The organism is Streptomyces sp. AA4, assembly GCF_000158875.1.
GTDB lineage: Bacteria > Actinomycetota > Actinomycetes > Mycobacteriales > Pseudonocardiaceae > Amycolatopsis.
Genome location: NZ_GG657746.1, coordinates 5040858 through 5098015, shown reverse-complemented (window position 1 = coordinate 5098015; position 57158 = coordinate 5040858). Strand labels below are relative to the sequence as shown.

50 protein-coding genes and 2 pseudogenes are annotated in these 57158 nt (G+C 70.6%); 38 read left to right on the top strand and 14 right to left on the bottom strand.

The genetic code is table 11. The features are described 5' to 3' along the window. Positions 1–68: 68 nt before the first annotated feature. From SSMG_RS23325 to SSMG_RS23300, 6 genes are all read left to right on the top strand, one after another. Positions 69–626, top strand: a complete 558-nt coding sequence (locus tag SSMG_RS23325; protein ID WP_009080022.1) for a hemerythrin domain-containing protein — start codon at positions 69–71, stop codon at positions 624–626. 15 nt (positions 627–641) lie between these two features. Beyond that, positions 642–1454 carry a family 1 encapsulin nanocompartment shell protein gene (locus SSMG_RS23320; protein ID WP_009080020.1) on the top strand — a complete coding sequence of 271 codons (813 nt, stop codon included), beginning with the start codon at positions 642–644 and terminating at the stop codon, positions 1452–1454. Positions 1455–1634: 180 nt separating this feature from the next. Continuing rightward, positions 1635–2759 carry an NADP-dependent malic enzyme gene (locus SSMG_RS23315; RefSeq protein WP_009080018.1) on the top strand — a complete coding sequence of 375 codons (1125 nt, stop codon included), beginning with the start codon at positions 1635–1637 and terminating at the stop codon, positions 2757–2759. A 12-nt stretch (positions 2760–2771) separates the two neighbouring features. Beyond that, positions 2772–4214 (top strand): CYTH and CHAD domain-containing protein, encoded by a 1443-nt coding sequence (locus SSMG_RS23310; protein WP_009080016.1) that lies wholly within the window; start codon positions 2772–2774, stop codon positions 4212–4214. A gap of 195 nt (positions 4215–4409) precedes the next feature. Then, on the top strand, positions 4410–4904 hold the full coding sequence (locus tag SSMG_RS23305) for a hypothetical protein (protein ID WP_009080014.1): 495 nt from the start codon (positions 4410–4412) through the stop codon (positions 4902–4904). Positions 4905–5281: 377 nt separating this feature from the next. Then, positions 5282–6082 carry a SigB/SigF/SigG family RNA polymerase sigma factor gene (locus SSMG_RS23300; protein ID WP_037714598.1) on the top strand — a complete coding sequence of 267 codons (801 nt, stop codon included), beginning with the start codon at positions 5282–5284 and terminating at the stop codon, positions 6080–6082. Positions 6083–6172: 90 nt separating this feature from the next. On the opposite strand, the gene SSMG_RS23295 is transcribed toward SSMG_RS23300, so the two are convergent. Beyond that, on the bottom strand, positions 6173–7507 hold the full coding sequence (locus SSMG_RS23295) for an MFS transporter (RefSeq protein ID WP_009080008.1): 1335 nt from the start codon (positions 7505–7507) through the stop codon (positions 6173–6175). Between the two features lie 16 nt (positions 7508–7523). Beyond that, positions 7524–8798, bottom strand: coding sequence for a hydroxyacid-oxoacid transhydrogenase (locus tag SSMG_RS23290; RefSeq protein WP_037714595.1), 1275 nt, complete (start codon positions 8796–8798; stop codon positions 7524–7526). A gap of 120 nt (positions 8799–8918) precedes the next feature. Here SSMG_RS23290 and SSMG_RS23285 point away from each other — a divergent pair, with 120 nt between their 5' ends. Beyond that, a complete protein-coding gene (locus SSMG_RS23285) occupies positions 8919–11783 on the top strand; it encodes an FAD-binding and (Fe-S)-binding domain-containing protein (protein WP_009080004.1) in 2865 nt (954 codons plus the stop codon). Positions 11784–11799: 16 nt separating this feature from the next. Here the strand turns inward: SSMG_RS23285 and SSMG_RS23280 are convergent, their stop codons facing one another. Both SSMG_RS23280 and SSMG_RS23275 read right to left on the bottom strand, forming a co-directional pair. Then, positions 11800–12591: an IclR family transcriptional regulator gene (locus tag SSMG_RS23280; RefSeq protein WP_009080002.1), complete on the bottom strand. Its 792-nt coding sequence runs from the start codon at positions 12589–12591 to the stop codon at positions 11800–11802. A gap of 96 nt (positions 12592–12687) precedes the next feature. Beyond that, positions 12688–13620 (bottom strand): zinc-binding dehydrogenase, encoded by a 933-nt coding sequence (locus SSMG_RS23275; RefSeq protein WP_009080000.1) that lies wholly within the window; start codon positions 13618–13620, stop codon positions 12688–12690. 90 nt (positions 13621–13710) lie between these two features. On the opposite strand from SSMG_RS23275, the gene SSMG_RS23270 reads away from it, so the two are divergent. Further along, complete coding sequence (locus tag SSMG_RS23270) at positions 13711–14301, top strand: TetR family transcriptional regulator (RefSeq protein ID WP_037714593.1); 591 nt, start codon at positions 13711–13713, stop codon at positions 14299–14301. Positions 14302–14357: 56 nt separating this feature from the next. Further along, positions 14358–14876: a MarR family winged helix-turn-helix transcriptional regulator gene (locus SSMG_RS23265; protein WP_009079997.1), complete on the top strand. Its 519-nt coding sequence runs from the start codon at positions 14358–14360 to the stop codon at positions 14874–14876. Here the strand turns inward: SSMG_RS23265 and SSMG_RS23260 are convergent. Both SSMG_RS23260 and SSMG_RS23255 read right to left on the bottom strand, forming a co-directional pair. Further along, positions 14825–15640, bottom strand: a complete 816-nt coding sequence (locus tag SSMG_RS23260) for an NAD(P)-dependent oxidoreductase (RefSeq protein ID WP_037714590.1) — start codon at positions 15638–15640, stop codon at positions 14825–14827. The genes SSMG_RS23265 and SSMG_RS23260 overlap by 52 nt on opposite strands. Positions 15641–15834: 194 nt before the next feature. Then, on the bottom strand, positions 15835–16854 hold the full coding sequence (locus tag SSMG_RS23255; RefSeq protein ID WP_009079992.1) for a DNA topoisomerase IB: 1020 nt from the start codon (positions 16852–16854) through the stop codon (positions 15835–15837). Positions 16855–16996: 142 nt separating this feature from the next. Between SSMG_RS23255 and SSMG_RS23250 the strand changes: the two genes are divergently transcribed. From SSMG_RS23250 to SSMG_RS23240, 3 genes are all read left to right on the top strand, one after another. Then, positions 16997–17431, top strand: coding sequence for a DUF4383 domain-containing protein (locus SSMG_RS23250; protein ID WP_009079990.1), 435 nt, complete (start codon positions 16997–16999; stop codon positions 17429–17431). Next, positions 17431–18918: an FAD-dependent oxidoreductase gene (locus tag SSMG_RS23245; protein WP_037714588.1), complete on the top strand. Its 1488-nt coding sequence runs from the start codon at positions 17431–17433 to the stop codon at positions 18916–18918. The genes SSMG_RS23250 and SSMG_RS23245 overlap by 1 nt, the downstream gene beginning before the upstream one ends. A gap of 100 nt (positions 18919–19018) precedes the next feature. Further along, positions 19019–19885: a manganese catalase family protein gene (locus SSMG_RS23240; RefSeq protein ID WP_009079986.1), complete on the top strand. Its 867-nt coding sequence runs from the start codon at positions 19019–19021 to the stop codon at positions 19883–19885. Between the two features lie 106 nt (positions 19886–19991). On the opposite strand, the gene SSMG_RS23235 is transcribed toward SSMG_RS23240, so the two are convergent. After that, a complete protein-coding gene (locus SSMG_RS23235; RefSeq protein WP_037714586.1) occupies positions 19992–20747 on the bottom strand; it encodes an SDR family NAD(P)-dependent oxidoreductase in 756 nt (251 codons plus the stop codon). Between the two features lie 122 nt (positions 20748–20869). Here SSMG_RS23235 and SSMG_RS47725 point away from each other — a divergent pair. Beyond that, positions 20870–21518 (top strand): annotated as a pseudogene (locus tag SSMG_RS47725) (SDR family NAD(P)-dependent oxidoreductase); the annotation flags it as partial. A 66-nt stretch (positions 21519–21584) separates the two neighbouring features. Continuing rightward, complete coding sequence (locus SSMG_RS23230; RefSeq protein WP_353611802.1) at positions 21585–22352, top strand: SDR family NAD(P)-dependent oxidoreductase; 768 nt, start codon at positions 21585–21587, stop codon at positions 22350–22352. Between the two features lie 34 nt (positions 22353–22386). Here the strand turns inward: SSMG_RS23230 and SSMG_RS23225 are convergent, their stop codons facing one another. From SSMG_RS23225 to SSMG_RS23210, 4 genes are all read right to left on the bottom strand, one after another. Continuing rightward, complete coding sequence (locus SSMG_RS23225) at positions 22387–23217, bottom strand: IclR family transcriptional regulator (RefSeq protein ID WP_009079980.1); 831 nt, start codon at positions 23215–23217, stop codon at positions 22387–22389. A gap of 156 nt (positions 23218–23373) precedes the next feature. Then, the gene (locus SSMG_RS23220; RefSeq protein ID WP_009079978.1) at positions 23374–23637 is read right to left on the bottom strand and encodes a hypothetical protein; all 264 of its coding nucleotides are present in this window, start codon (positions 23635–23637) and stop codon (positions 23374–23376) included. Further along, complete coding sequence (locus SSMG_RS23215) at positions 23634–24779, bottom strand: Rieske 2Fe-2S domain-containing protein (RefSeq protein ID WP_037714584.1); 1146 nt, start codon at positions 24777–24779, stop codon at positions 23634–23636. Before SSMG_RS23215 ends, SSMG_RS23220 begins: the two co-directional genes overlap by 4 nt. Positions 24780–24868: 89 nt before the next feature. Beyond that, on the bottom strand, positions 24869–25255 hold the full coding sequence (locus SSMG_RS23210) for a nuclear transport factor 2 family protein (RefSeq protein ID WP_009079974.1): 387 nt from the start codon (positions 25253–25255) through the stop codon (positions 24869–24871). Between the two features lie 224 nt (positions 25256–25479). Here SSMG_RS23210 and SSMG_RS23205 point away from each other — a divergent pair, with 224 nt between their 5' ends. The 8 genes from SSMG_RS23205 to SSMG_RS23170 all read left to right on the top strand — a co-directional run bounded on the left by SSMG_RS23205 (position 25480) and on the right by SSMG_RS23170 (position 35905). Continuing rightward, entirely contained in the window at positions 25480–26514 is a 1035-nt protein-coding gene (locus SSMG_RS23205; protein WP_009079972.1) for a ferredoxin--NADP reductase, read from the top strand. Between the two features lie 81 nt (positions 26515–26595). Continuing rightward, positions 26596–27780 (top strand): acyl-CoA dehydrogenase family protein, encoded by a 1185-nt coding sequence (locus SSMG_RS23200; protein WP_009079968.1) that lies wholly within the window; start codon positions 26596–26598, stop codon positions 27778–27780. A gap of 14 nt (positions 27781–27794) precedes the next feature. Beyond that, on the top strand, positions 27795–28718 hold the full coding sequence (locus SSMG_RS23195) for a VOC family protein (protein ID WP_037717793.1): 924 nt from the start codon (positions 27795–27797) through the stop codon (positions 28716–28718). Between the two features lie 29 nt (positions 28719–28747). Beyond that, complete coding sequence (locus SSMG_RS47110; protein WP_286156971.1) at positions 28748–31252, top strand: alpha/beta hydrolase fold domain-containing protein; 2505 nt, start codon at positions 28748–28750, stop codon at positions 31250–31252. Positions 31253–31265: 13 nt separating this feature from the next. Beyond that, positions 31266–32738: an FAD-dependent oxidoreductase gene (locus SSMG_RS23185; RefSeq protein WP_009079962.1), complete on the top strand. Its 1473-nt coding sequence runs from the start codon at positions 31266–31268 to the stop codon at positions 32736–32738. Beyond that, positions 32735–33220, top strand: coding sequence for a flavin reductase family protein (locus tag SSMG_RS23180; protein WP_009079960.1), 486 nt, complete (start codon positions 32735–32737; stop codon positions 33218–33220). Before SSMG_RS23185 ends, SSMG_RS23180 begins: the two co-directional genes overlap by 4 nt. Before the next feature lie 59 nt (positions 33221–33279). After that, entirely contained in the window at positions 33280–34119 is an 840-nt protein-coding gene (locus SSMG_RS23175) for an alpha/beta fold hydrolase (RefSeq protein WP_009079958.1), read from the top strand. A gap of 91 nt (positions 34120–34210) precedes the next feature. Continuing rightward, entirely contained in the window at positions 34211–35905 is a 1695-nt protein-coding gene (locus tag SSMG_RS23170) for a 3-ketosteroid-delta-1-dehydrogenase (protein ID WP_199785963.1), read from the top strand. Between the two features lie 46 nt (positions 35906–35951). Here the strand turns inward: SSMG_RS23170 and SSMG_RS23165 are convergent, their stop codons facing one another. Beyond that, the gene (locus SSMG_RS23165) at positions 35952–36566 is read right to left on the bottom strand and encodes a TetR/AcrR family transcriptional regulator (RefSeq protein WP_009079954.1); all 615 of its coding nucleotides are present in this window, start codon (positions 36564–36566) and stop codon (positions 35952–35954) included. 203 nt (positions 36567–36769) lie between these two features. Here SSMG_RS23165 and SSMG_RS23160 point away from each other — a divergent pair, with 203 nt between their 5' ends. The 7 genes from SSMG_RS23160 to SSMG_RS23130 all read left to right on the top strand — a co-directional run bounded on the left by SSMG_RS23160 (position 36770) and on the right by SSMG_RS23130 (position 47530). Continuing rightward, positions 36770–38041, top strand: coding sequence for a hypothetical protein (locus tag SSMG_RS23160; protein WP_037717786.1), 1272 nt, complete (start codon positions 36770–36772; stop codon positions 38039–38041). A gap of 54 nt (positions 38042–38095) precedes the next feature. After that, on the top strand, positions 38096–39283 hold the full coding sequence (locus SSMG_RS23155; protein WP_037714582.1) for a MoxR family ATPase: 1188 nt from the start codon (positions 38096–38098) through the stop codon (positions 39281–39283). Next, positions 39283–40482: a VWA-like domain-containing protein gene (locus SSMG_RS23150; protein WP_009079949.1), complete on the top strand. Its 1200-nt coding sequence runs from the start codon at positions 39283–39285 to the stop codon at positions 40480–40482. Before SSMG_RS23155 ends, SSMG_RS23150 begins: the two co-directional genes overlap by 1 nt. A gap of 600 nt (positions 40483–41082) precedes the next feature. Further along, positions 41083–44805 carry an IucA/IucC family siderophore biosynthesis protein gene (locus SSMG_RS43720; RefSeq protein WP_050788259.1) on the top strand — a complete coding sequence of 1241 codons (3723 nt, stop codon included), beginning with the start codon at positions 41083–41085 and terminating at the stop codon, positions 44803–44805. Next, positions 44802–46022 carry an MFS transporter gene (locus tag SSMG_RS23140; protein ID WP_009079946.1) on the top strand — a complete coding sequence of 407 codons (1221 nt, stop codon included), beginning with the start codon at positions 44802–44804 and terminating at the stop codon, positions 46020–46022. Before SSMG_RS43720 ends, SSMG_RS23140 begins: the two co-directional genes overlap by 4 nt. A gap of 197 nt (positions 46023–46219) precedes the next feature. Further along, on the top strand, positions 46220–46639 hold the full coding sequence (locus SSMG_RS23135) for an STAS domain-containing protein (protein ID WP_009079943.1): 420 nt from the start codon (positions 46220–46222) through the stop codon (positions 46637–46639). Positions 46640–46714: 75 nt separating this feature from the next. Then, a complete protein-coding gene (locus SSMG_RS23130; RefSeq protein ID WP_037714579.1) occupies positions 46715–47530 on the top strand; it encodes a DUF1206 domain-containing protein in 816 nt (271 codons plus the stop codon). Between the two features lie 13 nt (positions 47531–47543). Here the strand turns inward: SSMG_RS23130 and SSMG_RS23125 are convergent, their stop codons facing one another. Further along, positions 47544–48638, bottom strand: a complete 1095-nt coding sequence (locus SSMG_RS23125; protein ID WP_037714577.1) for a glutamate--cysteine ligase — start codon at positions 48636–48638, stop codon at positions 47544–47546. A 156-nt stretch (positions 48639–48794) separates the two neighbouring features. Here SSMG_RS23125 and SSMG_RS23120 point away from each other — a divergent pair, with 156 nt between their 5' ends. From SSMG_RS23120 to SSMG_RS23090, 7 genes are all read left to right on the top strand, one after another. Continuing rightward, the gene (locus tag SSMG_RS23120; protein WP_009079939.1) at positions 48795–49274 is read left to right on the top strand and encodes a hemerythrin domain-containing protein; all 480 of its coding nucleotides are present in this window, start codon (positions 48795–48797) and stop codon (positions 49272–49274) included. A gap of 160 nt (positions 49275–49434) precedes the next feature. Continuing rightward, entirely contained in the window at positions 49435–50610 is a 1176-nt protein-coding gene (locus SSMG_RS23115; protein WP_009079936.1) for a radical SAM protein, read from the top strand. Between the two features lie 5 nt (positions 50611–50615). Next, positions 50616–50867: an acyl carrier protein gene (locus SSMG_RS23110; protein WP_009079934.1), complete on the top strand. Its 252-nt coding sequence runs from the start codon at positions 50616–50618 to the stop codon at positions 50865–50867. After that, positions 50864–52078 carry a hypothetical protein gene (locus tag SSMG_RS23105; protein ID WP_009079932.1) on the top strand — a complete coding sequence of 405 codons (1215 nt, stop codon included), beginning with the start codon at positions 50864–50866 and terminating at the stop codon, positions 52076–52078. The genes SSMG_RS23110 and SSMG_RS23105 overlap by 4 nt, the downstream gene beginning before the upstream one ends. Then, the gene (locus SSMG_RS23100) at positions 52075–52983 is read left to right on the top strand and encodes a phosphotransferase family protein (RefSeq protein WP_009079930.1); all 909 of its coding nucleotides are present in this window, start codon (positions 52075–52077) and stop codon (positions 52981–52983) included. The genes SSMG_RS23105 and SSMG_RS23100 overlap by 4 nt, the downstream gene beginning before the upstream one ends. After that, entirely contained in the window at positions 52980–54020 is a 1041-nt protein-coding gene (locus SSMG_RS23095; protein WP_009079929.1) for a hypothetical protein, read from the top strand. Before SSMG_RS23100 ends, SSMG_RS23095 begins: the two co-directional genes overlap by 4 nt. After that, complete coding sequence (locus tag SSMG_RS23090) at positions 54017–55210, top strand: condensation domain-containing protein (RefSeq protein WP_009079927.1); 1194 nt, start codon at positions 54017–54019, stop codon at positions 55208–55210. The genes SSMG_RS23095 and SSMG_RS23090 overlap by 4 nt, the downstream gene beginning before the upstream one ends. A gap of 638 nt (positions 55211–55848) precedes the next feature. Here SSMG_RS23090 and SSMG_RS45535 read toward each other — a convergent pair. Then, a complete protein-coding gene (locus SSMG_RS45535; RefSeq protein WP_159396482.1) occupies positions 55849–56022 on the bottom strand; it encodes a hypothetical protein in 174 nt (57 codons plus the stop codon). 170 nt (positions 56023–56192) lie between these two features. On the opposite strand from SSMG_RS45535, the pseudogene SSMG_RS23085 reads away from it, so the two are divergent. Both SSMG_RS23085 and SSMG_RS23080 read left to right on the top strand, forming a co-directional pair. Continuing rightward, positions 56193–56488, top strand: a pseudogene (locus SSMG_RS23085) (ornithine decarboxylase); the annotation flags it as partial. A 184-nt stretch (positions 56489–56672) separates the two neighbouring features. Further along, on the top strand, positions 56673–57158 hold a 486-nt coding region (locus tag SSMG_RS23080; protein WP_009079923.1), incomplete at its 3' end, for a DUF6098 family protein.

Below are 57158 nucleotides of genomic sequence, written 5' to 3'. Positions count from 1 at the left end.
TTACCCGCAACGGGCCTCGGGCAAACACGACGAGCGCGCCGCCGCCGGGGGAGCTAACGTCGGGGGCCATGACGGACATCACCAGCCTGATCCTCGACGATCACGAGCGGTTCCGGCGGGCGTTCGCGGCGCTGGACGACCTCGACCGCCCGGACGAGCTGGCGCGGGCCTGGGAACCGCTCGCCGACCTGCTGGACCTGCACGCGGCGGCCGAGGAGGCGGTCTTCTACCCCGAGCTGATCCAGCGCGGCGCGGACGCCGAGGACGAGACGCTCGACGCGGTCGGCGACCACAACGACATCCGCGACGCGGTCGCCGAAACCCGCCGCCACCCGGCGGGCAGCGCGGCCTGGCACGCGGCGGTCCGGCAGGCCCGCACCGCCAACAGCGAGCACATGGCCGAGGAAGAGGACGACGCGCTCGCCGACTTCCGCAAGCACGCCGACCCGGGGCTGCGCGAGGAACTCGGCCGGAAGTTCCTCGCGTTCAAGGCCGAGCACGAGGGCGCCAAGGGCATCGACACCGGGGACGTCGACCCCGAGCGTTACGTCGCCGAGCAGGAGCGGAAAGCCGGGAAGACGCCGCCGGCGGACGGTTCGCTCGGCATCGGCGGCCTGAAGGACTGACGAGAGGGGAACACCGTGAACCACCTGCTGCGCGAGCTCGCGCCGATCCCGGCCGAGGGCTGGAAGCAGATCGACAACGAGGCGCGGGAACGGCTGGCGGCGCACTTGGCGGCGCGCAAGATGGTCGACGTCGAGGGCCCGCACGGCTGGGCGCACTCGGCCACGCCGCTCGGCCGGACCCGGCGGATCGATCCGCCGGACGCCGCCCGCGAGCGCGAGACGCTCGCCCAGCAGCGCCGGGTGCTGCCGCTGGTGGAGGTGCGCGTGCCGTTCACCGTCGAGCGCCGGGAACTCGAGGACGCCGAGCGCGGCGCCGCCGACCTGGAGTTCGATGACCTCGACCAGGCCGCCGCCCAGGTGGGCCTGCTGGAGAACCGGGCGGTGTTCCACGGCTGGCCGGACGCCGGGATCACCGGCATCGTCGAGGCGAGCCCGTACGACCACGGGACGCTGGGCGCCGATCCGGAACGCTATCCGCACGTCGTCGCCAACGCGGTGAACACGTTGCGGTGCAACGGAATCGAGGGGCCGTACGCGCTCGCGATCAACCCGGACGGCTACACCTCCATCGTGGAGAGCACCGAAAACGGCGGCCTTCTCGTGCTCGACCACCTCCGCCGGGCGCTCGGCGGCGGCCGGGTCAAGCGGACGCCCGGTCTGGCCGGGGCGGTCGTGCTGAGCCTGTCCGGCGGGGATTTCGTGCTCGAACTCGGCCAGGACCTCTCGGTCGGCTACCGCCACCACGACGCCGAGACGCTCACGCTGTACCTGGAGGAGAGCTTCAGTTTCCGGGTGACCGAACCGGACGCCGCGCTCGTGCTGGACTGAGCACGATTCCGCCGCCGCCCCGCCGGGCCAGGCGAAGGTACGTGAGGGGAACCCTCACGTACTCAGATTCCCTCACGGTTCCCCTCACGGACATCTGGCCGCCAAGGCCGGGGAGGGGGCAGGAGACGGAGCTCGGGCTGAGCACGATTCCGCCGCCGCCCCGCCGGGTATCCGGCTGCCATGAGCAGTCGCGGAAAGATCCAGGTCACCACCCGAGTGCGGCTCGACGACGCCGGCGACCTCGCCGAGCACTACACCCCCGGCGTCGCCGAGCTGGCCAAACGCGTCGCCGAGGACCCGTCGGTGCTCGCGCGGGAAACGGTGCGCAGCAACTCCGTGGCGATCGTGTCCGACGGTTCCGCGCTGCTCGGGCTCGGCGACCAGGGCCCGGCCGCCGCGCTGCCGGTGATGGAGGGCAAAGCGGCGCTGCTGAAACGGTTCGCCGATGTCGACGCCTGGCCGATCTGCCCGGTCAGCCGCGAACCCGAAGACCTCGTGCGCACGGCAAAAGACCTCGCGACGTCCTTCGGCGCGATCAACCTCGAAGACATCGCCGCGCCCCGGTGCTTCACCGTCGAGCGGCAGCTGCACGACGAGCTGGACATCCCCGTCTTCCACGACGACCAGCACGGGACCGCGATCGCCGTGCTCGCCGCCCTGCACAACGCCCTGAAGCTGACCGACCGCACGCCGGGGGACACCTCGGTGGTGATCTCCGGCGCCGGCGCGGCCGGGTCCGCGATCGCCCGGCTGCTGCTGAAGGCGGATTTCGACGCGGAGCGGATCGTGGTCTGCGACAGCAAGGGCGCCCTGCACAGCGAGCGCGACCTGACCGGCGAGAAGCAGTGGCTCGCGGAGAACACCAACCGCGGCGACGCGGTCCGGGGCAGCCTGCAAGACGCTTTGCAGGACGCGGACGTTTTCGTCGGCGTGAGCGTCGGCGGCCTGCTCAAGGGCGACGACCTCGCGCGGATGGCCGACCGGGCGATCGTGTTCGCGCTGGCCAACCCGGATCCGGAGGTCGATCCGGACGCCGCGCGCGAGCACGCGGAGATCGTCGCGACCGGCCGCAGCGACCTGCCCAACCAGATCAACAACGTCCTCGTGTTCCCGGGGATGTTCCGCGGGCTGCTCGACTCCGGCGCCGCGCGGGTGACCGGCCGGATGCTGCTCGCGGCCTCGCACGCGCTGGCCGCGACGGTCGGCGACGACCTCGACCGGGAGCACATCGTGCCCAGCGTCTTCGACGAGGGCTTGGTGCCCGCGATCGCCGAGGGCATTGCGGGTGCGGCCGAAAACGACTGAAGGAGCTGGGGAATGCGAAGCGCGGAATCCGGACGGAAATACGAGCTGAGCCTGACGGCGCGGGTGCCGCAGCTGGCGGGCAAGGGGATCACCCAGGAACCTCCCGCCGAGCGGACGCTGGAGACCGTTTACTACGACACCAAGGACTTCCGGCTGACCAGAGCCGGGATCACGCTGCGAAGAAGCAGCGACGCGGGGTGGTGCCTGCGGGCGCCTGGGCAAGAGTTGCGGTTTCCGCTCGACGACGCCCCGAAGGTCCCCGCGGAGATCGCGGCACTGGTCCGCGCCTACACCCTGGACCGCAAGCTCCGGCCGGTCGCGCAGCTGCGGACCGACCGGTTCACGCACCGCCTGGCCGATCCGGCCGGCCGGACCGTGGCGACTCTGGCCGACGATCACGTCACGGGGGAATTCCTGGGGGGACAGGCGCTTCGGCTGGACCGGTGGCGGGAACTGGACGTCGAGCTGGCGGCGGATTCCGCGCCGGAGCTGCTCGACCGCCTCGACCGGAGCTTGCGCAAGCGCGGGGCCGAAAACGCGTCGTGGCCGTCGAAACTGCAGCGGTTGCTCGGAGCCGAGACCGAGCCCGCGCGCGGATCGGACCACGTCGTGCGGGAGTATCTGAGCGAGCAATTCGAGCGGTTGCGTCGCGCGGACTTGGGCTTTCGCGTCGGGGCGGACGATTCGGTGCACCAGCTCCGGGTGGCGGCGCGGAAACTGCGGAGCGCGCTTCGGACGTTCAAATCCTTGGCGGGCAAGAAGAAGGCCGACGCGGTCGCGGCGGAGCTGAAGTGGCTGGGCGGGGAACTCGCGGGTGCGCGCGACACCGAAGTGAGCCAAGCTCGCCTTGAAGGTTGTCTCGACGAGGTCCCGTCGGAGCTGGTTTTCGGGCCGCTGCGCCAATACCTGACCCGTGACTTCGCCCGCACTTCCCAAACCGAACTGGCTCGCGCGACGGAAGCGTTGTCCAGCAATCGATACGCGACCTTGCTGCAGTCGATCGCGGCGCTGCTCGACACGGTCCGCCCCGCGGGCAAGAAGGAATTGCGGAAACCCCTGCGCAAGACCGCGCGCAAGCTCTATCGAGCCACTGCGGCGACGGAGGGGCTCAGCGGCGCCGAACTGGAGAAGGCGCTGCACGAGGTTCGGAAGAAGGCCAAGCGGGCTCGCTATGCCGCCGACGCCGTCCGGCCGGTGTTCGGCAAGAAGCTGCGGACTTGGCGCAAGCACGTCAAGGCAGCGCAGCAGACGCTGGGCAAGCATCAGGACACCGTGGTCGACCGCGCGGCGTTGCGGCACTTCGCGATCGATGGCTTCAGTGAGAACCAGAACACGTTTACGTTCGGTCTCCTCTACGGTCGCGACGAAGCCGCGGCGAAGCTGTTGCGGGACAGGTTCGCTCGCGAATGGCGCACGCTGCGGAAGGGTGCTTGCCCGGCCTGGTTGAAGGACTGAACGCCGCGGCCCCTGCCGGTCCATTGTGGACAGCAGAAACGCCGGCGGTGTCGTGGCACCACCGGCGTCCCCGCGGCAACGAAAGTCCTGGCGCGGCACTGGTTCCGCGCTGCGGTCTTTCTACCCCGGCCGGGGAAGGTCCAAACCTCTGCCGGCCTCGTTTCGCCTCGGCCGAATCGGGGCACTCCGGGTGAAATGGGAGGACAACTTACCGCGACGTGGGTGTCGGCGATCGGGAGCGCGGGCTCGTTGCTGGGCTTCGCCTCGTATGTGTGGATCATGCTGCTGAACCGGAAGGACCAGCCGGAAATCCGGCAGGAGCAGCAGGCGCAGTCGGTCTCCGCGTGGCTCGACGAGGGCGCCCGGCACGAGCGTGACGAGGATTACGTCGTCTGCGCGCACAACAGCGGCGACGCACCGGTGTTCGACTGTTCGCTGGAGGTCGAGCGCCCCGGCGAGGGCGAACCGCACTGCGTCCGCCTCGCGATCATCCCGCCCGGCTCGACCGCCGTCCGCGCGCTGCCGTTCGGCGAGGACGAGATGCCGGTGGACGACCTGTACTCGGCGGCCGCCGTCCCCGGCCTGTCCTTCACCGATTCGCGCGGCGGACATTGGAAACGCGACACGTCCGGGGTGCTCAGCCGCACCGACCGCCGTTCGCCGCGCGGGCGCTGGCGGTCGGGAAGCTGAGTTCGGCCGCCGTCGGAACGCATCCGGGCGAAGCTCTCCGCGCGCTCGGCGTCACCGCATTGGGCACCGCGATCACCGCATCGGGCAGCGCGCATCGTCAGCCTGCGGTCCGTCGGCACCGACTCGCCACCTTGCTGCGCCTGCGCGCCCCTGCTGGAGCCCCCATCCGGGTGGCGGGCTGATTGATCTTGCCCGCGAGCGGGTATCACCCGGCCATCACACTCCGGCTTCCCGGCGACCGGGCGGACGCGCGGATCCGCCGCGCGCTCGCCTTGCGGCGCCGAGCACTGTCCACTAAGGATGATTAGCGTCGGCTACGCGATGCGCACCAGGGCACTACCCGAGTCACGTTCCCTTCGGCTGTCAGGAGGACCTGCATGACCGCGGCGACCATGACCCGCACCCGGCGCGACGACTACCGGCACTACGCGGCGCTGTTCGAGGAAATCAGCCACCTGGCCGAGGACACCGACGAGCACTCCCGGCTGCGCCGCCGCCTCATCGAGGAACATTTGCCGCTGGCCGAGCACATCGCCCGCCGGTTCGCCCGGCGCGGCCAGCCGACCGAGGACCTCCTGCAGGTCGCGCGGATCGGCCTGATCAACGCCGTCGACCGGTACGACCCGGCGCGGCAGACCGATTTCGTCGCGTTCGCCGTCCCGACCGTGATGGGCGAGGTCCGCCGGTACTTCCGCGACCACACCTGGTCGGTCCGCGTCCCGCGGCGGCTCAAAGAACTCCATTTGACGGTCGGCCAAGCAGCCACGGAACTGGGCCAGCGCCTGGGCCGCGCGCCCACCGCGCGCGAACTCGCCGACCACCTCGACCTCGATCTCGACGAGGTCGCCGAGGCCCTGCACGCCGGGAACGCCTACCAGGCCTCCTCCATCGACTACCCGGCCCACGACGACAGCGGCTCGGTCGCGCTGGCGGACACGCTCGGCGACGAGGACCCGGAAATCGAGAAGCTCGAGGACCGGGAAACGCTCAAGCCGCTGCTGCGGAGCCTGCCGGAACGCGAGCGCGCGATCCTCGTCATGCGGTTCTTCTCGAACATGACGCAGAGCCAGATCGCCGAACGGGTCGGGCTGTCGCAGATGCAGGTTTCGCGGTTGCTGGCCCGGACGCTGAGCACCCTGCGGGACCAGCTCACCGAGGCGTCCGGCGCCTCTCGCTGACCGTCCGTGAGGGGAACCCTGAGTGATTCAGAGTCCCTCAGGGTTCCCTTCACGAACATCGGCGGGCCAGCCCGCGCGGTACGGGGCCGCTCAGGTGAACCGCGGAACCTCCTTGGCGGGCAAGGAAATCCGCTCGTCGTCCACGTACAGGTCGCTCTGCCGGATCGCCAGCGTGCACGCCACGCTGATCACGGTCGTCGCCGCGAGGTAGACCAGGATGCCGGTCGTCCCGGTCTTCCCGGCGAGATACGCCAGGATCAGCGGGGTGAGCCCCGAGGCGACGACGCCGGAAAGCTGGTACACGACCGAAATCCCGGTGCACCGCCGGGAAATCGGGAACAGTTCGGCGTAGAACGCCGCCTGCGGGCCGTACATCACCGGGTAGCTGACGCCCAGCACCGCGATCAGGGAGACAGTGATCAGCACCGGGTTGCCGCTGTGCAGCGCCGCCAGTGCGGGGATCGCCAGCACCAGCGTGGTCACGGCTCCGGTCGCGAACGTCCGCCTCCGGCCGAGCCGGTCGGACACCTTGCCGAACACCGGGATGAACACCACCATCACCGCGGCCGCGATCATCACGCCGACCAGCAGCGGCTGCCGGTCCAGTTTCAGCGTTCCGCTGCCGTAGGAGATGACGAAGACCGCCCACGCGTTGAACGCCACGCCCTCGGTGAACCGGCTGCCCATGCCGAGCAGCAGGTGCCGCCGGGAGAGCCGGTCGCGGACCAGTTCGACGGCGGGGACGGTCGCGGTGCCCTCCTCGGCCGCCATGGTGCGGAAGGCCGGGGTTTCCATCACCTTGACCCGGATCAGCAGGCCAGCCACGACCAGCACCGCGGACAGCAGGAAGCCGATCCGCCAGCCCCACAACAGGAACGCCTCGTCGCTGGTGACCGCGTTCAGCAGCGCCAGCACGCCGGTGCCCAGCGTGAGCCCGATGGCCAGCCCGATCTGCGGGAAACTGCCGTAGAGGCCGCGTTTCCCGGCCGGGGCGTACTCGGTGGCCATGAGCACCGCCCCGCCCCATTCGCCGCCGACGGCGACGCCCTGGGCCAAGCGGAGGACGACGAGGACGACCGGGGCGGCCGGGCCGATCATCCGGTAATCGGGCAGCAGCCCGATGAGACAGGTCGCCGCGCCCATGATGAGCATGGTCGCGACGAGGATCTTCTTGCGGCCCACCCGGTCGCCGAGGTGGCCGAAGACGAACCCGCCGATCGGGCGGGCGAGGAAGCCGAGCGCGAAGGTCGCGAAGGCCAGCACGGTGCCGACCAGGGGATCGGAGCCGGGGAAATACAGTTTGTTGAAGACGAGTCCCGCGGCCGTGCCGTACAGGAAGAAGTCGTACCACTCGACGGTGGTGCCGAACACGCTGGACGCGACGACCAGGCGGACGTCGGTGCTTTTCTCCGGAGTTGTCGCCATTGATAACTCCCGGTGGTCAGAGCGAACGGCGGAAGATGTCTTCGAGCGCGGCCCGGGTGACCGGACGGGGCACGACGGCCAGCTGGCGGGTCTGCTTGAGCGTGCCGTCGACGAGGGTGTCGATGTCCTCGTCGCCGTACCCGAACGCGTGCAAGCCCTTCGGCATCTGGATGTCGGCCATCAGCTCGGCGAGCACGTGCGGGAGCGCGTCGGCGCCGTCGGTCGCGGTGAACGTCTGCCCGCCGGACAGCAGGTGCGCGGCGTGCAGGTGCCGTTCCGGGGCCGCGGGATAGGTCCAGCGGAACACCTCGGCGGCGGTCGCGGACACGGCCTGGCCGTGCGGGACCATCGGCATCTCCGGGTAGCCCTCGGCGCGGTACTGCTTCACCGCTCCGGCGATCGGGTACGCGTTCGCGTGCGGCAGGTGGGTGCCGGCGTTGCCGAAACCGGTTCCGGCGTAGGTGGACGCGAGGGCCATCTGGGTGCGCGCGGTCAGGTCGCGTCCATTGAGGACGGCGGCGCGCAAATGCTTGCCCACCAACGTCAGCGCCATCTCGCACCACACGTCGCTGATCGGGTTGGAACCGCAGAACGCCGGGCGTTTCATCGGGTCTTCCGGCGCGGGCTTCGCGTCGAACGCGACGCTGGTGTAGCTCTCCAGCGCGTGCGACAGCACGTCCATGCCGCTGGCCGCGGTCACCGCCGGGGGCAGGGTGATCGTGGTGCGCGGGTCGACGACCGCCAGCGACGGGCGCAGCGACGGATGGCTCACCCCGGCCTTGAGGTGCAGGCCGAGCAGGTCGACGACGCAGATCGTGGTCGATTCGGACCCGGTGCCCGCGGTGGTCGGCACGGCGATCAGCGGTTTCAGCGGCAGCCACGGGGCCTTGCCCGCGCCGATCGGCGGGGTCACGAAGTCGAGCAGTTCGCCGGGGTGCGTGGTCAGCAGGTTGACGGCCTTGGCGGTGTCGATCGCCGAACCGCCGCCGATCGCGACGAAGCAGTCCCAGTCCTGCTGGCGGGCGTAGGCGACCGCCTCGTCGATGCTCGCGTCGGTCGGTTCGACGCCGACGCCGTCGAAGATCTCGCTCTTCACGCCTGCCGCGCGGATCGAGTCGAGCGCCCGGTCCGGGATGCCGGTGCCGCGGACTCCGGGGTCGGTGAGGATCAGGCACGACTTGGCCTGCCGGGCGGCCACCTCCGCGCCCAGCTCGTCGAGCGCGCCGGCGCCGAATTTCAACGGGGGCGCGGCCCAGGTGAAGACGCTTTCGTTGCGGGGCAGGTCGGTCAAGGAGACCACTCCTCACGTCGAGGTTGACAACATGTGGAAGCAATATCCACTATGTGGCGAGCCTTCACGGTAGCCCGGCGACCGCGGCGCTGTGAACCCCCGATTTCCCAGGAGACGCCCATGCCGGCCCGAGCCCGTTCGCATTCGGCACTGCAGGAAGCACTCGCGCGGGCGGTGTCCGGCGAGGTCGCCGGCGACCCGGCCACGCTCGCCACCCACTCCACCGACGCGTCGAACTACCGGCACGTCCCGCTGCTCGTGGTCCGGCCGCGCAGCGCGGACGACGTGGTGGCCGCGTTGAAGGTATGCGCGGACCACGGCGCGCCGGTCCTCCCGCGCGGCGCGGCGACGAGCATCGGCGGGCAGGCCGCGAACCGCGCGGTGATCCTGGACTTCACCCGGCATCTCAACCGCGTGCTGGACCTCGACCCCGCGGCCCGGACCGCGCGCGTCGAACCCGGCCTGGTGCTGGACCGGCTGCGCGTACGGGCCGCCGAACACGGGCTCACCTTCGGCCCGGACCCGTCGACGCACAGCCGGTGCACGATCGGCGGCATGATCGGCAACAACGCCTGCGGGTCGCATTCGGTGGCGTGGGGGAAGACCGTCGACAACGTCCGCGCGCTGGAAATCGCGCTCCTCGACGGAACCCGGCTCGAGGTCGGTCCGACTTCTCCGGCGGAGCTGGCGGAATTGTGCGCCCGCGAGGATTCGGTCGGCGAGCTGTACCGCCGCCTGCGGGACCTGCGCGACGAATACCTGGCCGACATCCGGCTCGGCTACCCGGAACTGCCGCGGCGCGTTTCCGGGTACAACCTCGAATACCTGTTGCCGGAGAACGGTTTCGACGTCGCCAAGGCCTTGGTCGGTTCCGAGGGGACCTGCGCGACGATGCTCAGCGCGGTCGTCGACCTGGCTCCGATCCCGGCGACGCGCGCTCTCGCCGTGCTGGGCTTCGAGAACAGCATCGCCGCCGCCGACGCGGTCCCGGCGCTGCTCGACCTTCCGGTGCTGACCATGGAAGGCATCGAAGCCGGTCTGGTCGCCGCGCTCGACGCCCGGAAGCCGGGGGACCGCAGCACGTTGCCGAACGGAACGGCGTGGCTGTACCTGGAAACCGGCGGCGACGACGCGGACGAGGCTTTCGCGGTCGCCCAGCAGGTCGCCGCCCGCGCCCCGCAGGTCGGCGCTTCTTCGCTGGTCGTGCGAGATCCTGTCGAGCAACGGAAACTCTGGCGCATCCGGGAGGAAGGCGCGGGTCTCGCGACGCGGCTGGCCGACGGGTCCGAGGCCTGGTCGGGCTGGGAGGACTCCGCGGTCCCGCCGGACCGGCTCGGCGCGTACCTGCGCGAATTCGATCTGCTGCTGGAGAAGCACGGCCGCAAAGGCGTGGTCTACGGCCACTTCGGCGACGGCTGCCTGCACGTGCGGATCGATTTCCCGATGGCCGCGCCGGAAGCGAAGGAGGCGTATCGGTCGTTCCTGGTCGAGGCGGCGGAACTCGTGGTGTCCCACGGCGGTTCGCTGTCCGGCGAACACGGCGACGGCCAGGCGCGGGCCGAACTCCTGCCGCTGATGTTCCCGCCGCGGCTGATGCAGGCGTTCGCCGATTTCAAAGCCGCCTTCGACCCGTCGAACGGCATGAACCCGGGCCGGGTCGTCGATCCCGCTCCGCTGGACGCCGATCTGCGCACCGTCATCGCCCCGCCGGTCCTGCCGACCCGCGCGCGGCTCGCCCTGCACGCCGACGGCGGCGACCTGGCCGCGGCCTCCCGCCGATGCGTGGGCGTGGGCAAATGCGTTTCCGCGTCCGGCGGGATGATGTGCCCGAGCTACCGCGCGACCGGCAAGGAAGAACATTCGACCCGCGGCCGGGCGCGCCTGCTGTTCGAAATGCTGGCCGGGGACGTCCTCGAGGACGGCTGGCGCTCGCCCGAGGTCCGCGACGCACTCGATCTCTGCCTGGGGTGCAAGGCCTGCAAATCCGACTGCCCGGTCGGCGTCGACATGGCTTCCTACCGGACCGAATTCCTCAGCCGGCACTACGAGCGACGGATTCGCCCGATGTCGCACTACACCATGGGCGCGCTGCCGCGCTGGCTCCGGCTAGGCGCCCCGTTCGCCCGTGCGATCAACGCCGTGGCCTCCGGCCCGCTTCGACCAGCCTTGAACCGCCTGGGCGGGATCGCCGCCGAACGCGCTTTGCCGCAGCTCGCTTCGCCGACTTTCGCGTCGTGGTTCCGCCGCCGGGAACGGGTGCCGTCGTCGTCGAAGGTCGTGCTGTGGCCGGACACCTTCACGAACTTCTTCGACCCGCAAGTCGGCCGGGACGCGGTCGCGGTGCTGGAAGCCCTGGGCCACGAGGTGGTTGTCCCGGAGCGGACTGTCTGTTGTGGACTGACCTGGCACAGCACCGGCCAGCTGGGCGCGGCGCGGCGGGTCCTGCGCCGTTCGCTGGACGCGCTGGACCCGTGGCTGCGGCAGGGAATCCCGGTGCTCGGCCTGGAACCGAGCTGCACCGCGACCCTGCGCGAGGACGGCTCGGAGCTGCTGCCGGACGATCCGCGGACTGCCTTGCTGAAGCGGAGCGTCCGGACCTTCGCGGAGCATGTGGGCGAGAGCGAGCTTCCTGGGTTGACCAAGTCCGCGGCTCCGGTGCTCACTCAGGTGCATTGCCACCAGCACGCCGACCTCGGCTACGACGCCGATGCGCAGCTGCTCGGCCGGTTGTCGGAGCATTCGCAGGTGCTGCGCGAGGGCTGCTGCGGGTTGGCGGGGAATTTCGGTTTCCAGCGGGGGCATTACGACGTTTCCGTCGCGGTCGCGGAACACCAGCTGCTGCCCGCCCTGCGAGCGGCCCCGGAAGGCACGGTGGTGCACGCGGACGGGTTCAGCTGCCGGACGCAGATTCGGCAGCTGTCCGAGCATCGGCCCGCGCACCTGGCTTCGTTGACCGCGCGGGCGCTGGGGGTCAGCAGCGAGTGAGACGTCTGGCTTGGCGTCAGTAGCGAGTGAGCCGGTCCGGTGGCAGGAACGGCGCGATTTCCTTGGCCGCCTCGATGGCGAGCGCGCCCAGCTCGCGAACCCGCTCCTCGGGCAGCCGCACGGTCGGCACCTGGATGACCACCGCCGCCCGGGCAAGCCCACGCTCGTCCAGGACCCCAGCCCCGACACACCGCACCCCGGCGACGTTTTCCTCGTTGTCGATGCTGTATCCGCGATCGCGGGTCTCGGCCAGTTCCAGGGCGAGGGCGTCCCGGGTCGCGAGAGTGTGCGCCGTCAGCGCGGGCAGCTGTTCCGGAAGGCTCGCCAGATAGGACTCCGCGTCGAGAGAATTGGCGAGCATCGCCTTGCCGGAAGCCGTGGCGTACAACGGGAAACGCGCGCCGGGATGCTGTTCGAAGCGCAGCGGCAGCGTCGACTGCGCGCGCAGCAGCACCACCGATTCGTTGCCCTCGCGGATCGTGATGTTGACCGATTCCCCGGTGTCCTCGTTGATCCGCTGGATGACCGGCAGCGCGAGCTGCAGCCCGTGCACGCGCTGGGCGGCCTGGCCGAGCAGGATCGCGCCGGGGCCGAGGTGGTAGCTGTCGGTGCGGGGGTTGTGCGCGACGAGCCCGTCGGCGCTCAGCGCGCGCACGACCCGGTGCGTCGTGCCCGGCGTGAGGTCCAGTTTGCGGGCGATCGCGGACAGCGCGAGCTCCCCGTCCTCGTCCATGAGGAGCCGCAGGATGCCGAGCGCGCGGCGGATGGCCTGCGTTCCGGCTGGCGGCTGTGCTCCGGTCTGGTTCACCTGGGTTCCGTGTTCTCGCGCGGTCGGTTCAGGCCAGGTTAACGCGTGCCGCGCCCGGACCGGGGGAGCGGCCGCCGCTGGGGCGGCCGCGTCCGCTCAGCCGATCTCCAGCACCGCCTTGCCGTGCAGCGTCCGTCCGACCAGCGCCTCCGCCGCCTCGGCGTACCGGTCCCACGGGCCGCGCCAGCTGATGCCCGGATCGAGGCGTCCGGCGGCGGTTTCGGCGGCCAGCCAGGTCAGATCGGCGGAGAAGTCGGCCGCGGGATCGGCCAGCAGGAAGAACGTGCGGATCGACCGGTCGTGCCGCCCCTCGGTGCCGAGGAAGGCGTCCGGCGGCAGCACGACGTCCGCCTCGGCCGAACGGCCCACGGTGACCAGCGTGCCGCCCGCTTCCAACCTCGCGAAGGCGGCCACGAGATGCGGCCCGCCGAGATTGTCCAGCACCCCGGACACCGGCCGGTCGACCTCGTCGGCGGAGGCGCGCACCTCAGCCGCGCCCAGCGCGAGCAGACCTTCCGTTTGCGCGGGATCCCGGCTGATCGCCACCACCTCCGCGCCCGCCCGCGCGGCGAGCTGCACCGCGTAACGGCCGACCCCGCCGGACGCGCCAGTGACCAGCACTCGCCGTCCGAGGACCGGGCCGATCCGGCGCAGTACGTGCAAAGCGCTCAGCGCGGCGACCGGGATAGTGCTGATCGCGCCCAGGTCGGCGCCGTCGGGCACGGTGCCGATCAAGTTCGTCGGCACCGCGCGCAGTTCGGCCCAGCCCGCGGTGCCCACCGAGACCACCGGCGTGCCGACCGCCGGGCCGGAACCGTCGGCCGCGGCTTGGACGACGACGCCCGCCGCGTCCCAGCCGATCACGGTGCCGTCCGGCGCGGACGGGTCGGTCGCGCCTTTGACCTCGCCGAAGTTGAGCGAGGCCGCGGCCACCCGGATCAGCGCCTCGCCGGGCGCGGGGACCGGGTCGGCGACCTCGGCCATGGCCAGATGAGCCGGTGCGGAGTGGTCGACAACGAGTGCGCGCAAGGCAACCCCCTAGAGTGAATGTGCCACAGTGTGGCATTTGCTCTTGTATAGCATATGCGCTCGCGACGCGTGCTGGGTAGACTGCCGAAGATGACCACGTCCGGACCGCCCACGCTGCGCGAGCGCAAGAAGCAGCGCACCCGGCAGGCGCTGGTGGAGACCGCGATCTCGCTCTTCAGCGAACGCGGTTTCGACGCCACGCCGCTCGACGCGCTGCTCGACGAGGTCGAGGTGTCGCGCCGGACGTTCTTCCGCAACTTCCGCTCGAAGGAAGACGTCGCGCTCGCCGCGGTCAAGGAACTCTGGAGCGCCTATCTCGAGGTCCTGGACGAGACCGCGAAATCCGGGCCGCTCGCCGATGTCTTCCGCGACGCGATGCTCGCGACCCTCGACCGCATGGACGAGAACTGGTACGAGCGGTTCCCGGCGACGCTCCGGCTGATCGACCAGTCCCCGGCGCTGAACGGGCACACCCTGTTGCACTGCGCGGAAACCGAGGCGGAGATCGTGCGCCGGCTCGGCGAGTCCAGCCTCGAACTGCGGCTGCTCGTCGAATTCTGCGTGGCGGCCTGGCGGTGCGCGCTGGACGAATGGCTGCCCGACTGCGCGCCGGGCGAACTGCCCGGCCACGTGCGGCGCGCTTTCGCCGCCATGGAACCGAGTTTGCGGCTGCGGGCGTGACCGGGGCCCGTATCATCGGGATTCGTCCGCTCCGCAAACGATAGGCAGGGGAAACGATGTCAGGTCCGCTGGTGCCGGGCGGGATCGGCGAGCACACGAGCTGCCTGCTGGTGAAGCTCGGCCAGGTCGTGTTCCGGCTCGCCGAGGACCGGCTGCACGAGCTGGGCCTGCGGGTGCGGCACTACAGCGTCCTGCAGGCGCTGGCCGACAACGGGCCGATGTCGCAGCTGTCGCTGGGCGCGTACCTGCGGATCGACCCGGCGACCATGGTGAGCAGCCTCGACGACCTGGAGACCCTCGGGTTCGCCGCGCGCACCCGCGACCCCGAAGACCGGCGGCGCTACGTCGTCGACCTCAGCGCCGCGGGACGGACAACGCTGCGGAAGGCGAACGAGCTGCTGGCCGGCCTGGACCAGCACGTGCTCAGCGACCTTCCGCAGCGCTCCCACGATTCGCTGCGCAAACTGCTGGCCAAGATGAACGAGGGCGACACCTTGCCCGGCGAATTCGACCGGATGCGGGATCAGGCCGGGTCGACGAAGATGTCCAGCGCCAGTTCGCCGTCGCCGCGCTGATAGCCGGACAGGTCGGTCACGCCTTCGGCGGCGAGCACCTCGTCGTCGATGAAGAGGTTCCCGGTGCACTCGCGGGACGGCCGGTTGAGGATCGCGTACGCGGCATCGGCGACGATCTGCGGGGTGCGCGCCTGGCTCGCGCCGCCGATGATGTTGCGCACTGCCGCGGTGTCGGTGAGAGTGCGCGGCCACAGCGAATTCGCGGCGATCCCGTCCGCTTTCAGTTCCTCCGCGAGACCGATCGTGCACAGGCTCATGCCGTATTTGGAGAGCGTGTAGCCCAGGTGCGCGCCGACCCAGGCGGGGGAGAGGTTCAACGGCGGCGACAGCGTCAGGAGGTGCGGATTCGCCGCCTTGCGCAGGTGCGGGATCGCCGCTTTGCTGAGCAGGAACGTGCCGCGGGTGTTGATGTCCTGCATGAGGTCGTAGCGCTTCATCGAGAGGTCTTCGGTGCCGGACCGGTCGAGCGCGCTGGCGTTGTTCACCACGACGTCGATGCCGCCGAACTGCTCCGCCGCCGCTTCCGCCGCGGCCAGCACGTCGTCCTCGGACCGCACGTCCCCGACGATCGGCAGCGCCTGGCCGCCGGCGGTTTCGATCTCCTTCGCGGCGGTGTAGACGGTGCCTTCCAGCTTCGGATGCGGTTCGGCGGTTTTCGCCAGCAGGACGACGTTCGCCCCGTCCCGCGCCGCGCGGATCGCGATGGCCAGGCCGATGCCGCGGCTGCCGCCGGACATCAGGACGGTCTTTCCGGCGAGAGTCATGGCCGGGTCCTTTCGGGTGGGCGAGCGTGGTCGTGTGCGCAACATACCATTAGTGGTGCGTATGATTTAAGAGGCAAATCACCACGTCCGCGCAGTACGCGGGGGATCGGGTTGCCCGGTTCCTCGGCGATCTGCAGATCCGAGAAGATGCCCGCCGCGCTCATCAGCGACGCTGCGTCGCGGCGGGACGCTGGTCATCCGCGGGAGGCCCGCCGCAGCAGTCGGAGTACCGCTTTTTCGATCCGCTCCCGTAGCTCCTCCTCCGCGAGCCCGTCGGCGTCGGCCTTGCGCAATGCGCGGTGGATGGTGTTGCCCTCTTCGAATTCCCGCAGGACGCGCGGGTCGACATACGAGCGGCGAGCGACCGCGGGAGTGTTCCCCAGCTCCTCCGCGACCTCCTTCATCGCGGCCGACTCGGCCCTCGCCCGGCCGCGCTGGGAGGTCGGCGTCTCCTGGGCGGCGAGGGAGACCGCGGCGAGCACGGTCGCGTGCCAGGTGCGGAAGTCCTTGACCGTGAACTCCTCGCCGGCCAGTTCCTTGAACCGCTCGTTGACGTCGCTGGCGTGCAGTTCGTGCCAGCCGTCGTCGGTGCGGTAGGCGAACAGGCGCGGGGTTCCGGTGCGGCAGCGGCGGAGCGACTTCAGGACGGCTGCGAGTTCGCCGTCGCGCAGGCTCAGCGAGCGGACGAGGCCGCTTTTGGCGGGGTAGCAGAAGGTCAGCTCGTCGCCGCTGATCTTCACGTGTTCGCGCAGCAGCGTGGTCGCGCCGTGGGAGCCGTTGGTTTCGGCGTACTCCTCGCCGCCGCTGCGGAAGACGCCGCGGTCGATCATCCGCAGCGCGGCGGCCGCGACCCGCCGGCGGTCGAGGTGCCTTCGGCGGAGGTCGTCTTGGAGGGCGGCGCGGACGGCGGGCAGTTCGCCGGCCAGGGCGAGCACCCGGTCGTGTTTCTCCTCGTCGCGCGCTCGCCGCCATTCGGGGTGGTAGAGGTACTGGCGGCGGCCCGCGTCGTCGGTCCCGACGGCCTGGATGTGCCCGGTCGGATGCGGGCAGATCCACACCCGGCGCCACGCGGGCGGGATCACGAGACCCTGGATGCGCTCGAGCACCTCCGGATCGGTCACCGGAGAGCCGTCCGGCGCGAGATACCGGAAACCGCGGCCTCGCCGCTGCCGCTTGATGCCCGGCGAGGACAGCTCGCTCCGCCGCAGTCGCATGCTCGCGGTTGCCCGCGGCGGCGCGCTTCAAACCGGGATCCGGCCGCGGCTCGACCAGGCGGAGGTTTGCCCGATCGCGCACCGGTTACCCGGCTGGCTCCGCGCCGGACCCGGCGCGGGCTATTCAGGGAGGGCTCCGGTCATGAGTACAGCCGTTGCGCGGCGCACCCCGCGCCAGCTCGCCGCCGCCGGTGTGGGCGCGGTGTTCCTGCTCGTCGGCATCCTCGGGTTCGTCCCGGGCGTCACCGCGAACTACGACCAGCTCGCCGGCGCCGGGCACCATTCGGGCGCGCTGCTGCTCGGGCTGTTCAGCGTCTCGATCCTGCACAACATCGTGCACCTGGCCTTCGGCGTCGCCGGGCTCGCACTGGCCCGGACGCCCGCGGGCGCGAAGAACTACCTCGTCGTCGGCGGGGTCGTCTACCTGGCGCTGTGGGTGTACGGGCTGGTCGTCGACCACGGCAGCTCGGCCAACTTCATCCCGGTCAACACCGCCGACAACTGGCTGCACCTCGGCCTGGCGGCGGTGATGATCGCGCTCGGCGTCCTCCCGACGGGCACCCGGAGGAACCACTGATGACCACCACCGCAGACCAGTCCCTGTGGCTCGCGACCGCGTCCGCGAGCAGCCGGTCGGCCCTGAGCGGCCGGGAACGCGCCGAGGTCGCCGTCGTCGGCGGCGGCATCGCCGGGATGACCACCGCCCTGTTGCTCGCCCGGCGAGGCGTGAACGTGGCCGTCCTCGAAGCGGGCCGCGTCGCGGAGGGGGCCAGCGGCAACAACACCGCCAAGGTCACCGCGTTGCAGTCCACTGTGTACTCGACGCTCGCCCGCGAGCACGACGCCGCCACCGCGGCGGCCTACGCCGAGGCGGCGCTGGCCGGGGTCGAACTGGTGGCGGAGCTGGCCGAACCCATCGCGTGCGGCCTCCGCAGGCTGCCCGCCGCGACGTTCGCGATGCACGCCGACGAGGCGGACACCGTGCGCGCCGAGTACGAGGCCGCGACGCGGGCCGGTCTGCCGGTCGAGTGGACGACCACGCTCGACCTGCCGGTCCCGGTGCACGGCGCGGTGCGGTTGCCCGAGCAGCTCGCGCTCCATCCGGCCGACTACGTGCGCGGGCTCGCCGACGCCGTCGAGGCCGAGGGCGGCCGCGTATTCGAGAACAGCCGGGGGCGGCAGGTCAGCGCGGCGCCGCCGTATCACGTCACGACCGACGACGGCGCGCTGGACGCCGAAAACGTCGTCATCGCAACGCATTACCCGATCCTCGATCGCGGGTTGTTCTTCCCCCGCTTGGAGGTACAGCGGTCGTATTGCGTGGCCGCGACGCTCAAGTCCGGCAAACCGCCGCAGGAGCTGGCGATCAGCGCCGGGAGTCCATTGTGGTCTTTCGCCTCCTACGAGGACCGGCTGATCCTCGGCGGCCAGGGCCATCCGGCGGGCGACCCGGTCGATTTCGCGCGCTACACCGAGCTGGCCGAGTTCGCCGCGCGCCATTTCGACCTCGACGCGGTCACGCACCGGTGGTCCGCGCAGGATCCGAAGGCCTACGACAGCATCCCGATCGCCGGGCCGTACTTCCCGGGCGCGCGGAAGCTGTGGGTCGAAACCGGGTTCGGCAAATGGGGCTTGGCGATGGGCGCCGCGGCGGCGGCCGTCGTCGCCGACGGGATCACCGGATCGGCCAATCCGCACCGGGAACTCTTTTCCCCGCAACGGGTTTCGCTCAAGTCGGCCTCGAAGCTGGTGCAGCAGAACGCTAAGGTGGCGAAGGACTTCGTCGGCGACCGGCTCCGCCAGGCCGACGCGAAAAGCACCGACGACATCGCGGTGGACCAGGCGAAAGTGCTGGCCGACGGGCCCGGTCGCAAAGGCGTTTACCGAGACCGCGACGGCATCTTGCACGCGGTGTCCATGCGCTGCACGCATCTCGGCTGTTTCGTGCGGTTCAACGCGGCCGAACGCAGCTGGGACTGCCCGTGCCACGGTTCGCGGTTCGACGTCGACGGCACCGTGCTCGAAGGGCCCGCCACCGCGCCGCTGCCCCGCCGGACTCCGTGAAAATTCAACCGGTCGCCGGGTGTAGGCCGGGGGATCGGGGGCACTCCTGCCGGACGCGCCGGGCACGCCGCCCGGCTCGAATCCCCGGGAAAGGACGCTGATGTTCCGACACACCAAGCTGCTGCAGTTCGAGGCGAAGCCCGAGAAGCCGGATCCGGTGTACGCGCACAAGCTCCAGGAGCTGATCGGCGGCGCGTACGGCGAGATGACGGTGACCATGCAGTATCTGTTCCAGGGCTGGAACTGCCGCATCGAGGGCAAGTACAAGGACCTGATCATGGACACCGCGACCGAGGAGATCGGGCACGTCGAAATGCTCGCCACGATGGTCGCGCGGCTGCTGGAGGGCGCGCCGGCCACCGCGACCGCGGAAGCGGTGAAGGACCCGGTGATGGCGGCGGTGCTCGGCGGGATGGACCCGCAGCAGGCGATCGTCGCCGGCGGCGGCGCGCTGCCCGCCGATTCGAACGGCACCCCGTGGAACGGCAAGTACATCGTCGCCTCCGGCAATCTCCTGGCCGACTTCCGCGCGAACGCCGCGGCCGAGGCGCAGGGCAGGCTGCAGACCGCGCGGCTGTACCGGATGACCGACGACCCCGGCGTGAAGGCGATGCTGCAGTTCAACCTCGCGCGCGACACCGTGCACCAGAAGCAGTGGCTGGCCGCGATCGAGGAGCTGAAGGCCGACGGCCTGGAGAGCGAGATCGCGCCGAACGCGTTGTTCGACGAGGAAAACCAGGACCACAACAACACGGTGTGGCACCTGTCGGACGGCCCGGACGGAGCGAAGGCGGGCTGGAGCTTCGGCGGGGAGGGCATCGAGTATCTCACCGACCCGAAACCCCTCGGCGGTCCGGGTACGGCGCCGAAGCCGGATCCTGCGCTGTACGGGACGTACTCGCCGACGCAGAACGCGGCGGGCACGCTGAAGGGGAAGGCGAAAGAAGCGAAGAACAAGGCTAAGTGACGGCAGATCAGGGACCCCGGGCCGATGGCGCCCGGGGTTCTTGCCGGTCAGTCGCTGCTCCGGTCGCTGGGAGGTCCGAGCCGACTATGCCCCGGTTCTCTGCGGGTCAGACGCCGTATCCGCCGTCGACGTCGAGTTTCTGGCCGCTGATGAATCCGGCGCGGTCCGAGGCCAGGAAGCACACCGCTTCCGCGATGTCCTGTGCGCTGCCGAAGGTGTGCAACGGGATGGCGCGCCGAGCAGCGTCGAGGGCGCGTTCGGCCAGCTCTCCGTTCGCCATCAGGGCCGCCGCCATGCCGTCGGTCAGCATTCCGGGGCCGACGCAGTTGACGCGGACGCCGAATCGGCCTTCCTCGGCCGCGAGCGCGCGGGCGGTCGCTTCCACCGCGCCCTTGGGTCCGGCGGAAAGGCCGTCGCGGACCGGGTAACGCTTGGTCGCGGCCGTGGTGACCGCGACGATCGAGCCTCGGCTGGCGCGCAGGGCGGGCAGCGCCGGGCGGACGAGGTTGAAGAACGCGGCGGCTTCCGCGGCGAGATGCCTGCCGAAATCTTCCGGATCCACTGTGGACAGATGCCGCTGCGGGACGAGCGGCCCGGCGGCGTGGACGACGGTGTGGATCGCGCCGAAACGCGCGACCACGCTGCCGAGATAGGCCTTGGCCTGCTGGGCATCGGTGAGGTCCACGGGATCGGCGGCCGCACCGAGTTCGTCGGCCAGGTGCTGCGCAGCTTCGTGATCGCTGCGGTAGGCGAAGGCGATCGCGGACCCGCGTCGGGCGAGGGTCCGGCAGATCGCGGCGCCCAGCCCTCCCGTCCCGCCGGTGACGACCGCGACGCCCGGCTTGCCGGCGAAATCCTTCAAGGGCAGCCTTCTTCCGTTACAAAGCAAATGCTTGGTTCGAGCTTACGTTTCCGGGCGGCGCCGGTCAATCCCGTGCCACGGGCCGGGTTTCGGAACAACCAAGCAGTTGCTAGGTTCGATGGATGACGCACCAGGAACACGCGATCGTCACCGGAGGAAGCAGCGGAATCGGGCTCGCCGCGGTCCGCGGGCTGCTCGACCGAGGACTGGCGGTGACAGTGTTCGACCAGCAGCCGCCACCGCCCCTGGAAGGCGAGTTTTCCGGCCTGCTCCAGGACTTCCGGGTGGACGTGACCAACGAGGACGAGGTGCGCGACGCCTTCGCCGAGGCCGCGCGCCACGCGGGGCCGGTGCGCCGGCTGGTCGCCAGTCACGGCATCCGCGGCCAGTTCGTTCCCGCACCTCGATCTCGACGCTTACCGTCGCGTGCTCGACGTGCACGTCGTAGGCACGCTGGTGGTGGCCCGGGAATTGGTGCGCGCGCTCCCCGATCCTCCCGCCTCGATCGTGGCACTGGCCTCGACCACCGCGTATCGCGGCTGGGCCAATCAGGCCGACTACGGCGTGGCCAAGGCGGCGATCCGCCAGCTGGTCGAGAACCTGGCGATCGAGTGGGCTGACCGGGGTGTGCGGGTCAACGCCGTCGCGCCGGGGCACACGTTGACTCCCATGGTCCAGCAGATGATCGACCAGGGGTACGACACCGGCGACACGTGCGCCCGCACGCCGCTCGGGCGGCTCGCCGAACCGGAAGAACAGGCCGGGGCCATTGAGTTTTTGCTGCTGGACGCGCCGTTCGTCACCGGGGTATGCCTCCCGGTCGACGGCGGCGGGGAAGTGAAAACACGCGAAGGAAGTGGAACGTTGACCGATCAGCTCGTGGATCTGCGGGACAAAATCGTGTTCGTCACCGGTGCCGCGCAAGGGCAAGGCGCCGAACACGCCCGGACTGCCGCGCGGTTAGGCGCCCGCGTCGTCCTGGCCGACCTGGACGAAAACGCCGTCGCCGCAGTCGCGGAAGGGATCGACGGCGAGACGCTCGCCGTCGGATTGGACGTGCGCCGCAAGGAAAACTGGGCCGCCGCGATGGAGCGCACCCGCGCCGGGTTCGGCCGGGTCGACGTGCTCGTCAACAACGCCGGGTTCTACCGCAAGGCCCCGTTGGAAAGCTTCGAGGAAGACCATCTCGCGCAAACCTTGGGCGTGAACCTGATCGGTCCCGTGCTCGGGATGCAAGCCGTGCTGCCGCTGATGCGCGACCGAGGCGGTTCCATCATCAACGTCGCCTCGACCGCGGCGTTGACGGGTTTCGCGGGCGGCCTCGGGTACAGCGCGTCGAAATGGGGGTTGCGCGGGGCGAGCAAATCCGCGGCCAAGGAACTGGCCGAGTTCGGCATCCGGGTCAACTGCGTCTGCCCGGGAGCGATCGACACGCAGATGATCTCCGAAACGACTCGCGCGGGCGGCGGTGCGGTGGCGGGGCAGCCGATCCGCCGTCCCGGCACCACCGGCGAGGTGGCGGCGCTGGTGGCGTTTCTGGCCAGCGACGCCAGCAGTTACTGCACAGGCCAGGATTTCGTGATCGACGGCGGCCAGACCGCCTGACGCGCCGGCTGGCCGGCCCCGCGGCGAGGGCCGGTCAGCCGGAAGCGGGCCCTCCGTTGGCCAGCTGCAATTCGGCCCCCGGCGAGGGCAGGTCCGGGACCGCCCGCGGCCGCAGCGTGGGCACGCCGTTCGCGACCCGCCACACCGTGGCCGCGGCATTGCGCACCTCGGTGATCGTCGAGACCAGATCGAGCGCCCGCGTCGGCCCGCACACCGACAGCGCGAAGTGCCCGTCGTCGTCCATGGTGGTGATCGGAGCGGCCACCACGGTCACGCCGTGATGGTTGCCCTGCGCGTCCACCGCCACCCCGCCGCGGTCGCGGACCCGGGCGAGGTCGCGCATCAGCTGGCTGCGCGACTGGATGGAGTACTGGGTCGGCGCGTGTCCGAAGCGCAGCTCCGGCCACTGGCCGGGGGAGAGGGTGGCGAGCAGCGCGCGGCCCGGCGCGGTGAGCGGGACCGGCTGGCGGGCTCCGGCGCTCCACTGCCCGGAGGCCGACGGCCACGACCCGATCCGTTCGAGGTGCATGATCTCGGCGCCGACCAGCATGCTCAGGTACACCGTGAGCCCGCTGCGGCGGTGCAGGTCGGCCATCACCGCGACGGCGGCGCGGGGAACCGTGCGCCGCCGGGTGAACTGCGAGCCGAGTTCGAACATGCGCACCCCCAGCGTGTAGGTGAACTCCTTGCGCTCCACCCAGCCGAGTTCGACCAGCCGCTGCAGGATCCGGTGCGCCGACGACCTCGGCACGTGGGAGCGGCGGGCGAGTTCGGCCAGCGTCAGCGGCCGTTCGCCCACGAAGGACTCCAGCAGCGACGCGACGCGGTCGATCATCGCCGCGGGGGCTTCCTCGATGTGCGCCATTGCAACACCACCTCCAGACTGCGTATGTCAGATTGAGACTACCTGTCAGAATCTGACACCTTGGAGTGTAGGCACATCGGCGCCCGGCTGTAAACCGGCCGGCGGACAGAGAGGTGCGCCGGGCCCGGGCAAACCGGGCACGGCGCACCTGAGCGGTCAGACCGGCTGGACGATCCGGAGCCGTCCGGCGGCGACTTCGGCGTCCAGGGACTCCTTGAGCCGCGAACATCCGGCCAGCGCGGGCCCCGGCATCGGCGAAGCGCCGAGTTCCGCGCAGGTTTCGACGGCGGCGGCATTCCACTGCAGGCTCGTCTGGTGCACCGTGCTCTTGCGCACCAGGAGCCGCGCCGCGCAGTGCTGGCACCGCAGCGGCTGCATCGGCACGTCGTCGAGCCGGTTGTCGGTCCTGGGTTCGCTCACGGCGCGGTCTCCGTCGGCTTGGCCTGGCGGGCGACGTTGGCGGCCACCTCGTCGTGCCACGCCTGCGTCGGCCGGGTGAGGTCCAGTTCGTACTCGAACCGGTCCACCATCTCCGGGCGGATGTCGGCGACGTCGACGTAGAACTGCTCGTACCAGCGGCGCAGCTGGTACACCGGGCCGTCCTCCTCGCACAGCAGCGGATTGTCGATCCGGGCCTTGTTCTTCCAGATCTCGACGTCCTGCTCGAAGCCGACCTTGATGTAGTCGCCGAGCGCGATCGCCGACTCCGTCGCCGCGTCCTCCGGCAGCGTGGCCGATTTCTTCACGATGATCCCGTACTGCAGCACGAACGAATCCGGGCTGATCGGGTAGTGGCAGTTGAGCAGGACCGTGTGGTGATCGCCGAATTCGTAGTGGTAGGTCAGGTCGTCGATCATGAACGACGGGCCGTAATACGACGCGACGGACGTCGTGCCGAGCATTTTCGGCTGTCCCTCGGGGGCCGGGTAGTCGTCGCGGGCGTCGCCGTTCATGTACTGGGTCGCGACGTGGCCCTCGAAGACGTTCTTGAAGTACGTCGGCAGCGAGCCGTGCACGTAGAAGAAATGCGCCATGTCGACGACGTTGTCGATGATCTCGCGGCAGTTGGTGTTCACGACGGTCGTGTACCAGTGCCAGTCGGTCCACTCGTCGCTTTCCGCGCCCTCGATGCGGGGGATGGCGACGTCGTCGGCCGGTTTGCTGCCCTCCGGGTCGTGCCAGACGAACAGCAGGCCGTCCTGCTGCAGGGTCGTCCACGCCCGGGTCCGCGCGAGCATCGGGACGCGCTTGCTGTACGGGATCTGCTTGCACCGGCCGTCGCCGCCCCAGCGCCAGTCGTGGAACGGGCAGGCGATCTCGTCGCCCTTGACCTCGCCTTGGGACAGGTCGCCGCCGAGGTGCCGGCAATAGGAATCGAGGATATTGATCTTTCCGTTCGCCCCGCGGAACACCACGAGTTTCGTTCCGAAGGCGTGCACGGTATGCGGTTTTCCGTCGGCGAAATCGCGGACGAGGCCCAGGCAATGCCAGCCGCGGGCGAAGCGGGCGGGGGCCGAATCCGCTTCGATCACGCGGATTTCGTCCGGTTGCAGAGAAGTCATCGCGCTCTCCTGGAAAGGGTAGGTGGGGAGCTGTCGGTCCGGTGCGTTCCGGTTCTAACAAGCGCCGGGCTCATGAACCCGGGCACAGTTCACTGACTGGAACGCCGGTGGTGGGCGACGTCGGCCGGGCTCCAGATCGCGCGCATGCTCGTGATCCGGCCGCGTTCGTCGAACGTCATGACGTCGATCGGTTCGATCGAGCTGACGAACTCCTCGGTCGTGGTGATCACGCGCAGGTGGAAGGCGGCGGTGTCGCCGGCCGCGCGGACGGTGAGCAGCTCGGCGGTGAGGGCGAGGCCGTCGAGTTCGCTGTAGAAGGCGGCGATGGCCTCCCGGCCTTTGCGCACCGCGCTGCCCGCGGGGTCCTCGACGGTGGCGTCCTCGGCGTAAAGCGCGGCGATCCGCGCCGCGTCGCCTGCTTCGAGCCTGCGGACGTACTCCGCGACGGTGTCGGTGATCTTGTCGATGGTCGGCATGCGGGGATGCAAGCACAGCCGGGGCCGGCCGGGGGACCGAGCAACCGCTTGGTGGGATACCGAGCGCGGAAACGGTCTTCCACCTGGGCGGAAGCGCCTGCCGCGCAAGATCTTTCGCGACTCGTCTCCCAGTCAGCGAAACGACCGCGGTCCGGCGGGCGGACGCGGCCGTACCGTTCGCAGGCCCCGTCCGGCGGGGCGAGGGACGACGACCAGGAGGGTGGATGTCCACCGAAACGAGTACCGGCGCCGCGGCGGGTCCGCGCGGGAAACGGGTCCGGGTGACCGCCGTCGTGGAGGAGACCGCCGACGCGCGCTCGTTCGTCGTGGAGCCGGTGGGCGAACCCGCGTTCGGCTACCGCGCCGGGCAGTTCCTGACCGTGCGGGTCCCGGACGCCGGAACGGGTTCCGCCCGCTGCTACTCGCTGTCGAGTTCTCCGCACTGCGACGAGGCGATGAAGTTCACCGTCAAACGGGTACCGGGCGGGCACGGGTCCAACTGGCTGTGCGACACCGTGACCGCGGGCGCGGAACTGGACGTGCTCCCGCCCGCCGGGACCTTCACGCCCGCTTCGCTGGACCGATCCGTGGTACTGCTCGCGGGCGGCAGCGGCATCACGCCGGTGCTCGCCATCGCGAAGTCGATCCTGTTCGGCGGCAGCGGGGAAGTGGTGCTGCTCTACGCGAACCGGGACGAGGCGTCGGTGATCTTCGCGGCGGAACTGGCCGCCCTCGAGAGCAAGTTTCCGGATCGCTTCACGGTGCTCCACCTCCTGGAATCGTTGCAGGGATATCCCAGCCGGAACCTGCTGACGGTGTTGCTGCGTCCGTTCGCCGACCGCGAGGTCTACCTCTGCGGGCCGGAGCCGTTGATGGAATTGGCGGCGGAGGTCTGCGCGAGCGTCGGAACGGCCGGGGTGCACTCGGAGCGATTCCTTTCCCTGCAGCAAGATCCGTTCGCGGCCGCGGAATCCGGGACCGGCGAGGTCGCCTGCACGGTGCGGGTCTCGCTCGACGGCGAGGACCGCGTCGTCCCGTGGGAAACCGGGCAGAAACTCCTCGACGCGCTTCTCGCCGCGGGCGTCGACGCGCCGTACTCGTGCCGCGAAGGCGCCTGCAGCGCGTGCGTGTGCGCGTTGACGGAAGGCAAAGTCGCCCTGGCGCACAACGAGATTCTCACCGAGGACGATCTCGCCGAGGGCTACGTCCTGGCGTGCCAGGCCGAACCGGTCAGCGACGAGATCGCGATCGAGTACTGAAACCGCTGTTCCACTCATCAGGAGACCGGGGCCGGTCCGGCTTTCCGGTTGGCAAGCTCGACTCGCACAGAAGGAGCCTTCATGCCGAATGCAGCAATCGACAACATCGAGGCGATCGCCGACGAACTCCGGGCCGGCGCCGAGGAAGGCGAGTCGCTCGGCCGGCTGCCGGACGACATGGCGAAGCGGCTCAAGCAAGCGGGCATCATCCGTCTGCTGCAGCGCAAGAAGTACCGCGGTTGCGAAGCGCACCCGCGCGAATTCGCCGAGACGGTAATGAAGACGGCGAGCATCTACGGTTCGGCGGGCTGGGTGGGCGGCATCGTCGGCGTCCACCCGTGGCAGCTCGCCTTCGCGGATCCGAAGGTGCAGGAAGAGATCCTGGGCGAGGACACCGACACCTGGCAGGCGTCGCCGTACATGCCCGCCGGCGTCGCGGTCCCGGCCGACGGCGGGTTCGTGCTGAACGGCCGCTGGCAGTTCTCCTCGGGCACCGACCACTGCGACTGGATCTTCCTCGGCGCGATGCTCGGCGGCAAGGACGGCAAGCCGCTGATGCCGCCGCACAGCATGCACGTGATCCTGCCGCGGTCGGATTACGAGATCGTCGACGGTTCCTGGGACGTCGTCGGCCTGCGCGGCACCGGCAGCAAGGACATCGTGGTCAAGGACGCGTTCGTCCCGGCGTACCGGGTGATGGACGCGGACAAGGTCATCGACGGCTCGGCGGCGCGGGAGTACGGCGTCACCGAGACGCTGTACAAGATGCCGTGGTCGACGATCTTCCCGCTCGGGATCACCTCGGCCACCATCGGCATCTGCGAGGGCGTGCTGGCCGCCGGGATCGAGTACCAGCGCAACCGGGTCGGCGCGACGGGCACGCTCGTCAAGGACGACCCGTACGTGCTGCACGCGCTGAGCGATTCGGCTTCGGAGATCGACGCCGCCCGCCAGCAGCTGCTGTCCAATGTAGACCGGATCTGGGACAGGGTCGACCGCGGCGAGGAGATCGACTTCGCCACCCGCGCCCAGGTCCGCCGGGACCAGGCGCGCGCGGCTTGGCGGGCGGTGCGCGCCGCGGACGAGATCTTCGACCGGGCCGGAGGGAACGCGTTGCGGATGGACAACCCGCTGCAGCGTTTCTGGCGCGACGCGCACGCCGGTCTGCACCACGCGATCCACGTCACGAGCACCACCTACCACGCCGCCGCACTGGCGTCGTTGCACGTCGAGGTCCCGCAGGGCCCGCTTCGCGTGATGATCTGAGAAAGGACCCCATGATGAGCGAAATCAAGGGACTCGGCTACGTCCGGGTCATCGCCACCGACCTCGAGCGCTGGCGCGAACTCGGCTTCGACGTGCTCGGTTTCGCGCCGGGCTTCGGCGACGAGAAGGACGCGTTGCACTTCCGGATGGACGAGCGGCCATCGCGGATCACCGTCGAGCACGGCGACGCCGACCGCGTGACGGCGGTAGGCTGGGAGGTGCGGGACGCCCCGGCGTTGCGCCGGCTCCAGGTGACGCTTGAAAAGGCTGGCGTCGAGTGCACGCCGATGTCGCAGGAACTCGCCGACCGGCGCAAGGTCGAGGCCGGGTTCTCGGCCAAGGATCCGGGCGGCACGCCGCTCGAGTTCTTCCACGGTCCGGTGCTCGAACACAGCCCGGTGCTCACGAAGTACGCGCACAAGTTCGTCACCGGCGCGCAGGGCCTCGGGCACGTGGTCATGCCGACGACCAGCTTCGACGAATCCTTCGAGTTCTACACCGAGACGCTCGGCTTCCTGTCGCGCGGCGCGTTCCGGATGCCCGGCCCGCCGGAAGCCGGGCCGCTGCGGATCCGGTTCCTCGGGATCAACCAGCGCCACCACAGCCTGGCGATCATGCCGAGCCTGGAGGGGCGCGACCCGGGCCTGATCCACGTCATGGTGGAGGTCGATTCGCTCGACGCGGTCGGCCGCGCCTACGACCAGGTCCTGGCACGCGATTTCCCGGTGTCCTCGACGCTGGGGCGGCACACCAACGACAAGATGATCTCGTTCTACGTCCGCGTGCCCGGCGGCTGGGACATCGAGTACGGCTACGGCGGCCAGCTCGTCGACGAAAGCTATTACACCGCCGAGGAAATCACCGCGGACAGCTACTGGGGCCACGAATGGCTCTGGATGAAGGAAATGAAGGAAGCCGCCGCGCGCGGAGAAGCCTGACCGAGCCCGCCGCACCTAGGGGAACGAACGTGGACAACTGTTTCGACGCAGTCGTCGTCGGGGCCGGGATCGCCGGTCTCTACGCGGTGCACAAACTCCGCGCGCGCGGCATGCGGGTGCGGGGCTTCGAAAGCGCGGCCGGAGTGGGCGGCACCTGGTACCACAACCGGTATCCCGGCGCGCGATGCGACGTCGAAAGCGTCGACTACTCCTACTCGTTCGACGAAGAACTGCAGCAGGACTGGACGTGGAGCGAGCGGTTCGCGACCCAGGAAGAGATCCTGCGGTATCTCGACCACGTCGCGGACCGCTACGACCTGCGTCCGGCCTTCGAGTTCTCGACCCGGGTGACGGCGGCCGAGTACGACGAGAGGTCCGGGCGGTGGACGATCCGCACCGACACCGCCCGGACCGTCAGTGCGCGGTTTCTCGTGCTGGCCACCGGTGTGCTGTCCGCGACCAATATGCCGGACATCCCGGGCCGGGACAGTTTCGCGGGCGAGCTGTACCACACCGGGGCCTGGCCGCACCACGCCGTGGAATTCGAGGGCAAACGCGTCGGCGTGATCGGGACCGGGTCGTCCGGGATCCAGACGGTCCCGGTCGTCGCCGAAACCGCCGCGCGGGTGACGGTTTTCCAGCGCAGTCCCAATTATTCGATTCCCGCGCGGAACCACCCGCTGACGCCGGAGTACATCGCGGAAATCAAGGCCGGCTATCCCGAACGGCGGCGGCTTTCGCGGATCAGCGGCGGCGGCACGCCCAACAGCCCGCATCCGCGCGGCGCGCTGGAGGTCGACGCCGCCGAGCGGACCCGGATCTACGACCAGTGGTGGGAACGCGGGGGATACCTGTTCGCCAAGGCGTTCCCGGATCAAACGACCAATCTCGCCGCCAACGACACCGCCCGCGAGTACGTCGAAGCCAAGATCCGCGAGCTGGTGCGCGATCCGGACGTCGCCGAACAGCTCATCCCGGACGACCATCCGATCGGCACGAAACGCATCGTCACCGACAGCGGCTATTTCGAGACGTACAACCGGGAAAACGTCCGGCTGGTCAACCTCCGGCGCACGCCGATCACCGAGATCACGCCGGAGGGAGTCCGCACGTCGGACGCTCTCCACGAACTCGACCTGCTGATCTTCGCCACCGGTTTCGACGCGATGACCGGTTCGCTGTCCCGGATCGACATCCGCGGCCGCGGCGGGCGCACGCTGCGCGACGCGTGGTCGGCGGGCCCGCGCACCTACCTCGGCCTGGCGGTCGCTGGATTCCCCAACATGTTCGTCGCCAACGGGCCCGGCAGCCCGAGCGTGCTGGCGAACATGGTGCTGACCGCGGAACAGCACGTGGACTGGATCGCGTCCTGTGTGGACTATCTCGACGAGAACCGCGTGTCGACCATCGAGGCGACCGAGGAAGCCGTCGCGCACTGGGTGGCCGAGTGCAACGCGAACGCGGCGGCGACGTTGTTCCCAGCCGCCAATTCGTGGTACCTCGGCGCGAACATCCCCGGCAAACCGCGCGTGTTCATGCCGTACGTGGGCGGGCTCGGCAAATACCGTGCGATCTGCGACGACGTCGTGGCCGCCGGGTATCGCGGGTTCGTCCTGGACAATCCTGCCGGGGCCGAGGTGAAGGCGATGCTGGCCGCTCTGGCCAGCTTCCCGGATGTGACCCGGCACGATCCCGCCGAACTGCGCGCGATTATCCGGTCCCGCCGGGCGCCGCTGACCCGTCAGCCGGACCTGCGGACCGCGGAAGACCGGGTGCTCGCCGGTCCGGGCGGAGACCTGACGGTGCGGATCTACGTCCCGCACGACGACGCGCCGCTTCCCGTGGTCGTCTTCGCGCACGGCGGCGGGTTCGTGTTCTGCGACCTCGACAGCCACGACGAGTTCTGCCGCTCCATGGCCGCCGCGGTCGGAGCCGTCGTGCTCGCGGTCGACTACCGGCTGGCCCCGGAACATCCCGGACCCGCGGCGATGGAGGACCTGTACGCGGCGGTGGTCTGGGCTGCGCAGCACGCCGCCGAGTACGGGGGAGACCCGGGCCGCATCGTCGTGGCCGGCGACAGCGCCGGGGGCAACCTGGCCGCCACGGTGAGCCTCGCGGCGCGCAACCGCGGCGGTCCGCGGATTGCCGGGCAAGTCCTGCTGTACCCGGTGATCGACGACGATTTCTCCACCGAGTCCTACCGGCGCTACGGCGAGGGTTACTACAACACCGAGACCGCGATGCGGTGGTATTGGGCGCAATACGCGCCGAACGGAACAGACAGCCCCTACCTTGTGCCCACGCGGGCGGAGTCGCTGGCGGACCTTCCGCCCGCAGTGGTCGCGACCGCGGAATTGGACCCGCTGTGCAGCTCCGGCGACGACTACGCGCAGCGCCTGCGGGACGCCGGGGTCGCGGTCGCCGCGCACCGGTTCGAGGGCCTGTTCCACGGTTTCCTGACGATCCCGGCGCTGTCCCTGACCGAACCCGCGCGCGAGAAGCTCTGGCAGATGATGCGGGACCTCCTGGCCTAGGAAGGGCTGATCCATGACGACCGACAAACTGCGTCCGGTCCCGGCCGCCGGGATCGCCGAATGGCACGAGAGCGCGGACGTGGTGATCGCCGGGTACGGCATCGCGGGCGTGTCCGCGGCGATCGAAGCGGCGAGGTCCGGCGCGCAGGTGCTGATCCTGGAACGCACGGGCGGCTGGGGCGGCGCGGCGGCGCTGGCCGGCGGTTTCGTGTACCTCGGCGGCGGCACTCCGCTCCAGCGCGCGCTCGGATTCGAGGACAGCGTGGAGGACATGGAGAAGTTCCTGCTCGCGGCCGTCGGCCCGGGCGCGGACGAAGCCAAGATCGCCGACTACTGCCGCGGCAGCCTGGAACACTACGACTGGCTGGTCGACAACGGCGTGCCCTTCCGCGCGGCACTCTGGGACGAGCCCGGCTGGGAACCGCCGCACGACGAGGGCCTGGCCTACTCCGGCGGCGAGAACGCGGCCCCGTTCAACGCGATCGCCCGCCCCGCGCCGCGCGGCCACGTGCCGCAGATGCGCGCTAAACGCACCGGCGAGCGAGGCGGCGGGTACATGCTGATGAAGCCGCTCGCGGAGACCGCCGAAGCGCTGGGAGTACGCGTTTCCTACGACGTTCGCCTGAGCCGTCTCATCGTGGACGGTTCGCGAGTCGTCGGAGTGCTCGCCCGGCGCTACGGCCGGGAGATCGCCGTCCGGGCGGACCTCGGTGTCGTCCTGGCCACCGGGGGATTCGCCTACTCCGAGCAGATGGTCGCCGACCACGCGCCGCTGTTGACCGGCCGTCCGGGAGCCGCCATCGAGGAACACGACGGCGTCGGAATCCTGGCCGCCGCCGCGCTCGGCGCGGCGACCGCGCACCTGAACGCCACCGAAGTCGCGTTCTTCGGCGACCCGCAGACGATCGCGCGCGGCATTCTCGTCAACGGGCAGGGGCAGCGCTATATCACCGAAGACACCTACCCCGGCCGGATCGGCCAGGCGACACTGTTCCACCAGGACAACCAGGCGTACCTGGTGATCGACGAACGGGCGCACGAGGAAGCGCTCGCCACCGAGACCGCGACGCCGGCCTTCCGCGTGCCGCCGACCTGGGCCGCGGAGACCGTCGCCGAACTGGAAGCGGACATGGGCCTGCCAGAGCTGGCGCTGCAAACCACGGTCGATCTCTACAACACCTACGCGGCGCAAGGCCGGGACCCGCTGTTCGGCAAGAAACCGGAATGGCTGCGCCCGCTCACCGGCGCCGTCGCCGCGTTCGACCTGCGCGGCGCCACCGCCGGGTTCCCCCTCGGCGGCCTGCGGACCGACCTGGACGCGCGAGTGCTGCACGTGTCCGGCGCGCCGATCCCCGGCTTGTTCGCCGCCGGACGCTGCACCGCGGGAATCTGCACCGGCGGTTACGTCAGCGGCGCTTCGCTGGGAGACGGCAGCTTCTACGGACGCCGGGCCGGACGCGCCGCGGCGAAGGGAGCCTTGGCATGACTGGAGTATCGGACCCCGCCCGGCTGCGCACGGTCCTCGGCCATTTCGCGACCGGCGTCGTGGCGATCACCGGAATCGACCCGGAAACCGGCTCCCCGGTGGGGCTGGCGGCGAACTCGTTCACGTCGGTGTCGCTGGACCCGCCGCTGGTCGCGTTCTGCGTGGCGGCGACCAGCACGTCCTGGCCGCGCGTGCGGTCGGCGGGGTGCTACGCGATCAGCATCCTGTCCGAGTCGCAGGAAACGGTCTGCCGCCAGCTGGCCGCGCGGGGCGCCGACAAGTTCGCCGGGATCGAGTGGACGCCGTCGCCGTCGGGTGCGCCGGTGGTGGCTGATTCGCTGGCGTGGATCGAGGCTGAGCTGGATGCCGAGCATGCGGCGGGTGATCACACGATCGCGGTTTCCCGGGTGCGGCATCTGTATTCGTCGGATCTGGAGCCGTTGGTGTTCTTCCGGGGCCGTTACGGGCGGATCAGCGCTTGAGCGTCCGCTGATCGGGACGGCGGCCCGAACGCTCCCGGTTCCGCTGGCAAGGTCGACCCATGACCCCCGAACTGCTCGAACTCCCCACCGAACACGGCGTCCTCCGCTACCGCGAAAGCGGCGACGGCCCGCCCTTGGTGCTGCTGCACGGTTCCGGACCCGGCGTGACCGGATGGCGCAATTTCGGCGCCAACCTGCCCGCCTTCGCCCGGCACTACCGGACGATCGTGCTCGAGTTCCCCGGCTTCGGGGTCAGCGACGATTTCGGCGCCGTCCACCCGATGCAGTCCGCCGGGACCGCCGTGCGCGCGCTGCTCGACGGTCTTTCGCTGGACCGCGTGCGCGTCGTCGGCAACTCGATGGGCGGCTTCGTCGCGACGGATTTCGCGCTCTCGGCCCCGGAACGCGTCGAGCGGCTGGTCACGATCGGCGGCATCGGCACCCCGATTTTCAGTGCCCAGCCAGGGGAAGGCATCGTCCGGCTCAGCGAGTTCGTCGAAAACCCGACCCGTGCCGCGCTCGTCGCCTGGCTGCGTTCGATGGTCTACGACCAGGCGCTGGTCACCGAGGAAATGATCGAGGAACGCTGGAGCCAGGCAACGGATCCGGCCACCCTCGAGAACTCGCGCCGGATGTACGGCGCGGCGGCGCTGGCCGGAATGGCGGCCGCCGCGCGCGGTGCGGAAACCCCGGCCTGGGCGCAGCTTCGCCGGCTGGACCTCCCGACCCTGGTCACCTGGGGCCGCGACGACCGCGTCAGCCCGGTCGACATGGCGCTGCTCCCGATGCGCGCTCTTCCGCGGGGCGAGGTGCACATTTTCCCGAACTGCGGGCACTGGGTCATGATCGAACAGAAGGACGCCTGGGAAGCCGCCGTGCTCGCGTTCCTCGGCCGGTGACGTCCCGCTGACTGGACTCGGCCGGGAATTCCGGGAAACCGGCGAAATACGGTGTCCCGGCCTCCTGCCGAGAACGAAGTGGAGTTCGAAAGTGAAAAAGAAAATGCCCGCGCTCGTGCCGGCCGAGGACACGACCGTCGATCTCCTCGTCGTCGGCTCGGGGACCGGGATGGCCGCCGCGCTCGCGGCGCACGAGCGCGGACTGTCCACTTTGGTCGTCGAGAAGACGAGCTACGTCGGCGGCTCGACCGCGCGGTCCGGCGGCGCGTTCTGGATCCCCGGGAACGCCGCGCTGCCGGAAACCGGACCTCGCGCGGTCGCCGACGCGGGCACGTACCTGAACGCGGTAGTCGGCGACTCGGCTCCGGCCGAGCGCGGCCGCGCGTACCTCGAACACGGCGCCGCCGCCGTCGACATGTTGCGCCGCACCACCCCCATGCGGTTCTTCTGGGCCAAGGGCTATTCCGACTACCACCCCGAGGAACCCGGCGGCCGTCCCGAAGGCCGGACGTGCGAATGCCGCCCGTTCAACGCCTCCGTGCTCGGCGACGAGCGGCCCCGGCTGCGTCCCGGCGTGATGGAGGCGCCGGTCCCGATGCCGGTCACCGGCGCGGACTACAAGTGGATGAACCTGGTCGCGCGCAAACCGCTCAAGGCCTTGCCCCGGATCTTCGCCCGGGCCGCGCTGGGCATCGGCGGCATGCTGATCGGCCGCGACTACCTGGCGGGCGGGCAAGCGCTCGCGGCCGGGATGTTCGCGGGGGTGCTGCGGGCGGGCATTCCCGTGTGGACGGAGACGACCCTCGTCCGCCTGCTCCAGGACGACGGCCGCGTCACCGGAGCCGTTGTGCGGCAAGGAGACCGGGAGGTCACCGTCCGGGCCCGGCGCGGCGTGGTCCTGGCCGCGGGCGGCTTCGACCACGACGTCGAGGCGCGGCACAAGTTCCAGTCGCCGCGGCTCGGCGACCACTCGAGCCTGGGTTCGGAAGGCAACACCGGGGACGGCATCCTGGCCGGGCAGGAACTCGGCGCGGACACCGCGTTGATGGACCAGGCCTGGTGGTTCCCGGCCTTCGCCCCGGTGCCGGGCGGCGCCCCGGCGGTCCTGCTCGCCGAGCGTTCCCTGCCGGGTTCGTTCATCGTCGACCAGACCGGACGACGGTTCATCAACGAGGCGATCGACTACATGTCGTTCGGACAGCAGGTCCTGGCGCGCGAACGGGCCGGCACGCCGGTCGAGGAGATGTGGCTGGTGTTCGACCAGCGCTATCGCGACAGCTACATCATGGCCGGACGCTGCTTCCCGCGGCAGCCGCTCCCGGAATCCTGGTACCGCGCGGGAATCGCGCACAAGTCGGACGACCTCGGCGCGCTCGCGGCAGCGATCGGCGTTCCGGCGGAGTCCTTTCAGGACACTTTCCGGCAGTTCAACGAGTACGCCGCCGCGGGCCGCGACCCCGCGTTCGGCCGAGGCGACAGCGCCTACGACCGCTACTACGGAGACCCCACGATCGGCCCCAACCCGAACCTGGCGCCGCTGCGCCGCGCGCCGTACTACGCGGTCAAGGTGGTGCTGAGCGACCTCGGCACGTGCGGGGGACTGGTCGCCGACGAACACGCCCGAGTGCTCCGCGAGGACGGCACGGCGGTGGAAGGCCTCTACGCGATCGGCAACACCGCGGCGAACGCCTTCGGCACGTCGTACCCGGGCGCGGGCGCGACGATCGGGCAGGGCGTGGTGTACGGGTACATCGCCGCGCTCCATGCGGCGGGCGCGTCGTCGTAACCTTCGTTGCGGACCGGGCGGGTTTTCCCGCCCGGTCCACAAAGGACTACTTGGGCAACCGGGTCAGCCCGCTCAACGCCAGCCGCAACCCCTGCGAATCCCACCGTTCGATATCCCCGAAGTCATCCGACTCCCCGCTCTGCACCCACCGGATCAGGGCGTGCCGCATGGTCTGGATCACCAGCAGGGCGGGCAGTTCGCGCAGGAACGGGTCCGGGTCGAGTTCGTAATACCGGGCCAGAAACCGGGTCACCGCGTCGCTCAGCCCCTCGCACCATTCCACGAACCGCAGCCGGTACTGCGGCGTGTTGACGATCAGCGTCATGATCTGGTGGTCGTACTCCGGCACCTGCCGCCGGTTCAGTTCGGTGGTGAGCGCGGCCGTCAGGACCTCGACCGGGTCCGCGTCGTCCGGCGCGTCCTCCAAGCCCTGCAGGATGACGCGCTCGCTGCGGCGCAGCAGCGGCATCAGGACGTCCTCCTTGACCGGGAAGTGCCGGTGGAACGTCCGCGGGTTGATCCCGACGATCTCGCAGATCCGCTCGACGGTGACCGCGGTGTGGCCCTCGGCGACGAACAGGTCGCGCGCGGTGAGCGCGATGCTCATCCGCAGCTCCTCGGCCCGGCGTTCGGTGAGGGTCTGCCGTTTCGGGTCCGTCACCAGGACTCCCTCCCTGTCGCGTGCGTCGAACCGTAGCCGCGCGGACGCGCCTGGTGAGGCCCGCTGACCGCTCTGCGGAACAACGCGCCGTCCGGCCACGGGTGTCAGAATATGACACCGGCGCGCGCTGATCCTGCTACGCTCGCTGTGATGAGTACCTACTCGAACAGATCGGGGGTTCCGTTCGCCGCAGGTGAGTGCTGATGCACCCACTCCCCGCGAACGAGAATCGCCTGCTTTCCTGGGCGCGCGTGCGAGAGTTCGCCGTGCCGCCGCCGATGATCGAATCAGCGACTGCCCGCCGCGCAGCGGGCGACTGGGCCGGGGCCTGTGCCGCCGCCCGCGTCGACGTGGACGTCGACCTGCGAGCGACCAGCCGGGCCCACGGCGCCCAGCTCGCCGCGCGGGTCCGCGCCGATCTGCGGCATCTGGCCCCTGACCTGCTCCGCTGGCATTTCCCGCGGATCGCCCCGGACGGTCTGCTGCGGCCCGGGCTCACGGTGGCGCTGGCCCGGTACGGCGACGTCCAGCTCGTCGCGCGCACCCCGCCGGCGTGGGCGGACGCGGGCCAGCGGATCAGTCTCGCGCTGTGGTCGCCCACCCAGCGCCGCGCCGGTCTGCACCCGCATCCCCGGCCCGACCGGCGGTATCGCCTCGATCTGCACCGCCACCTGTGGGACGTGCGCCGAACGGGCGAGCTGCGGGAACGGTCCGGACGCTGGCCGCCGGACCGGACCACCGAGATCCCGCTCCCGGCCGGGGTGGGTCCCTGCGCGGTGGACCGGTGGATGGCCGAGGCGGCGTTGCTGCCGCGCGCGGAGGGGAGTGCGGGCGCGCTCGTCTCCGCGCGGCTCACCTCGCGGCACCGGCTGACGCTCGACCTGGGCGGGCGGGACCGGCTGGTCTTGCCCGACGCCGCGACGTGGGTCCTGCCCGACCTGGAACTGCTCCACGCCGGACTGCTCAGCCTCGACCAGCTGCATCCCCTTGTCGCGTCGGCACTTCGGCCCGGCTACCGGCCCCGCGCGGCAGAAAACCCCGACAAGGCAAGGAATTCCCGCCTGGTCGACTGTCGCGGCGCGACGCACCGGATCGGGGTGGTGCACGGCGTGCTCGTCCCGCTGGACCACGACCACGGCGAGATCCGCCGCGAGGAGCTGCTGGGCGCGCTGGGCGGCCCCGAACTGCCGTGCCTGCGGGCGATCGACGAGGCGCACCGGTCGCCGGAAAACCTCGTGGACGTCCGCGCCCGGCTGGACCACGGCGACGCCGCCGGGGCCCTCGCCGCCGTCGAAACGCTGCTCGGGCCGGACGTCCTCCTGCGCAGCGGAGCCCTGCGCGACGAACTGGAAACGGCCGTGCGCCGCCAAGTCGTGCACGGCCTCTACCGCGCTGGGCTCGCTCGCGGAGGGCCCCTTCGGTCCACTCGGGACCCCAGCCTCCGCGCGCATCCCCGCCACGCCACCACTCGCTGACTTTTCCGCGCCGATCCGACCCCAAGGTGATCAAAACTGTCTGCTGCCAGGGAAATTTCCGCTGAAATCCGGCGACCGCTGGACGTCGCCGCCGAGCTGCTCGCTCTGCTCGCCGACACGAAAACCGAACCGCGCCCCGACGACCAGCTCGAAGCCTTGACACTGGCCGTCTCCGCCGATCTGCCGGTGCTGCTGTGGGGCGAGCCGGGCATCGGCAAGACCGCCGCGCTGAACCAGCTCGCCGAAGCACTCGAACTGCCGTTGACCACGGTGATCGCCAGCGTGCACGAGCCGTCCGACTTCTCCGGCCTTCCGGTGGTCGGCGACGACCCCGCGGTGCAGGGCGTGCCGATGGCCCCGCCGGACTGGGCCGTGCGCCTGGTGCGGGAGGGCCGGGGGCTGCTGTTCCTGGACGAGCTTTCCACCGCACCGCCCGCCGTCCAGGCCGCGCTGCTGCGGGTCGTGCTCGAGCGCCGGGTCGGGGCCCTGCGGCTGCCGCCCGGCGTCCGGATCGTGGCCGCCGCCAACCCGCGTTCCTCCGCGGCCGACGGCTGGGAGCTGAGCCCGCCGCTGGCCAACCGCTTCGTGCACCTGCAGTGGAATTACGACCACGACGTCGTGGTGCGCGGACTCGGCGGGACGTGGCCGAAGGCGGCGCTGCCCCGGCTGGACCCGGTGCGGCTGCCGGACGCGGTGACGTTCGCCCGCCGCGCGGTCTGCGGCCTGCTGACCGCCCGGCCCGGTCTCGTGCACCAGCTCCCGAAGAGCGAATCCCGCCGCGGCGGTCCCTGGCCTTCGCCGCGCAGCTGGGAAATGACCCTGCGGCTGATCGCCTTCGCCACCGCGGCGGGCGCCTCCCGGGAAGTGCTGTCGATGCTGGTGCGCGGCACGGTCGGCGACGGTCCCGGCCTGGAGCTGCTGGCCGGTCTGGACCGGATGGATCTGCCGGACCCGGAAACCTTGCTCGCCGACCCGCGGGCGGCCGTCCTGCCCGAACGCGGCGACCTGCGCCAGACCGTGCTCGACGGCGTGGTCGAGGCAGTGCGCAAACGGCCGGACCAATCCCGTTGGAACGCGGCGTGGTCGCTGTTGGTGCTGGCGTTGGAAACCGGCGCGCCGGATCTGGTGGTCGTGCCCGCCACGACACTTGCCGCCCTGCGCCGCGACGATTGGCAGGTCCCGCAGGCGATCGAGCGGCTTTCCGGTGCGGTGGCCTTGTCGAAGCGGGCAGGTGTGCAGTGATGGACGAAGAGAAGCTCTACGCCGCGCGACTGTATGCCGTTCGGCAACGACCGTATCTGGCGACTGCGTTGTTCGCCTTGCACGTGGTGGAGTCACGGCGAGTGCCGACGATGTCCGTCGACCGCCACTGGCGCTGCTACGTGTCGCCGGGGTTCGTCGACCGCATGCCGCTGGAGGAGCTGGCCGGGGTCTGGGTGCACGAGGTGTCCCACCTGCTGCGCGACCACCACGGCCGCAGCGACCGGTTCGCCGCGAAACACGAACTGACCGGGCCGGGGGAGCGGTTGCGGATGAACATCGCCGCGGACTGCGAAATCAACGACGACGTATTCGGCGACGGGCTGCCCCGGCCCAAGGACGCGGTCGAGCCGGAAGCGCTCCGGCTGCGCGCAGGACAGCTGATGGAGGATTACCTGACCCAATTCCGGCTCGGGCCGTACACCGCCGGTTACGCCTGGCTCGACTGCGGCAGCGGCGCCGACGGCCTGCACCGCGACTGGGAGCTTGGCCCGGACGGCGCGCACGCGCTCAGCGAGCAGGAACGCGACGCGGTGCGTTTCCGGGTCGCCCAAGGCATCACGGGCAACCCCGGCACCGTTCCGGCGGGCTGGAAACGCTGGGCCGAGGAGGCGTTCCACCCGCCGCAACCGTGGCGGGAACTGCTGGGCGCGGCGCTCCGGTCCGCGATTTCCGGTGCGGGAGAGGATTACACCTACGGCCGCCCCGCGCGCCGGTCGGCCAGCCTGCCCGGCGTCGTCCTGCCGAGCCTGCGCCGCCGGCCGCCGCAGGTCTGCGTCATCGTCGACACCTCCGGTTCGGTGAGCGACGCCGAACTGGGCAGCGCGATCCTCGAAATCGCCGCGATCGTCCGCGCGGTGGGCGGCCGGCGCGATCTCGTCTCGGTGCTGGCGTGCGACGCCGCCGCGTATCTCCCGCAGTTGTGCCGAGCGGAGGGAATTCCCTTGCTGGGCGGCGGCGGAACGGATCTGCGCACCGGCTTCGCCCAAGCGCTGAAGGGAAGCCCCCGTCCGGACGTGCTCGTCGTATTGACGGACGGCCAAACCCCTTGGCCCAGCGCGAAACCGCCGTGCCGGACGGTGGTGGGCTTGTTCCGCCGGGAGCATCGGGTGGACGAGAACAATCCCTACTATCGGCCGGAGACTCCGCCCGCGTGGGCGAGGGTGGTCACCGTCGGGTGAGCCGGCGTCGAAGAAGGTGTTTCACCGGCCTCGACGCGTGCCCGAGCCGCCGCGGTTCGGGCACGGCCTCCATGGGGTCGACAAGTCGGTCTGCTCAGTGACGCGAGCGCGGGACCATCTGCCGAATTTCCCGTCCGGGAGGAGTGCCGGTACCGCAACGCGGGGTACCTCGACGTCGCGCTGCCGCCGAATGCGGAATACGGCAGCCGGCCGCACTGCGCGAAATCGGCCACCGCATTCCCCGGCCCCGGATTAATTGGGCGGGCAAAATATGCGACACTGCTCCAGTTGAATCCTCAACCTGCTACGCAATATCCGCGAGTGAGTGCGCGAATGTCCGAGTTTATTGGGTCGTGATCGGTGTGTTCATCTGTTGTTAACCTTCCCGTTCCTGTCTGGTTAACCTTGCCGGGGTCACCATAGTCCACCATGTCCTCCCTCGCCCCGGCTAGTGAAAGTGCTTTCCCCGCACCGTTGGGAGACCCCCTTTCTCGCGAGGAACGCGCTATTTGTGTCCGCCTCCAAGAATCCGAAGACATCGCGCCGGAAGGGCTCGCGGAAAAATACGCGGAATGCCTTCCGGAAGCCCGCAGGGCGACGATGTCCCGGCTGCTCTCCGCCTTGGTGCGCGAGGGCCTGCTGAGAACGGACCGGGCGCGCGAACGCGGCCTGGAACCAGCGCTGCGCCAGGCGACGGCGACCGGTCGGCTGGTCCTCGCCGGTCCGGTCCGGCTAAACGGTCGGGAGGTCGCCGACCCGTTGCGGCTCCTGGACTTCCTGGTCGAGGAGCGGCTCTGCTCCGGCGACCGCGACGTCTGGGAACGGCTGCGCGCCGAGCTGGCCGACAGCGTCGCCGGCCACGCGCTGTCGCTGGCGGCCGCGGAGGTCTTCGCGGCCGAGCTGCGCGATCGGGACGATTCCGGCAACGGGAACGGAACCCGGCCGTTCTCGTCGCTGGTCGCCGCGCTCCGCGATTCGGGCGAGGAAGGGTCGCTGCTGATTCCCTTCGAGCGAATGGTCGCGGAGGGGCATCCCCTGCATCCGGTGGCGAAAATGAAAGTCGGGATGTCCGCTGAGGACACCGTCCGCTATTCCCCGGAATTCGGCGCGCAGTTCGGCCTGCCGCTGGTTTCGGTTTCCCGGAGCGCAGCCACCGGGGCGAACGGCCTCGATGGTTCGCAAGCCTTGCTGAGCGAAGCCTTTCCGCGAACTGTGGCCGCGGCAACGGTGGAGATGCGCGCGGCGGGGCTGATTCCCGAACAGCGCGTGCTGATTCCCGTCCATCCGCACCAGCGTTTCCACGCCCTGCCGGTCCTGCACGCCGACGCGCTCGCCGACGGCACGGTGACGCCGCTGCGGACCCGGATCCCGGCACGGCCGCTGATCTCGGTCCGGACCCTCTCCGCACGCGAGACCGCGGCGAGCACGGGGCTGCACGTCAAAACCGCGCTCGAAGTGCAGCTCACCAGCGCCGTCCGCGGGGTCTCGCCCGCCGCGGTGCACAACGGCCCGCGCCTGTCCTCGCTGCTCGAACGGATTGTCGCCGGAGACCTGGACCTGGCGCTCAGCACGCCGGACGGGCGGCCCCGGTTCGCGGTGCTGCGAGAGCTGGCCAGCGTCGCGTACGTGCCGCCAGACCCGCCGAACCCGCCCGATCCCGCCGCCGCGCAGGCCCGGCGCCGTTCGCTGGCCGCGGTCCTCCGGGAAGACAGCGAAGACCTGCTCGGCCCAGACGAACTGTCGATGCCGATCGCCGCGCTGTTCGCGAAATCGCCGTTGACCGGTGCCAGCCTCCTCCACGATCTCGTCGCCGAAACCGCGTCGGTCACCGGAGTTTCGCTGAGCGAGGTGGCGCGGCAGTGGCTCACCGCGCACGTCGAACGCTGCGTCCCGCCGGTGCTGACCCTCCTCGTCCGCTACGGCATCGCGCTCGAACCGCATCCGCAGAACACCGTTCTGGTGCTGAAAAACCGGTGGCCGCACCGCGTGCTGCTCCGCGATCTCGGCGCCGCGCGCCTGCTGGAATCCCGGCTCGCCCGGCGGGCCATGAGCGGCGAGTTCCTGCCCGGCTCGCCCCTGCTCGCCAGCGATCCCGCGGCGTTCCGGGCCAAGCTGTACTACCCGCTTTTCGGCCACCATCTCGGAGAACTCGTCGCCGAGATGGCGAACGCGTCCGGAATCTCGGAGGAGCGCCTGTGGCCGGTGGCGGGGGAGTGCGTGCGGCAGACGTTCCACCGGCTCGCCATGTCCGCCTGCTGCCCCGAAGAGGCCGAGGACGCCCGAGCGGACGCCGAAGCGTTGCTGACCGGGCCGTGGCAGCACAAAGCCCTGCTGACGATGCGCCTGAAGAACCTGGTCACCGACCAGCAGTACGTCGAGGCGCCGAATCCGCTCGCCGCCGGGGACCGGGAGCCGGAACCGCCGGACCTCAACGAGGCGGAACGGGAGATGCTCGCCTGCCTGCGCGAGCGCCGCCCGGAACTCGTGCGGCCCTGGCTGGACGAACTCGCCGGGGCCAGGCTGAGCACCCTCAACGGCGCCTGCGGCGCGCTGCTGCGCGAGCGGAGATCGTTGTCCGCCAAGCGCATCACCGAAACGGTCCTGCCGGGCACGGGGACGCCGCCGGTGTCGCCGAGCGTTCTCGCGCTGCTCGGCACGGGCACGGGACGGCTGATCTCCGTGACCTTGCGTTCGGGACGGCGGCTGGCCGCGGTGTGCGAGCGGGAAAGCGGCTTCGGGGCCAACGAAGTGGTGAGCCCGGTGGTGGTGAGCGACGGCGTCGAGGTCCGCGCCATCGGCCGTCCCGAGCATCTGGTCGACGCCGTCGCCTCGTCCGGCGGCGAGATGGATTGGACCGCCCTCCGCGACGATCTCGTCGACTCCGCGCGCAACCTCGCCCTGTCCCGCGCGTGCGTCCGGCACCGGACCGCGGCGGCGACCACCGACGAGCGCGCCGTTTCCGACCGCGTGCTCGACCTGGACGCCGCGTGCTCGGAAGGGCATTCGATCCACCTCGCCCCGCGGGTACGCCGCGGCTTCACCCCGGCGGATTCGCTCGCCTATTGCCCGGAAAGCGCTGACACGGTCGGCATTTCCTTCGTCGCGGTGCGCAAGGATTCCGTGCATTCGACCCCCGATCCGTCGGGCGCGTCGGTGGGCACGATCGTGGCCGACCACTTTCCCGCGACCGCCGCGCGCGCCATCGACGGGCTCGCCGCCCGCGGGCACGCGCCCGCCGAGTACGAGCTGATTCCCGTGCACCCGTGGCAGCTGCGCAGCCGGCTGGCCGCCGAATACCCCGAGGAACTGGCGACCGGCACGGTCGTCCCGCTCCCCGAAGCGCAACTGGCGTGCCGCCCGACCGTGTCGGTGCGCACCCTGGTCACCGCCGCCTCGGGCAGGCACGGACGGCGCCTCACGGTGAAAACCGCGCTCGACGTCCAGCTCACCTCGCGGCGGCGCACGATCTCGCCCGCCACCACCGACAACGGCCCGCGGATGAGCCGCCTCCTGCAGCGCCTGCTGGCGGACGACCCGAGCACGCGCGGCCGAGTCGTCTGCGTCCCGGAATTGGCCGGGATCGCGTTCGCCCCGCCGCCCGGCTCCGCGCCTTCGCGAGAACGCGGCCTTTCCGCGCTGCTCCGGGCGGATCCCGCCGACTACGCCGTCCCCGGCGAGACCGTCCTGTCCGCCTGCGCCCTGCGGGGAGCGGCTCCGGACGGAACCGTGCTGGCGCAACTGATCCGGGACCGCTCCCACCAGTCGAAGGCTGCGCTCGCGTTCTTCGACCGCTACGCCGAGCTGATGCTCGCCGCGGGACTGCCGTTGCTGTGGCGGTACGGCATCGGCCTGGAAGCCCATCTGCAGAACACGCTGCTGGTGGTGCGCGACGGCTTGCCGGTCCGCGTCCTCGTCCGCGATTTCGGCGGGATCCGCGTCCACCAGGGCCGGCTGCGCGAGGCTGGCCTCGAGTTCGTCCCGCACCCCGGTTCGATCACCTTCTCCGACGACCTCGACCACGTCCGGAGAAAGGTGTCGTACGCGCTGCTGCAGGCCAATATCGCGCCCGTGGTGACGATGTTCGCGACGACCTGGGGCCTGCCCGTCGAGCAGCTCTGGGCGACGGTCCGCGCCGCGATGACCGGCCTGCTGGCCGACCTGCCCGCGCACCTGCTCGCCCGGGCGTCCGCGGACGTGGCGTTCCTGCGGACGTCCCATCTGCCGCAGAAAGCGTTCGGGCTCATGCGCTTGCTGGACGCCGACCACGACATCTACCTGCCGCAGGCAAATCCGCTGCACGACGCGGGCGGCTCCGTGCGATGACCGCGGGCACCGCCGGACGGCTGCCGCTGCGCCTGTTCCTGGCCGGCACGCTGTCCTCCCGGATCGGCGACACCGCGGACCTGGTCGCGCTCAACTGGTACGTGGTCGAGCAGACCGGATCGGCCACCGCGCTGGCGACGGTGAACGTGGTGCGGCTCGCGCCCATCCTGCTGTTCACCGCGCCGGCCGGCTGGCTCGCCGACCGCTACGACAAACGCCGGTTGCTCGCGGGTCTGCGCGTCGCGCTCTTCGTTTCGACGCTGTGCCTGGCCTGGATCGTCACCGCGGGCGGCCCGCTGTGGCTGGTGTGCGCGATGGTGTTCGCGCGAGCCTCAGCGGGCAGCGCCGAACCCGTGCTGAGACAGACGCTCCTGCCGCTGCTGCGCGGAGGGCGGCCGCTCACCGCCGTGATCGCCATGCACTCGGCCTGCCTGAACGCGGCGATGGTGCTCGGCCCCGCGGCCGGCGCGCTCGTCCTCGCGGTCAGCTCCGTCCCGGTCGCGTTCTGGTTCAACGCTTTCTGCACGCTCGTCGCGCTCTGCTGCCTGACGCTCTTGCCCGACCCTGCCGCGGCGCCTGCTCCGGCTCCGGCGCCGCCGGGGGAGTCGGTCTGGCGGCTGCTGCGGCAGAACCCGGCGATGCGCCGCCAGATCGCCCTCGCGATGGGGCCGATGCTGTTCGCTTTCCCGTACACCGCGATGATGCCGCTCCTGTCGAAGGACCTCTTCCACGGCGACGGAAGCACCGCCGCCCTGCTGCTGACCTGCGGCGCGGCCGGCGCGCTGGCCGCCTCGACGACGATGTCCCGCCGTCCGCCGTCGAACCCCGCGCGGCTGGCCGCGATCGGCGCGGTGCTCCTCGGCTGCGCGCTGCTGGTCCTCCTGCTGCCCAGCGGCCTGAGCGGAACGCCCGCCGCGGTCGGCGCGGGCGCGACGATGGTGGTGGTCGGCCTGGTCGGCCAGTGCTACCGCACCGCCAACCGGGCCGCGCTGCAGGCGACCGCCCCCGGCAACCTGCTCGGCCGGATCATGGGCATCGCGAGCACGGACCGGGCGATGATCCCGGTCGGCACCGCCGTGCTGGGACCGCTCGCGGAACTCGCGGGCACGCGGGCGATGGTCGCGTTCATGGGCCTCGGCTGCGTGGTGACGACGTTGCTGACGATCCGGGGCCGCCGGAGCCCGCCGCGGCCGGAACCCGGGCTGGCCGCGGCGTGACTCCCGGGGCTCGTACCGCCGCCCGGGTGAGGAAGGGTTGCGCAAAACGGGCGCCCCGAAGGTATGTTGACGGCAGCGCAGGTCAGCCAGGCAGTTCACCGCAGAGGACCAGCCAGCGAGGGGGAATTGCGACAGTCCGGCTGGCGCCGCGTGTTCCCGGTCCCCGCCCCGCGTCTCGCGAGGAGGGAACGAAATTCATGCACAGCAACGCCCCGCCCTTGAGCCTGACCGTCGTGTGCCCGGCCCGCCGTCCGGCCACGACGCTGACCCGCACGGCGGAGTCCACCGTGGTCGCCCTCGCCGGGGACCTCGACGCCGCGGACGTTCCCCGGCTCCGCCGGATCGTGTCCGGCGAACTCGGGCTGCGGCCGCCCAACCTGCTCGTGGACCTGACCGACGTGCCCTTCTGCTCGGCGCGGGTCCTGCAGTTCCTCGCCGAACAGGCCGCGGACGCCCGCGCTGTCGGGGTGCGGTTCGCGGCCGTCGCGCCGCACCGCGCTGTCCGGCGGCCGCTGGCTTTGCTCGGCCTCGACCGCGCGCTCCCCGTCCTGCCCAGCCTCGGCGCGGAAGCAATTCCGGCGCAGCCCTCGCGTCGCCAGGGCATTCACCGTCCGTGAACCTGCCTCACCAGGGTGGCGGATTGCGCCACCTGGCCCAGTGCTAGCCGCGAGCACAGCGGGTATCCCCACCCCATGAACCGGATCGCCGACAAGGTCGCCCGAGGCGAGAAGACCGACACCGCCCAGCTGCTCGGCCGGGCGGGGATGGCCTGTTACGCCCTCGTCCACCTCATCCTCGCCTACCTGGCCGTGCGGGTCGCGTTCGGCGCGGGCGGGCAGCCCGACCAGAAGGGCGCCCTGCAGGAGGTCGGGTCGACGGCGCTCGGCCAGGTCGTGCTGTGGGTGCTCGCCGCCGGCCTGGTCGCGTTCGGACTGTGGCAGTTCCTCATGGCCGCGACCGGCTACACCTGGACCAGCGGCGGCAAGCGGACCCGCAAACGGTTCGGCGCCGCCGCGCGCGGGATCGTCGTGCTCGCGATCGGGGCCACGGCCTTCCGCCTCGCCGCGGGCACCGGCGGCGGCGGTTCGAGCGACCAGACCCAGCAGGAGTTCACCGCGAAACTGCTCCAGTTGCCCGCCGGCCCGGCATTGGTGGTGGCCGTCGCCGCGGTCGTGCTCGGCGTCGCCGTCGCGGCCGGGGTGAAGGGCGTGAAGCAGACTTTCCTCGAAGATCTCGACCTCACCGGGCTGCCCGGCAAGACCCGCCGGTGGGTCGGGCGGCTGGGCAGCACCGGGTACCTGGCCAAGGCGGTGGTTTTCGCCGTGACCGCGTTCCTGCTGGGCTTCGCCGGTTTCCGCTCCGACGCGAAGCGAGCGGGCGGGCTGGACGCCAGCCTGAAGACCCTCGCCGCGCAGCCCTTCGGGGCGGTGTTGCTGACCGTGGTCGCGTTCGGCCTGGCGGCGTTCGGGGTCTATTGCCTGGCCGCGGCGTGGGCCCATCGGCGCTGACGGGCCTCGCTGGTCAGGGGGTCCCGGCAAGCAGGTCCACTACGTCCTCGCCCCGTCCTCGTTCGGCAAACCGCCGCCGTTGCCGGTCCGCTCCGCTGCCTTCAGCGCACAGTTGCGCCGTCGCCTCCCGCGCGAACTCCAGATCCCCGGCTGATTCCAGCGCGCCCGTCGTCAGCTCGATCAGGTCGGCGAGCACTTCCTTCGTCGGCGCCAGGTCGCCGCTGCGCGGGTGCGGGCAACAGCCGCTCACGCCGTCCCGCGACGCGCGCCAGAGCTGGGCGCGCAGGACCTCGTTCGGCAAGTCCGGCGGGGGACCGTCGTCCGCCAGCGCGGTGGCGACGAGGCCGCGCGCCAGCACGCCGAGCAAGACAGCTTCCTCCGGAGTCGCGGCGACGTCGGCGATGCGGAACTCGATGGTCGGCTGCTTTTCCGAAAGCCGGACGTCCCAGTAGACCATCCCGCGGTCGAGGATCGCGCCCGAGCGCAGCCACGCGTCGACGATGCTTTCGTACTCGTCGAGCGACGCGAAGCGCGGCGGCGGCCCGGCCGACGGCCAGCGGCTCCACTGCTGGTAGCGCCAGCTGCGGTAACCGGTGTCGTAGCCGTCGGCGATCGCGGAATTCGCGGTCACGGTCAGCAGGACCGGCAGCCACGGCCGGATCCGCCCGAGCACCTGGATGCCGGTCTCCTTGTCCGGGATCGCGACGTGCACGTGGCACCCGCAGGTCAGCGACGTCCGCGCGGTGGCCCCGAAATGCTCGCCGATCCGCTCGTAGCGCGGATTCTCGGTGACCTCCGGCAGGTCCTCCGCCGACACCGGCGGGGAGGCCGCGGGCAGCAGCCTGCGGCCTCGCTTCCGGGCGGCCGAGGCCAGGTCCTCGCGCAATTCGCGCAGCCGCCGCAACGCCTCGTCGCGCGTCCGGCAGACGTCGGTGGCGATCTCCGCCTGCGATTGGATCAGCTCGTGCTGCAGCTCGCCGTTCTCGCCGCCGGTTTCCGCGGCGCGGTCGACGACGTCGTCTGCCTGGGCCAGCCGGCCGTCGCGGTCGACGACGAAGAACTCCTCTTCGATGCCGAAAGTCAGCTCGTCGCCGGTCTGGTCGTTCACCGATGTTCTCCTGTGGTCCGGGGGCATCGGAGTACCCGGCCGGCCCCGTGCGCAAACGACGTTTTCCCGGCCGGGAAAGGGGTAATCCGCATCCCAGGAAACAGCGGGCGGCCGATCCTGCGCTGCCCGCGCCCGGACCGCACTGTGAGGACACCGATGTCGACCGACGCGATCGTGCTGCTGAAGAACGACCACAAGACGGTGGAAAAGCTGTTCAAGGAGTTCGAGAAAGCGGGCGAGAAGGCCTACAAGAAAAAGCGGCGCATCGTCGACTCGATCATCGAAGAGCTGACCGTCCACGCGTACCTCGAGGAAGAGATCTTCTATCCGGCGGCCAAGGAAGCCGTCCCGGAGACCAAGGACCACGTCCTGGAGAGCGTCGAGGAGCACCACGTCGTGGTGTGGATGCTCTCCGAACTGCTCGACCTGGACCCGGAGGACGAAACCTTCGACGCGAAGGTGACCGTGCTGACCGAAAACGTGCGCCACCACGTCGAGGAAGAAGAGGACGAGTGGTTCCCGGAGGTCCGTTCGGCCATGGGGCGCAAGCAGTTGCGGGAATTGGGGCAGCGGATGCTCGACGCGCGGCCGGACGCGCCGAAGAATCCGCTGAAACTGCAGAGCGCCCACGCTTGACCGCCATTCCGGGCCGGACGCGGGGAAAGGGTTCCGCGTCCGGTCCGGCCGGCGGCGATTGTCCCGTTTTCGCGGTCTTCCCCTGCTGCCCGGCGTAGGGGTGCCGCCGCCCCCGCCGCGTTCCTAACCTCGGAACGAGCCGCACGGAGGGGGACGAGCGATGCGTCCGCTGACTACGAGAACGTTGTCCGCCAAGGAATTCGCCGATCTCAAGCACACCGTGGCGCTCCGCTCGTCGGCGCGCCGGGCCGTCGCCGAGGACCCGGCTTACGCCACGCCGCTGCCGAGGGAACTGTGCCTGCAGCTGACCTACCGCTGCAATCTGCGCTGCAGCCACTGCTATCAGTGGAGCGAACAGGGTTTCTTCCGCGATTTCGGTCCCGCCAAACAACGGACCGAACTCGACGTGGATATCGTCGCGAAACTGCTGGACGCCACGGAATCCGTACGTTCGAAGGTGTTCGTCTGGGGCGGCGAACCGTTGCTGCACAGCCGGTTCGGCGACATCGCCGAGCTGCTGAGCCGTTCGCCGCGCACGGTCACCGTCTGCACCAACGGCTTGCTCTTCAAGCGAAACCTCGAGCACCTCCTGAAGCTCGGCGAACAGCTCAACCTGCTGGTGAGCCTCGACGGCCTCGGCGCCGACCACGAGGAACTGCGCGGCCGCGGCACTTTCGCCCGGACCACGAAAAACATCGAGCTGATGCTCGGCCTGAAGCGCGAAGGTGGGTTCGCGGGCGAGGTTTCGGTGAATTGCATGGTGTCGCACCGGACCGTGCACACGATGTACGAGTTCATGGAATGGGCCGAAGACCTCGGCGTCAACACGGTCTACTTCCAGTTCCCGTGGTACATCAGCCCCGAGGTGGCCGAGGCCATGGACCGGGTCTACGCCGAGTCGTTCGCCTGGCTGCGGCCGGACACCGGCACCGCGCGCCCGACCTGGCATTCCTACACCTACCGGCTGCCTCCGGAATGCCTGCCGCAACTGCGCGAATCGATGGCGCGGCTGGCGTCCCGGCGGTGGCGGGTGCGGATCCGCTACCAGCCGCAGCTCGAACCGGACGAGGTCGAGGACTTCGTGCTCGGCACGCCGAAACCGGCGCAGCACCGCAGCAAGTGCCTCGCGGTGTCGAACCGGATGGAGGTGCACGCCGACGGCAACGTCAGCTCGTGCAAGTTCTTCCCGGAGTTCGTGGTCGGCAACCTGTACGAGACGGACCCGGTCGCGTTGTGGCACAACGAATCCTTCCGCGAGGTCCGCCGCGTCCTCGGCGCGAACGGGATGATGCCCGTGTGCTCGCGGTGCGTCCTCCTCTACCTCAACGGAGTGTGAGCACCGTGGCGGATCTCGAACGCAGGGTCACTGAGGTGCTGGTCGCCGTGCTGGACAACGGAACGGCGGCCGAGGAGATCGGCCCGGACGCCGACCTCGTCGACGACTACGGGCTCGACTCCCTGCAGATGATCTCCTTCCTGCTCGGCGTCGAGGACGCACTCGGCGTGCAGCTGGACTACGAACACCTCGAACTCGACGACCTGCGCGTGTTCGGCCGGTTCACCGGGTTCCTGCGGACGCTCGCGCCGTCATGACCGCGACGGCGCGCTTCGGCACCTTCGACGCCGAGCGCTGGTGGCGGCCCGCGGACCTGGCCGTCCTGCCCGCCGCACCCGGCGGCGGCGCGGCCGACGACATGGACGAACTGCTCGCCGCCGCGTGTTCGCCGGGCGACCTGCTGGTCACCCGACGCGCTCCGGCGCGGGAGATCCGCGAGTCGCTGGCCGCCTGCGGCATCGAGTTCGACCACCACGCGGTTCCGGCCCCGCCGGGAACCCCGATCGAGCGAGCTGTCGACGCGGAAACTCTGACCGGATCGCCGGAGATCGCTCCGTACGCGGTACTGCCGGACACCGTCGCGCTGGCCGCTCGGCTCGGACGCGCCGACCGGCTTCCGGCCGCGGAAACGGTGGCCGAGGTCAATTCCAAGACCTGGTCGAATGCGCTGGTGCAGTCGCTCGGGCTCCCTGGCGCGGGCGTCGTCGTGCGGTCCGCAGCCGAACTCGCCGCGGCGGTCGGGACCCGGCCCAGCGTCGTGAAAGACCCGTACGGAGTCTCTGGCCGCGCGACGCTGGAGGTCGCCACGCCCGGCGTGCTGCGCGCCGTCACGCGCACGTTGGCGGCTCAGCAAGCCCGCGTCGAACTCCTGGTCCAACCTCGCTACGACCGGCGCACGGACTTCTCGGCGCATCTACTCGTCGCCCCAGAGCGGTGGGAACTGCTTGGCGTGCAAGTGATGCACAACCGCGGCTACCGCCACGCCGGGTCCGAGCCAGCCCCGGACGAACTCCTCGCCGAACTGGCCGCGGCCGAATACGACGAAACGCTCGCCGCGGTCGCCGAAGCCCTTGCCGCGGCGGGCTACCGAGGGCCGGCGGGCGTGGACGCGATGGTGCTAGCGGACGGGACGCTCGTGCCGGTGCTGGAAATCAACGCACGCCAGTCCTTGGGGTTGCTTTCGCTGCTGCTGGACCGCCGCGTCCGTCCGCACGGCCTGCGCTGCCACCTGTGGCGGTTCGACCTGAAAGTCCCGCCCGGCAAGGGAATCAGCAACCTCTTCGCCGCGCTGCGCCAGCTCCGCTATCGAGGAGGTGCCGTTCCTGGCGTCGTTTTGGTCGGCGGCAGCGGTCTCGCCGCACCGGGCGGCCGGATCTACTGCGCGCTGATGGCCCGCCCCGGTGAGAGCGCAGCCGTGCGAGCCGGCCTGCTCGACGCGATCTCGGCGGCCGGAATGGAGACCCGATGATCGCCGACGTGCTCGCGGAAGCCGGGGTGCGGCAGGCGGAATGGACGCCGCTGACCGGGGCGACCTTCAACACCGCCTACCGGGTCCGGCCGCCCGGCCTGGTCGTCAAGGTCTCCCCGCCGCCGGACGCACCCGCGCTGACCTACGAACGCGGCCTGCTCCGTACCGAAGCGCTGTTCTACGAAGCGGCCGCGGCCGCCGTGCCGGTTCCGCGCGTGGTGCACACCGACTTCTCCGGACGTCTGGTCGACGGCGACGTCCTGGTCATGACCGAACTCCCCGGGACCAGCTGGGCCGCCCGGTGCGTGCCTCCCGCGGAACGCGCCGCGCTGCGGACCGAACTCGGCACCCTCGCGGCCCGCCTGCACCAGGTCACCGGCACCGGATTCGGCTATCCCCGCAGGCTCGCGCCGAGCTGGCGCACCGCGTTCACCGGGATGCTGGACGCAGTGCTAGCCGACGCCGAACGGTTCGCCGTCGCACTCCCGCTCGAACAGATTCGCACGACGCTGGTGGCGCACGCCGACGCCCTGTCCGAGGTGCGGACCCCGGTCCTGGTCCACTTCGATCTGTGGCCCGGCAACATCCTGCTGGGCGACTCCGGGATCACCGGCTTCGTCGACGGCGAACGCGCGTTCTGGGGAGACCCGCTGGCGGACCTCGTCTCCACGGCCCTCTTCGGCGACATCGAACGCGACGCCGACTTCGTGCGCGGATACCGCGAAGCAGGCGGTGAGCTGGTTTTCGACGCCGCGGCCCGCGTCCGGCTCGCGCTCTACCGCTGCTACCTGTACCTGATCATGCTGGTCGAGACGGTGCCGCGCGGAGGCGGCGCGCCCGTGACGAGCCAGCTGGCGTCCGCGCATCTGCGCCGGGCCTTGACGTTCCTCGGGAGGCCGTCGTGATCGAAGTCCTCACTTCCGGCGTGGCACTCGGTGTGCACGTGCCAGGTCTGCTGCTGGCTCAGCGCCTGCGCGAACGCGGCGCGGCCGCCGACGTCAGCGTCCTAGAACGACTGCTGCCGCCGCACAAGCTGGCCACCACGGCCGAGATGAAGTGGGCTTTCCACCGCGATTTCCGCCTGGCCAAGGCCGGGCACCGCCTCGCGACCGACCCGGCCGCGGTGACCGATCCGTCGGCCGAAGCGGAACTGTTCACCCGCTGGGACACCGAACAGGTCGAGACTTTCGTGCTCTTCTCCGGATTCTGGCTGCCCATCGTCGAGCGCTACCTCGCCCGCGGCCGCGCGGTACGCGTGGTGCTCTGCCACATCGACGCCATCGCCTCGCCGTCCTTCCGGAAAGCCGCCGGATGGCAGGTGCCGCACGAGGATGTCTTCCTGGTGGACGGCGCATCGATGACGGTGCCGTGCAGCGTGCCGGTGAGCGCGCGGCCGCCGCTGCCGTGGGCGGAGCGCGAGCCCCGGCTGTACCTGCACGGCGGCGGCTGGGGGATGGGCACCTACCGCGAACACGTCGCCGCACTGGCCGGTGCCGGGTTCGCCCTCGACGTCCTGGCCTACCGGGAGTCCGATGTGGACCCGCGAGCCGGGATCCGGCACTTCCTGCTCGATCCGGACTGGCATCCCTGGTACGACAACGGTTTCCCGCCGTTCCGGCCAGCAGGCCGCGAGAGTTACTCCCGCGGCGAGGCACATCCGGATTCCTTCGAGCTGGTCCGCTCGGCGCGGGCGATGGTCAGCAAACCCGGCGGCGGAACCTGCCTGGACTCGTTGTGGGCCGCGACGCCGTTGCTGCTGCTGGAGCCGTTGGGGGCCGCCGAAAAACGCAACGCGGAGGTATGGCAGCGACTCGGTTTCGGCCTCCCTTACGAAACTTGGCGGGACAGCGGCTTCTCTGGTGAACTGCTCGCCGAAATGCACGGCAACCTGGTGCGGGCGCTGCCCGGCATCGCCGACTACTCAGCGGAGCTGGCCGCGTGAACACCCGCCCGCTTTCGGTGTTCCAACGGGTGATGCTGGACTACGGCCCGGAGTTCACCGGGGAGTGGTTCACCATGAACGCCGTCCTCCGGTTGAGCGCGTCCCTCGACCCGGCCGTCCTGTCCGTCGCCTTGACGAAACTCGTTGCCCGGCACGAAATCCTGCGCACCCGGGTGACCGACGGCGTCCAAATGGTGTCGCCGCCCGGCCCGCCGGTTTTCGAAATGTGCCGCGACGCCGCCGACTGCCTGCACGCACCGGTGCCGCCGGAATCCGGACCCCTGGTGGTCCGCCTGGTGCGCGGCGATCCCGACCTGCTCGCCGTGCACCTGCACCATCTGGTCGCCGACCCGAGCACGGTCTGGGCCACCTGCCGGGAACTCGCCGCGCTGTACTCCGCCGAACTGGGCGGGGCCGCGCCGCCCGGGCCAGCCGCGCAATACGGCGACTACGCTGCCGCCGAAGACCGGTTGCGCCGGAACACGGAAGCCGCGGATCGGGCCTGGTGGGAAACCGCGATGGCCCAGGAGTTCGCGTCAGTCCGGAAAGACGAGACCTGCGCACCGTACGCCGAGCGCGCGACCCTGCTGCCGAAGTCCGGGCTGGACGCGGTGCACCGCTTCGCGCGAACCCACCGCACGACCCCCGCCACCACGCTGTTCGCCGCACTGGCCTGCGCGATGCGCCCGCACACCGGGCCGGGACCGCTGGTGTTCACCACGGTATTCGGCCTGCGGGACCGTCCGGAGTGGCGCCGGATGCTGGGTCCCTGCCTGCTCACCGCCTACGTCCCGCTCCCGGCCCCGCCGCCGCGGCTGACGCCGGGATACGCCGTCGAGGTCCGCGACGTCCTGCGAGACTGCCGCCGTCGCTGCCGCTTTCCGATGCCGGAAGTCCGGTCGTTCCTCGCCGCCTCGGACCCGGTGCCGTTCTACGAATACGTTCCCGACGACTGGCCGGAGCCGTACGCGTTCGGCCCGGTCACCGCCCAGGTCGTCGCGGCCGCCGGACCCAAGGACACCCGCGCCCCGACGACCCTGGCGATCCGCTCCCGCTCGACCGCCGAGGGCACCCTGACCGCACATGTTTCCTCCGCCGGACAAGGCTGGACCCGCGAACGCGTCCGCTCGCTGTGGCCGGCCGTGGCCGAACAGGTCTTGACGGAGTCCACAAAGGACCCGCTCAGGTGAGTTCGCTGGCAGCGCCTTGGCCGCAGTGTTGACCTCGATGCGGTCGCCCCAGGTGTTCAGCACGGCGACCGCGAATGTCCGGGACTCGATGCGGACCAGCCCTGCCTGACCGCCCACGCCGCGCCGGGAACGCCCGCGGAATGCCGAAATGCTTCGCGGAGCCCCACTGGCCGGGGTCGTCGGGCGGCGAGGTGTGCGCGAGCCCAGCTTCTCGGTCTGCCGCCGGACAATCGCCGGTCCGCCGAGTCGCTGCCGCGATCCGCCTGGCCGCCGGTTCGGGCCGCACCGAATGGCACGCCGCGTGCGCGATGGTGGTCAGCAGCGGTCAAACCTCCCGCGACGGCGATCCCCACTCGCATCTTTATCGACGCGAACTCCTTCGGCAACGGTCCGCTTCCACGGAAGCGGGAGCGCTCCGAAGGCAGGGACGCCGGGGGAGGGCAGGGATCGTCCGAAGAGTCCGTCCATTCCGGCCGGTCGACGGACAACCCCGGCCGGGCATCGGCATCCGGCCGACCCGCACGGTGCTGAGCTGCGAAAACCCGAAGGCCGAGGGTCCGCACACACCGACAACGGCGAAAGCCGGAGGACGTCCAGCCACGTCTGGCTGCCCGATTCCGCCGCCGTCGTGCCGAGGTTCAGTCGGTTTCCGGCTGCTGCCACGTCCGTCCGGCCCGCTGGGCCGCGAGCTGGATCTCGTCGCCGACCTCCTGCCAGTTCTGGTCCGTCGGGTCGTGGTCGCCGATCCACGTGCGCCGCGGCGTCGCGAGGGCACCGCCGGCCGGCTGCGGTTCTTCTGTCATCTGAGTCATGATTCCTCCGTCTCCGGGAGAAGACCACCTCGGATTACCCCTTCCGGGGCCCCTGAAACGGGTATGCGTTTGAGATCGGCCGGGCTGGGTAGGCGAGGCGCGTGCGGAGATCGTCGGCCGCGACGTGTTCGCCTCCGACATCATCCTGATGTGACCGGGCGCTCAACCCCGGCGTGCTGGCCGAGGCCGAGGACCCGATGGCGGTGCACGCGGACGGCGCGTTCTTCTCCACCTGCGGCAGTTCGCTGTCGGTCAAATCGGCGATGCTGCCGGTCGCGGAGCCCGGCGAGGAGCTGCTGATTTCCCGCAACGCGCACAAATCCGTGGTCGCCGGGCTCGTCCTCAACGGCCTCCGGCAGCCAAGGGAACGCTGCTCGTCACGCCGACCGATTACGGTTCCTGCGCCGACCTCCGAGGCGTCGCGCGGAGCTGCCACGACCGCGGCGTGCCGCTGATCGTCGCCGAAACGATGAGCCCGTATCCGCCGGGCGTCCGGCCGTGCTGCCCGGCGAGGTCCTGACCCGCCCCGTGCTCGACTACCTGCGAAGCGGCGTCACGGCGGGGATGTTCTTGCCCGATCCGGAGCTGCGCCGCGTGCGGGTCGTCGCCCGTTGAGATTGCCTCGGACGGACGTGGGTAATCCCGGGCCCATGACGGAATGGGATCACCGGCTGCCCGTCGTGCGCGATCTCGACGAGCTGGTCTCGGCGTTCCGCCGGGCCGGCGAAGACGATCTGTACGTGCGCTGGTCGCGCGGCCCGGACGCGGACCTGCGCTCCGGCGAGGAAAGCCGCGACGGGCTCACCGGGATGCTGCTGCCCGGCCTGTCCGCGAACTCGCTGGCCCGCCAGCCGTGGTGGCGGGACCGTTCGCTCCGGCTGTGGCTGGCCCGGCGCCTGCACGACTACCAGCACCTCCGCCAACGCGGCGGCCCCGGAGTGCGCCCGTGGCTCCTGCGAGGCCGCGAAATCGCGCGGGGCCCGGACAACGAGCCGCTGATCGTGGACGCGGAACCGCTGGCCTGGATCGAGGACGCGGTAATGCACGAAGCGCGGCGGCTGGTGGAAGAGGAGGCCCCGGCGGAGTGGGGGTCTATGGACCGGACACCGTGTCTCGCTGCGTCGGCGAAAGTCCGT

Bases quoted from the DNA above. Each gene is read 5' to 3' on its own strand.
- SSMG_RS23325 (WP_009080022.1), top strand. From the start codon at position 69: ATGACGGACATCACCAGCCTGATCCTCGACGATCACGAGCGGTTCCGG.
- SSMG_RS23315 (WP_009080018.1), top strand. From the start codon at position 1,635: ATGAGCAGTCGCGGAAAGATCCAGGTCACCACCCGAGTGCGGCTCGAC.
- SSMG_RS23310 (WP_009080016.1), top strand. From the start codon at position 2,772: ATGCGAAGCGCGGAATCCGGACGGAAATACGAGCTGAGCCTGACGGCG.
- SSMG_RS23305 (WP_009080014.1), top strand. From the start codon at position 4,410: ATGGGAGGACAACTTACCGCGACGTGGGTGTCGGCGATCGGGAGCGCG.
- SSMG_RS23300 (WP_037714598.1), top strand. From the start codon at position 5,282: ATGACCGCGGCGACCATGACCCGCACCCGGCGCGACGACTACCGGCAC.
- SSMG_RS23295 (WP_009080008.1), bottom strand. From the start codon at position 7,507: ATGGCGACAACTCCGGAGAAAAGCACCGACGTCCGCCTGGTCGTCGCG.
- SSMG_RS23285 (WP_009080004.1), top strand. From the start codon at position 8,919: ATGCCGGCCCGAGCCCGTTCGCATTCGGCACTGCAGGAAGCACTCGCG.
- SSMG_RS23270 (WP_037714593.1), top strand. From the start codon at position 13,711: ATGACCACGTCCGGACCGCCCACGCTGCGCGAGCGCAAGAAGCAGCGC.
- SSMG_RS23265 (WP_009079997.1), top strand. From the start codon at position 14,358: ATGTCAGGTCCGCTGGTGCCGGGCGGGATCGGCGAGCACACGAGCTGC.
- SSMG_RS23260 (WP_037714590.1), bottom strand. From the start codon at position 15,640: ATGACTCTCGCCGGAAAGACCGTCCTGATGTCCGGCGGCAGCCGCGGC.
- SSMG_RS23255 (WP_009079992.1), bottom strand. From the start codon at position 16,854: ATGCGACTGCGGCGGAGCGAGCTGTCCTCGCCGGGCATCAAGCGGCAG.
- SSMG_RS23250 (WP_009079990.1), top strand. From the start codon at position 16,997: ATGAGTACAGCCGTTGCGCGGCGCACCCCGCGCCAGCTCGCCGCCGCC.
- SSMG_RS23245 (WP_037714588.1), top strand. From the start codon at position 17,431: ATGACCACCACCGCAGACCAGTCCCTGTGGCTCGCGACCGCGTCCGCG.
- SSMG_RS23240 (WP_009079986.1), top strand. From the start codon at position 19,019: ATGTTCCGACACACCAAGCTGCTGCAGTTCGAGGCGAAGCCCGAGAAG.
- SSMG_RS23225 (WP_009079980.1), bottom strand. From the start codon at position 23,217: ATGGCGCACATCGAGGAAGCCCCCGCGGCGATGATCGACCGCGTCGCG.
- SSMG_RS23215 (WP_037714584.1), bottom strand. From the start codon at position 24,779: ATGACTTCTCTGCAACCGGACGAAATCCGCGTGATCGAAGCGGATTCG.
- SSMG_RS23210 (WP_009079974.1), bottom strand. From the start codon at position 25,255: ATGCCGACCATCGACAAGATCACCGACACCGTCGCGGAGTACGTCCGC.
- SSMG_RS23205 (WP_009079972.1), top strand. From the start codon at position 25,480: ATGTCCACCGAAACGAGTACCGGCGCCGCGGCGGGTCCGCGCGGGAAA.
- SSMG_RS23200 (WP_009079968.1), top strand. From the start codon at position 26,596: ATGCCGAATGCAGCAATCGACAACATCGAGGCGATCGCCGACGAACTC.
- SSMG_RS23195 (WP_037717793.1), top strand. From the start codon at position 27,795: ATGAGCGAAATCAAGGGACTCGGCTACGTCCGGGTCATCGCCACCGAC.
- SSMG_RS23185 (WP_009079962.1), top strand. From the start codon at position 31,266: ATGACGACCGACAAACTGCGTCCGGTCCCGGCCGCCGGGATCGCCGAA.
- SSMG_RS23180 (WP_009079960.1), top strand. From the start codon at position 32,735: ATGACTGGAGTATCGGACCCCGCCCGGCTGCGCACGGTCCTCGGCCAT.
- SSMG_RS23175 (WP_009079958.1), top strand. From the start codon at position 33,280: ATGACCCCCGAACTGCTCGAACTCCCCACCGAACACGGCGTCCTCCGC.
- SSMG_RS23160 (WP_037717786.1), top strand. From the start codon at position 36,770: ATGCACCCACTCCCCGCGAACGAGAATCGCCTGCTTTCCTGGGCGCGC.
- SSMG_RS23150 (WP_009079949.1), top strand. From the start codon at position 39,283: ATGGACGAAGAGAAGCTCTACGCCGCGCGACTGTATGCCGTTCGGCAA.
- SSMG_RS43720 (WP_050788259.1), top strand. From the start codon at position 41,083: ATGTCCCGGCTGCTCTCCGCCTTGGTGCGCGAGGGCCTGCTGAGAACG.
- SSMG_RS23140 (WP_009079946.1), top strand. From the start codon at position 44,802: ATGACCGCGGGCACCGCCGGACGGCTGCCGCTGCGCCTGTTCCTGGCC.
- SSMG_RS23135 (WP_009079943.1), top strand. From the start codon at position 46,220: ATGCACAGCAACGCCCCGCCCTTGAGCCTGACCGTCGTGTGCCCGGCC.
- SSMG_RS23130 (WP_037714579.1), top strand. From the start codon at position 46,715: ATGAACCGGATCGCCGACAAGGTCGCCCGAGGCGAGAAGACCGACACC.
- SSMG_RS23120 (WP_009079939.1), top strand. From the start codon at position 48,795: ATGTCGACCGACGCGATCGTGCTGCTGAAGAACGACCACAAGACGGTG.
- SSMG_RS23115 (WP_009079936.1), top strand. From the start codon at position 49,435: ATGCGTCCGCTGACTACGAGAACGTTGTCCGCCAAGGAATTCGCCGAT.
- SSMG_RS23105 (WP_009079932.1), top strand. From the start codon at position 50,864: ATGACCGCGACGGCGCGCTTCGGCACCTTCGACGCCGAGCGCTGGTGG.
- SSMG_RS23100 (WP_009079930.1), top strand. From the start codon at position 52,075: ATGATCGCCGACGTGCTCGCGGAAGCCGGGGTGCGGCAGGCGGAATGG.
- SSMG_RS45535 (WP_159396482.1), bottom strand. From the start codon at position 56,022: ATGACTCAGATGACAGAAGAACCGCAGCCGGCCGGCGGTGCCCTCGCG.